The sequence below is a fragment of the Cellulophaga baltica genome (assembly GCF_018861125.1).
Classification (GTDB): domain Bacteria; phylum Bacteroidota; class Bacteroidia; order Flavobacteriales; family Flavobacteriaceae; genus Cellulophaga; species Cellulophaga baltica_A.
In genome coordinates this window covers 115,344-173,014 of record NZ_JAHKQN010000015.1, presented here as the reverse complement: position 1 = coordinate 173,014, position 57,671 = coordinate 115,344, and the positions used below count along the sequence as shown (strand labels likewise).

General features: G+C 30.8%; 55 protein-coding genes (2 of these 55 cut by a window edge). 34 read left to right on the top strand and 21 right to left on the bottom strand.

Annotated elements, in window-relative coordinates:
- The 4 genes from KO500_RS06960 to KO500_RS06945 all read left to right on the top strand — a co-directional run.
- Positions 1-236, top strand: the 3' end of a protein-coding gene (locus tag KO500_RS06960; protein WP_215955801.1) for a DUF937 domain-containing protein. It extends 412 nt beyond the left edge of the window; 236 of the gene's 648 nt are visible here — the last part of the coding sequence; its start codon lies beyond the left edge, outside the window; the stop codon is at positions 234-236.
- 71 nt (positions 237-307) lie between these two features.
- The gene (locus tag KO500_RS06955; protein WP_215955800.1) at positions 308-766 is read left to right on the top strand and encodes a DUF6146 family protein; all 459 of its coding nucleotides are present in this window, start codon (positions 308-310) and stop codon (positions 764-766) included.
- A gap of 29 nt (positions 767-795) precedes the next feature.
- Positions 796-1,113 (top strand): DUF6787 family protein, encoded by a 318-nt coding sequence (locus KO500_RS06950; RefSeq protein WP_215955799.1) that lies wholly within the window; start codon positions 796-798, stop codon positions 1,111-1,113.
- Positions 1,114-1,625: 512 nt separating this feature from the next.
- Entirely contained in the window at positions 1,626-3,845 is a 2,220-nt protein-coding gene (locus KO500_RS06945; protein ID WP_215955798.1) for a TonB-dependent receptor, read from the top strand.
- A gap of 77 nt (positions 3,846-3,922) precedes the next feature.
- Here the strand turns inward: KO500_RS06945 and KO500_RS06940 are convergent, their stop codons facing one another.
- Positions 3,923-4,225, bottom strand: coding sequence for a hypothetical protein (locus tag KO500_RS06940; protein ID WP_215955797.1), 303 nt, complete (start codon positions 4,223-4,225; stop codon positions 3,923-3,925).
- A gap of 63 nt (positions 4,226-4,288) precedes the next feature.
- Positions 4,289-4,888 carry a GTP cyclohydrolase I FolE gene (gene folE / locus KO500_RS06935; protein ID WP_215955796.1) on the bottom strand — a complete coding sequence of 200 codons (600 nt, stop codon included), beginning with the start codon at positions 4,886-4,888 and terminating at the stop codon, positions 4,289-4,291.
- Between the two features lie 135 nt (positions 4,889-5,023).
- Here folE and KO500_RS06930 point away from each other — a divergent pair, with 135 nt between their 5' ends.
- The 3 genes from KO500_RS06930 to KO500_RS06920 are packed head-to-tail and all read left to right on the top strand — an operon-like array spanning position 5,024 to position 7,016.
- Complete coding sequence (locus tag KO500_RS06930) at positions 5,024-5,692, top strand: ABC transporter ATP-binding protein (protein ID WP_215955795.1); 669 nt, start codon at positions 5,024-5,026, stop codon at positions 5,690-5,692.
- On the top strand, positions 5,689-6,246 hold the full coding sequence (locus KO500_RS06925; RefSeq protein WP_215955794.1) for a CPBP family intramembrane glutamic endopeptidase: 558 nt from the start codon (positions 5,689-5,691) through the stop codon (positions 6,244-6,246). Before KO500_RS06930 ends, KO500_RS06925 begins: the two co-directional genes overlap by 4 nt.
- A gap of 5 nt (positions 6,247-6,251) precedes the next feature.
- Positions 6,252-7,016 carry a TIGR02757 family protein gene (locus KO500_RS06920; RefSeq protein ID WP_215955793.1) on the top strand — a complete coding sequence of 255 codons (765 nt, stop codon included), beginning with the start codon at positions 6,252-6,254 and terminating at the stop codon, positions 7,014-7,016.
- Here KO500_RS06920 and KO500_RS06915 read toward each other — a convergent pair.
- Together KO500_RS06915 and KO500_RS06910 are read right to left on the bottom strand one after the other, a co-directional pair.
- Positions 7,013-8,818 (bottom strand): cytochrome-c peroxidase, encoded by a 1,806-nt coding sequence (locus tag KO500_RS06915; protein ID WP_215955792.1) that lies wholly within the window; start codon positions 8,816-8,818, stop codon positions 7,013-7,015. The genes KO500_RS06920 and KO500_RS06915 overlap by 4 nt on opposite strands.
- Positions 8,819-8,886: 68 nt before the next feature.
- The gene (locus KO500_RS06910; RefSeq protein WP_215955791.1) at positions 8,887-10,419 is read right to left on the bottom strand and encodes a PhoX family protein; all 1,533 of its coding nucleotides are present in this window, start codon (positions 10,417-10,419) and stop codon (positions 8,887-8,889) included.
- A 214-nt stretch (positions 10,420-10,633) separates the two neighbouring features.
- Here KO500_RS06910 and KO500_RS06905 point away from each other — a divergent pair, with 214 nt between their 5' ends.
- From KO500_RS06905 to KO500_RS06870, 8 genes are all read left to right on the top strand, one after another.
- Entirely contained in the window at positions 10,634-11,119 is a 486-nt protein-coding gene (locus tag KO500_RS06905) for a hypothetical protein (protein WP_215955790.1), read from the top strand.
- Positions 11,100-12,107, top strand: coding sequence for a glycosyltransferase family 2 protein (locus tag KO500_RS06900; RefSeq protein ID WP_215955789.1), 1,008 nt, complete (start codon positions 11,100-11,102; stop codon positions 12,105-12,107). Before KO500_RS06905 ends, KO500_RS06900 begins: the two co-directional genes overlap by 20 nt.
- Positions 12,108-12,116: 9 nt before the next feature.
- The gene (locus KO500_RS06895; RefSeq protein WP_215955788.1) at positions 12,117-12,467 is read left to right on the top strand and encodes a ribose-5-phosphate isomerase; all 351 of its coding nucleotides are present in this window, start codon (positions 12,117-12,119) and stop codon (positions 12,465-12,467) included.
- 49 nt (positions 12,468-12,516) lie between these two features.
- On the top strand, positions 12,517-14,436 hold the full coding sequence (locus KO500_RS06890; protein ID WP_215955787.1) for a BatA domain-containing protein: 1,920 nt from the start codon (positions 12,517-12,519) through the stop codon (positions 14,434-14,436).
- Complete coding sequence (locus KO500_RS06885) at positions 14,433-15,686, top strand: dihydroorotase (RefSeq protein ID WP_215955786.1); 1,254 nt, start codon at positions 14,433-14,435, stop codon at positions 15,684-15,686. Before KO500_RS06890 ends, KO500_RS06885 begins: the two co-directional genes overlap by 4 nt.
- Before the next feature lie 13 nt (positions 15,687-15,699).
- A complete protein-coding gene (locus KO500_RS06880; protein WP_215955785.1) occupies positions 15,700-16,014 on the top strand; it encodes a DUF4870 domain-containing protein in 315 nt (104 codons plus the stop codon).
- Between the two features lie 90 nt (positions 16,015-16,104).
- A complete protein-coding gene (locus tag KO500_RS06875; protein WP_215955784.1) occupies positions 16,105-16,422 on the top strand; it encodes a hypothetical protein in 318 nt (105 codons plus the stop codon).
- 27 nt (positions 16,423-16,449) lie between these two features.
- Complete coding sequence (locus KO500_RS06870) at positions 16,450-17,109, top strand: alpha/beta hydrolase (RefSeq protein ID WP_215955783.1); 660 nt, start codon at positions 16,450-16,452, stop codon at positions 17,107-17,109.
- Position 17,110: 1 nt separating this feature from the next.
- On the opposite strand, the gene KO500_RS06865 is transcribed toward KO500_RS06870, so the two are convergent.
- Positions 17,111-17,632: a hydrolase gene (locus tag KO500_RS06865; protein WP_215955782.1), complete on the bottom strand. Its 522-nt coding sequence runs from the start codon at positions 17,630-17,632 to the stop codon at positions 17,111-17,113.
- Positions 17,633-17,641: 9 nt separating this feature from the next.
- On the bottom strand, positions 17,642-18,406 hold the full coding sequence (locus tag KO500_RS06860; RefSeq protein ID WP_215955781.1) for an MBL fold metallo-hydrolase: 765 nt from the start codon (positions 18,404-18,406) through the stop codon (positions 17,642-17,644).
- Positions 18,407-18,493: 87 nt separating this feature from the next.
- Between KO500_RS06860 and KO500_RS06855 the strand changes: the two genes are divergently transcribed.
- Positions 18,494-19,951, top strand: coding sequence for a TonB-dependent receptor (locus KO500_RS06855; RefSeq protein ID WP_215955780.1), 1,458 nt, complete (start codon positions 18,494-18,496; stop codon positions 19,949-19,951).
- A 56-nt stretch (positions 19,952-20,007) separates the two neighbouring features.
- Here KO500_RS06855 and bcp read toward each other — a convergent pair whose 3' ends face one another.
- Positions 20,008-20,457: a thioredoxin-dependent thiol peroxidase gene (gene bcp / locus KO500_RS06850; protein WP_215955779.1), complete on the bottom strand. Its 450-nt coding sequence runs from the start codon at positions 20,455-20,457 to the stop codon at positions 20,008-20,010.
- A gap of 102 nt (positions 20,458-20,559) precedes the next feature.
- Between bcp and KO500_RS06845 the strand changes: the two genes are divergently transcribed.
- Positions 20,560-21,225, top strand: a complete 666-nt coding sequence (locus tag KO500_RS06845; RefSeq protein ID WP_215955778.1) for an endonuclease III domain-containing protein — start codon at positions 20,560-20,562, stop codon at positions 21,223-21,225.
- 17 nt (positions 21,226-21,242) lie between these two features.
- Here the strand turns inward: KO500_RS06845 and KO500_RS06840 are convergent, their stop codons facing one another.
- Together KO500_RS06840 and KO500_RS06835 are read right to left on the bottom strand one after the other, a co-directional pair.
- Complete coding sequence (locus KO500_RS06840; RefSeq protein WP_215955777.1) at positions 21,243-21,386, bottom strand: hypothetical protein; 144 nt, start codon at positions 21,384-21,386, stop codon at positions 21,243-21,245.
- Between the two features lie 69 nt (positions 21,387-21,455).
- Positions 21,456-22,037: an RNA polymerase sigma factor gene (locus KO500_RS06835; RefSeq protein ID WP_215955776.1), complete on the bottom strand. Its 582-nt coding sequence runs from the start codon at positions 22,035-22,037 to the stop codon at positions 21,456-21,458.
- A gap of 253 nt (positions 22,038-22,290) precedes the next feature.
- On the opposite strand from KO500_RS06835, the gene uvrA reads away from it, so the two are divergent.
- Both uvrA and KO500_RS06825 read left to right on the top strand, forming a co-directional pair.
- A complete protein-coding gene (gene uvrA, locus KO500_RS06830) occupies positions 22,291-25,071 on the top strand; it encodes an excinuclease ABC subunit UvrA (RefSeq protein ID WP_215955775.1) in 2,781 nt (926 codons plus the stop codon).
- A gap of 158 nt (positions 25,072-25,229) precedes the next feature.
- Complete coding sequence (locus KO500_RS06825) at positions 25,230-26,414, top strand: hypothetical protein (RefSeq protein WP_215955774.1); 1,185 nt, start codon at positions 25,230-25,232, stop codon at positions 26,412-26,414.
- A gap of 52 nt (positions 26,415-26,466) precedes the next feature.
- Here the strand turns inward: KO500_RS06825 and KO500_RS06820 are convergent, their stop codons facing one another.
- From KO500_RS06820 to KO500_RS06805, 4 genes are all read right to left on the bottom strand, one after another.
- Positions 26,467-27,924, bottom strand: coding sequence for an oligosaccharide flippase family protein (locus tag KO500_RS06820; RefSeq protein WP_215955773.1), 1,458 nt, complete (start codon positions 27,922-27,924; stop codon positions 26,467-26,469).
- Positions 27,924-29,201, bottom strand: a complete 1,278-nt coding sequence (locus KO500_RS06815; protein WP_215955772.1) for a glycosyltransferase family 4 protein — start codon at positions 29,199-29,201, stop codon at positions 27,924-27,926. The genes KO500_RS06820 and KO500_RS06815 overlap by 1 nt, the downstream gene beginning before the upstream one ends.
- The gene (locus KO500_RS06810; RefSeq protein WP_215955771.1) at positions 29,198-31,636 is read right to left on the bottom strand and encodes a YfhO family protein; all 2,439 of its coding nucleotides are present in this window, start codon (positions 31,634-31,636) and stop codon (positions 29,198-29,200) included. Before KO500_RS06810 ends, KO500_RS06815 begins: the two co-directional genes overlap by 4 nt.
- Positions 31,637-31,721: 85 nt before the next feature.
- Positions 31,722-31,985, bottom strand: a complete 264-nt coding sequence (locus KO500_RS06805; RefSeq protein ID WP_215955770.1) for a DUF4834 family protein — start codon at positions 31,983-31,985, stop codon at positions 31,722-31,724.
- Between the two features lie 112 nt (positions 31,986-32,097).
- Here KO500_RS06805 and KO500_RS06800 point away from each other — a divergent pair, with 112 nt between their 5' ends.
- Positions 32,098-33,153 (top strand): transporter, encoded by a 1,056-nt coding sequence (locus KO500_RS06800; protein WP_215955769.1) that lies wholly within the window; start codon positions 32,098-32,100, stop codon positions 33,151-33,153.
- A 104-nt stretch (positions 33,154-33,257) separates the two neighbouring features.
- Positions 33,258-34,376, top strand: coding sequence for a GTP cyclohydrolase (locus tag KO500_RS06795; protein ID WP_215955768.1), 1,119 nt, complete (start codon positions 33,258-33,260; stop codon positions 34,374-34,376).
- A 71-nt stretch (positions 34,377-34,447) separates the two neighbouring features.
- Here the strand turns inward: KO500_RS06795 and KO500_RS06790 are convergent, their stop codons facing one another.
- From KO500_RS06790 to KO500_RS06780, 3 genes are all read right to left on the bottom strand, one after another.
- Positions 34,448-35,707, bottom strand: coding sequence for an aminotransferase class I/II-fold pyridoxal phosphate-dependent enzyme (locus tag KO500_RS06790; protein WP_215955767.1), 1,260 nt, complete (start codon positions 35,705-35,707; stop codon positions 34,448-34,450).
- 119 nt (positions 35,708-35,826) lie between these two features.
- A complete protein-coding gene (locus KO500_RS06785) occupies positions 35,827-36,867 on the bottom strand; it encodes a PLP-dependent cysteine synthase family protein (protein WP_215955766.1) in 1,041 nt (346 codons plus the stop codon).
- A gap of 88 nt (positions 36,868-36,955) precedes the next feature.
- A complete protein-coding gene (locus tag KO500_RS06780; protein ID WP_215955765.1) occupies positions 36,956-39,094 on the bottom strand; it encodes a S9 family peptidase in 2,139 nt (712 codons plus the stop codon).
- A gap of 67 nt (positions 39,095-39,161) precedes the next feature.
- Here KO500_RS06780 and KO500_RS06775 point away from each other — a divergent pair, with 67 nt between their 5' ends.
- A complete protein-coding gene (locus tag KO500_RS06775) occupies positions 39,162-39,488 on the top strand; it encodes a YbaB/EbfC family nucleoid-associated protein (RefSeq protein WP_215955764.1) in 327 nt (108 codons plus the stop codon).
- 17 nt (positions 39,489-39,505) lie between these two features.
- Positions 39,506-39,961, top strand: coding sequence for a thioredoxin family protein (locus tag KO500_RS06770; RefSeq protein WP_215955763.1), 456 nt, complete (start codon positions 39,506-39,508; stop codon positions 39,959-39,961).
- Positions 39,962-40,387: 426 nt separating this feature from the next.
- On the opposite strand, the gene KO500_RS06765 is transcribed toward KO500_RS06770, so the two are convergent.
- Positions 40,388-41,488, bottom strand: coding sequence for an OmpA family protein (locus KO500_RS06765; RefSeq protein WP_215955762.1), 1,101 nt, complete (start codon positions 41,486-41,488; stop codon positions 40,388-40,390).
- A 197-nt stretch (positions 41,489-41,685) separates the two neighbouring features.
- Here KO500_RS06765 and KO500_RS06760 point away from each other — a divergent pair, with 197 nt between their 5' ends.
- On the top strand, positions 41,686-41,988 hold the full coding sequence (locus KO500_RS06760; protein WP_215955761.1) for a YegP family protein: 303 nt from the start codon (positions 41,686-41,688) through the stop codon (positions 41,986-41,988).
- Between the two features lie 69 nt (positions 41,989-42,057).
- Here KO500_RS06760 and KO500_RS06755 read toward each other — a convergent pair whose 3' ends face one another.
- Positions 42,058-44,454 carry a zinc-dependent metalloprotease gene (locus tag KO500_RS06755; RefSeq protein ID WP_215955760.1) on the bottom strand — a complete coding sequence of 799 codons (2,397 nt, stop codon included), beginning with the start codon at positions 44,452-44,454 and terminating at the stop codon, positions 42,058-42,060.
- A gap of 197 nt (positions 44,455-44,651) precedes the next feature.
- On the opposite strand from KO500_RS06755, the gene KO500_RS06750 reads away from it, so the two are divergent.
- From KO500_RS06750 to KO500_RS06720, 7 genes are all read left to right on the top strand, one after another.
- On the top strand, positions 44,652-46,118 hold the full coding sequence (locus KO500_RS06750; RefSeq protein ID WP_215955759.1) for a circularly permuted type 2 ATP-grasp protein: 1,467 nt from the start codon (positions 44,652-44,654) through the stop codon (positions 46,116-46,118).
- Positions 46,119-46,121: 3 nt separating this feature from the next.
- Positions 46,122-47,069: an alpha-E domain-containing protein gene (locus KO500_RS06745; protein ID WP_215955758.1), complete on the top strand. Its 948-nt coding sequence runs from the start codon at positions 46,122-46,124 to the stop codon at positions 47,067-47,069.
- 21 nt (positions 47,070-47,090) lie between these two features.
- Positions 47,091-47,945 carry a transglutaminase-like domain-containing protein gene (locus KO500_RS06740; RefSeq protein WP_215955757.1) on the top strand — a complete coding sequence of 285 codons (855 nt, stop codon included), beginning with the start codon at positions 47,091-47,093 and terminating at the stop codon, positions 47,943-47,945.
- 66 nt (positions 47,946-48,011) lie between these two features.
- A protein-coding gene (prfB, locus tag KO500_RS06735; protein ID WP_215956044.1) for a peptide chain release factor 2 occupies positions 48,012-49,110 on the top strand; the annotation gives its coding sequence in 2 pieces (ribosomal slippage) (positions 48,012-48,074 and positions 48,076-49,110; 1,098 coding nt in all).
- Positions 49,111-49,143: 33 nt separating this feature from the next.
- Positions 49,144-49,485 (top strand): arsenate reductase (glutaredoxin), encoded by a 342-nt coding sequence (gene arsC / locus KO500_RS06730; protein ID WP_215955756.1) that lies wholly within the window; start codon positions 49,144-49,146, stop codon positions 49,483-49,485.
- Between the two features lie 117 nt (positions 49,486-49,602).
- Positions 49,603-50,073, top strand: a complete 471-nt coding sequence (locus KO500_RS06725; protein ID WP_215955755.1) for a hypothetical protein — start codon at positions 49,603-49,605, stop codon at positions 50,071-50,073.
- 3 nt (positions 50,074-50,076) lie between these two features.
- Positions 50,077-52,548 carry an outer membrane beta-barrel family protein gene (locus KO500_RS06720; protein WP_215955754.1) on the top strand — a complete coding sequence of 824 codons (2,472 nt, stop codon included), beginning with the start codon at positions 50,077-50,079 and terminating at the stop codon, positions 52,546-52,548.
- A 71-nt stretch (positions 52,549-52,619) separates the two neighbouring features.
- Here the strand turns inward: KO500_RS06720 and KO500_RS06715 are convergent, their stop codons facing one another.
- Positions 52,620-52,793: a hypothetical protein gene (locus tag KO500_RS06715; protein WP_215955753.1), complete on the bottom strand. Its 174-nt coding sequence runs from the start codon at positions 52,791-52,793 to the stop codon at positions 52,620-52,622.
- A gap of 143 nt (positions 52,794-52,936) precedes the next feature.
- On the opposite strand from KO500_RS06715, the gene fumC reads away from it, so the two are divergent.
- Complete coding sequence (fumC, locus tag KO500_RS06710; protein WP_215955752.1) at positions 52,937-54,334, top strand: class II fumarate hydratase; 1,398 nt, start codon at positions 52,937-52,939, stop codon at positions 54,332-54,334.
- Positions 54,335-54,411: 77 nt separating this feature from the next.
- Here the strand turns inward: fumC and KO500_RS06705 are convergent, their stop codons facing one another.
- The gene (locus KO500_RS06705; protein WP_215955751.1) at positions 54,412-55,299 is read right to left on the bottom strand and encodes a hypothetical protein; all 888 of its coding nucleotides are present in this window, start codon (positions 55,297-55,299) and stop codon (positions 54,412-54,414) included.
- Positions 55,300-55,454: 155 nt separating this feature from the next.
- Between KO500_RS06705 and KO500_RS06700 the strand changes: the two genes are divergently transcribed.
- Entirely contained in the window at positions 55,455-55,922 is a 468-nt protein-coding gene (locus tag KO500_RS06700; RefSeq protein ID WP_215955750.1) for a GNAT family N-acetyltransferase, read from the top strand.
- A gap of 10 nt (positions 55,923-55,932) precedes the next feature.
- Complete coding sequence (locus tag KO500_RS06695; RefSeq protein ID WP_215955749.1) at positions 55,933-56,733, top strand: MBL fold metallo-hydrolase; 801 nt, start codon at positions 55,933-55,935, stop codon at positions 56,731-56,733.
- A 77-nt stretch (positions 56,734-56,810) separates the two neighbouring features.
- Here the strand turns inward: KO500_RS06695 and ettA are convergent, their stop codons facing one another.
- Positions 56,811-57,671, bottom strand: partial view of an energy-dependent translational throttle protein EttA gene (gene ettA / locus KO500_RS06690; RefSeq protein ID WP_215955748.1) — the 3' portion only. Its footprint extends 831 nt past the window's final position; only the last 861 of its 1,692 coding nucleotides appear in the window; its start codon lies off the right edge, out of view; its stop codon occupies positions 56,811-56,813.

Sequence of the window (57,671 nt, the reverse complement as noted above, 5' to 3'; positions counted from 1 at the left end):
CTAAACAAACACAAGATCAAAATGTAACTAGTGCAAATGGTATTGGTGACGTTCTTGGTGGTTTATTAGGTGGCGGAAGCAATGCTGGTAAACAACAATCATTAATTGAATCTTTCTTAGATTCTGATGGTGATGGCAGTATTTTAGATGACGTAGCTGGGATGGTTATGAATAGTGGAGGAACACAACAAAAAAGTGGCTTAGGTGGCTTACTTGGTGGTTTATTCGGAAAATAATATTATTATTCTTCATTATACAATTTATAAAGGCCGAACTTATGTTTGGCTTTTTTTGTATCTTAATAATTATGAAAAAAAGAATTTTACAGGTCATTACCGCATTAATACTAATAGCTAGTTTAGCGTACAGTTGCAATACAAGTAAAACTGCTATTAGCATAAACGATACTGAAAAAGAAGCTTTTACTAAAACTGAAGGTGATACGATTACAATTAATGATGAAGAAAGTGAGTATGAAATAATCATAATTGAACCTGGTTTTAATTTCTGGCTACAAAGTGTTGCTCACTCTCAAGGGTATTACACACAAAGCTATTTAGAAAATAGAAATGCAATTTGGGTAACCGAGTGGAATCAAAGAGTTTTACAATTTAATAGATACGACCCTAACTTATATGAAATGCGAATAAATTACAGCCAAGGAATTGACTATGGTTACGAGGTAAATTATAAACTTTACAACTATTTTATCTACTTCCAAAGAAAATACAATCAACGTTTAGGCACTTTTATACCACGCATTTAATAGTATATTTGTAAAATATAAACTATGATATGGAAAAATTAAAACAACGCTGGGGAATAGAATCAAATTTCTCCATTGTTATGATACTAATTGTTTTTGCGCTTACAGGCTCATCTTCATTAAAAATTGCAAGACCTTTTTTAGATTACATAGGTTTTACAAGAGAGATTTTTGCTGATGATTGGTATTTTTCTGTTTTATATTGGACTGTTCGAATTCTTATTATTTTCCCTATTTATCAAGTATTACTAGTCGCATTTGGCTGGTTGTTTGGGCAATTTAATTTCTTCTGGAATTTTGAAAAGAAAATGCTGAGCAGATTCGGTTTAGGTTTTTTATTCAAATAGAAATTATTATTCCGTTTTAAAATAACCTTATATATTTCTTAACACACCAATTGATAAGGGTTTCATTTCTTTGTAACATGAAAGTACATACAAAGAACTCTCTTCTTTCTTTTACTGTTTGTATTTTACTTACTGCATTAGCGATGCCGAGTATCATTAAATCTTATCACGCATTATTTGAACACCAAGAAATTGTTTGTACTCAAAAAAACAAAGTCCATGTTCATCAGGTAGAATTAAATTGTAATTTTAAACATTACGATATTAATCCTTTTACATTTCCGGAAACAATAGACTACAGCTTCACTTTTATGTATTCAAATTTTAAAATACATAAAAACTTATATATTCAAATAAGTAAATTTCAAAAATTACACTTTTCTCTTAGAGGGCCCCCTTCAATTTCTTAACAACAAATAATCATCTGTTTATAAGACCATGAAAAATAATAAATATTTATTTGAGCTATAATCTTTTATAAAGTTTAAGCCATTATTAAAAATAAAAATACAATGAAAAAGATACTTCTTTCATTACTTTTCATACTATCTATAAGTGCAATTTATTCACAAAACTCAGTCACTGGTACTGTCACAGATGCTAAAACAAATGAAGCATTAGAGCAAGTTTCAGTTTATTTCCCTCAACTAGAAAAAGGAGATGTAACCAATGAAAATGGAGTTTACAAAGTTTCTAATTTACCAACAGGAGCGTACAAAGTAGTATTATCATATATTGGATACCAAACCATATCAAAAACAATAGCTATAACTTCTGATGAAATTATTTTTGATGCTGTTTTAAATGAAAGTGCTATTGAAATGGAAGAAATAATAGTTTCTACACCTTTTCACAAATTACAAAGTGAAAACGTGATGAAGGTTGAATATGCTAGCATTACAGATTTAAAAAATAAAGGAGCGATTACTCTAGCTGACGGAATTACTAAAATTGCAGGGGTTGAAAGTGTTTCTACCGGTATTGGTATTGGTAAACCTGTAATTAGAGGTCTAAACGCTAACAGGGTTTTGGTGTATACACAAGGTATAAGATTAGAAAACCAACAGTTTGGTGATGAACATGGTTTAGGGGTAAATGATGCTGGAATATCAAGCGTAGAGGTTATAAAAGGCCCTGCTTCCTTACTTTACGGTTCTGATGCTATGGGCGGCGTTTTATATCTGAATCCTGAAAAATTTGCAATAAATAATGATACTGAAGGTGACGTTAATTTAAATTATTACACCAACACTCTAGGTATTAATGCTAACGCAGGATTTAAAACATCTGGTGAACATTTAAAATTTTTACTACGCAGTGCTGTTACATCGCATGTAGATTATAAAACTGGAGGAGATGAAAGAGTGACCAACTCTAGATTTAAAGAATTTGATATTAAAACAGGGTTGGCATATCAGTTAACAAACTTTAAAACAGAACTACGTTACAATTATAATAATTCTAATTTAGGTATTCCGGAAGAAATAGGGGAACAAACTACTGATCGTGATCCGATGGACCCACATCAAACTATTGATAATCAGATATTAAGCTTAAAAAATTCCTTATTGCTAAAAAAATCTAGTTTAGATCTTACTTTGGGGTATACTTCTAATATTAGAAAGGAATTTGAAGAAGATGAAGAAGGTGCTGCTTTGCACATGAATTTAAATACTTTTACCTATAACTTACAATATCATTTACCTAAATATGGTATTTTAGAAACTATTGTTGGTGCACAAGGCTTAAACCAAACAAATACCAATTATGGTGAAGAATTATTAATACCTGATGCGACTACAAATGATATTGGCTTCTACGGTACTTCTCATTTACATTTAAATGAGAACAATGACATTCAATTTGGGCTTCGTTATGACTACAGAGCTATTGATGGCGAACAGAATGGAGATATAGGTGATGAAGATTATATTGGTGCAGTAGATAGAGATTTCAACAGCTTTAATGCGGCTATTGGGTACAAACTTAATTTCTTAGATAATTTTGTTGCTAGAATAAATGTAGCGTCTGGTTATAGAGCTCCGAATTTAGCTGAATTAACTTCAAATGGTGTTCATGAAGGTACAAACCGTTATGAGATTGGTGACCTTACTTTAAATAATGAACAAAACATTCAAACTGATATGGCGCTAGAATATAAAAATGAACATTTTGAAATTTTTGTAAACGGATTCTACAATTCTATAAATGACTATATATACATCTCACCAACAGATGAAGAAATAGATGATAATTTAGTGTATGAATACCTTCAAGAAGATTCTAAATTATATGGTGGTGAAGCTGGTATACATATTCATCCTCATCCATTAGATTGGTTGCATTTTGAAAGTAGTTATCAAACAGTTACTGGTAAACAGAAAAACGATGATAATCTACCTTTAATTCCAGCAAAGAATATAACTAATACCTTAAGAGCTGAATTTACTAATTCTGAGACTTGGTTAAAAAATAGTCAGTTTTTTGTTACTTTAAAATCGACTTTTAGTCAAGATAAAATTGCATCTTATGAAACCGAAACAGATGGTTATAGTTTATTAAGTGCTGGTATAAGTGGCAAAATGGAGATTTTTAATACTCCTATGGACATCCGCATATCAGGTAACAACCTTTTAAATAAAAATTATGCATCACACCTTTCTCGTTTAAAGTATGATGACATATCAAATATTGGAAGAAACATTAGTTTAGGGTTGAGTGTTCCTCTTTAAAAGAATAAAGTAAAAAACAATAAAAAAGCGGAGATGAATAAAATTCATCTCCGCTTTTATTTTATATAAACTTGAAACTAAACCTCTATAGGTTGATCTTCAATTTCAGACTTTTTAAATACATAGGTATAAAACCACATGAGTGTAAATGTTGGTATAAAATCTAGGCCTGGCACTAATTCTTCAATAAAAGTTACCATACCAGCTGCTTGGCCAATTTTACCTTTGTAAAGCCTTGTCATAATCCAAGCAGATATTGGTGCCCAAATTACATCAGAAAACTCCCCTATTCCTGGTATTACAAAAGATAGCATACCAACGGCATCTAAAAGAATACCTAATAACAGGTGTTGTATTTTTTTATCTTTAATTTTTGACATATTTAAATTTAATGGTTTATTAATTTAAATCAAAATGAGTGCCAAAAATTATTTGTTCTAGTATTATGACAGACTAGAGCTTATTAATTTTAAAAACTCGTTTCTAGTTTCTTGCTTTTCAAACTGCCCTCTAAAACCTGATGTTGTTGTTACTGAGTTTTGCTTTTGCACACCGCGCATCATCATGCACATGTGTGAAGCTTCAATAACCACGGCAACACCTTTAGGCTTTAAAGTATTATTAATACACTCTAAAATATCATGTGTCAAACGTTCTTGAACTTGCAAACGTCTAGCAAAAACATCTACTACACGTGGTATTTTACTTAGGCCTACAATATGCCCATTTGGTATGTAAGCAACATGCGCTTTACCAAAAAACGGCAACATATGGTGCTCACAAAGTGAATAAAGCTCAATATCTTTTATGATGACCATATCATCATAATCTTCTTTAAACATTGCTCCTTTTAATATTTCAACAGCATCTTGCTCGTAACCTTGAGTTAAAAACATCATAGCTTTAGAGGCCCTTTCCGGTGTTTTTACTAAACCTTCTCTTGTTACATCTTCTCCTATACCATCAAGTATTGTTGAATAGTTATTTTGAACCTCTTCTTTAACTTTTATATTATACTCTTCAAAATGTTCGTATGAAGCCATATCTTAAACGCTTTACTATAAATTATACCTGCAAAAATACTCGATTATTATTAGTTTCACTAATACAGGTAGTTTAGTCTTAAGTTTTGCCATGTCTTTGCTAATGCTTACTTTCATATTTTTAATTGAAATTGCATGATTAAAGCAAATAACATCCAAAAATATTATGGTGATTTACAGGTCTTAAAAGGTGTAAATCTGCATATCAAAAAAGGTGAAATTGTATCTATAGTTGGCCCATCAGGTGCAGGAAAAACAACACTTTTACAAATTTTGGGTACTCTCGATATTCAGTCTAATAAAAAAGATAGTCAGTTATTAATAAAAGACACTGATATTACATCATTAACAGAAAAAGAATTGGCAAAATTTAGAAATGAGAATATAGGTTTCATTTTTCAGTTTCATCAATTATTACCTGAATTTACAGCCCTAGAAAACGTTTGCATTCCTGCATTTATAAAAAACGCTTCAAAATCAGAAGCAGAAAAAAGAGCTAAAGAGTTACTTGACTTTTTAGGCCTTTCACACCGTTACAATCACAAACCCAGTGAGCTTTCTGGCGGCGAACAGCAACGTGTTGCTGTTGCCCGTGCTTTAGTAAACAACCCAAGTGTTATTTATGCTGATGAACCTAGTGGGAATTTAGATTCTGAAAGTGCCGACAACCTCCATAAATTGTTTTTTAAACTTAGAGATGAGTTTGGACAAACTTTTGTTATTATCACCCACAATAATGAATTAGCATCAATGGCTGATAGAAAATTAACTATTGTTGATGGTTTAATGGTTGATGCAGAATGATCAAGCAAATTTGGGAATTTATAAAAAAGCCTCAATACATTGCTTTTCATAAAAACTTAAAACAAGAAAAGTTTACTGCTTTTACTAAAATTCTTGTACTTACCATTTTTACAAGTTTTTGTTTAGGAATACTGATGAGTATTATCATTACTGCTACAGGTGCAGAAATTGGCAATCATGGAATGGATCAGCTATTTGAGAAGTACAATGAATTTATAATTTTTCTACTAGCTGTTATTTTTGCACCTCTACTGGAAGAGTTACTTTTTAGAGCGCCTTTAGTTTTCTTTAAAAATTCACACTTTTTCAAATATGCATATTATAATTCCGCATTATTATTTGGGCTAATACACCTAACAAACTTTGAATCGTTTACTGAAAATATTTGGCTCGCTCCTATTTTGGTTGCACCACAAATAGCAGCAGGATTTATTCTTGGTTTTACAAGAGTAAAGTTAGGGCTAGGTTGGTCTATACTTTTACACGCTTGCCATAACGGAATATTAATTGTGCCTACATTATTATTAAAGCTAACAGGAAATTTACCCGATTAAAAGTTATGAAAAAAGAAGAATTAAAAACCTTTTTAGATGAGAAGGTATTGCAATACAATCATCCAACTTTTTTAGATACAGACCCCATTCAAATTCCGCATAGTTTTTCTTTAAAAGAAGATATTGAGATTAGTGGTTTTTTAACAGCAACAATTGCTTGGGGAAACAGAAAAAGCATAATCACAAATGCTAAAAAGATGATGACTTTGCTAGACGACTCACCTTATGATTTTATAATGAATTATGAAGAAGATGATTTAGCTCGATTTGATGAATTTAAGCATAGAACATTTAATGGTGAAGATTTAAAATTCTTTATAAAAAGTCTTAGAAATATTTACCTAAACCATGGTGGACTAGAAGCTGTTTTTGAGAAATATATTATTAATGATTCACTGCAACCATCTATTACTGCATTTAAAAAAGTTTTTTTTGAAATGCCACACCCTACAAGAACTACTAAACATGTTTCAGACCCATTAAAAGGTTCTGCTGCTAAACGCATTAATATGTTTTTACGTTGGATGGTTCGCGATGCATCAACAGGTGTAGATTTTGGTATCTGGAAAAAAATATCAAGTTCTGCACTGTCTTGTCCATTAGATGTGCACTCTGGTAATGTAGCACGTAAACTTGGTCTATTGACTAGAAAACAAAATGACGCTAAAGCTTTAAAAGAGTTGGATCTAAATCTTAAAAATTTAGACCCAAATGACCCTTCTAAATATGATTTTGCCTTATTTGGCTTAGGTGTTTTTGAAAAATTTTAATAAGTAGCAACACTTGCATCAGTAAGTGTTTTCATAAAAGCAACTAAAGATTCTTGCTCTTTTACTGTTAAACTTAACTCATCAAAAGGTAAGGTTTGATGTGGCACATCAAAACCTAAACCTCCACCTCCGCCCTTATTATAAAAGTCAATAACCTGTTCTAAAGTATTATAAGCTCCGTTATGCATATAAGGCGCTGTTAACGCTACATTTCTAACCGTAGGGGTTTTAAACATACCTTTATGCAAAGGCTCTTCATACATAAAATAGAAGCCCGTATCTGTATCAATTTCTTTATTATTTGATGTTTTAGCAACCCCAATAACTTCTTTTTCAGTTTCATCAAAAAATGGTGGCACAGTACCGTTTGTTAAGGGCATAAAATGACATGTTGCACACAACGCTTTTCCCATAAAAAGATTCATCCCATCTTTTTCTTCTTGAGTATAAGTGTCTATTTCTGCTCTTATATTTCTATCGAATTTAGAATTAAAACTCTGTAAAGTAGCTACGTAAGAAGATATAGCTCTAATTATTTCAATATTTTTAGTTGGTATTTTACCATATACATCTTTAAAAATTTTTACATATGAACTATCTTTTAAAATCTCAGTAGAAAAGCTATGGACCTTAGAATCAAACTCCAAAGTATTAGAAAATACAGCTGAAATTTGATCATCTAAAGTAGGTGATCTCCCATCCCAAAAAAAGGCTTTTTGGTAAATGGCATTTAGTAATGTAGGTGAATTTCTTTGTAAAGGATTACCGCTATTATCTAAATTTTGTTTTAGTCCATCTGCATATCCTTTATTAGGATCATGGCAGGTTATACAGGCCATTTTTTTACTCAATGAAAGGTTTTTATCTTTATACAACTTTTTTCCCAAAGCAATTTGATCTTTCAATTGTTTCTTATTTACAACAGGTAGAAAGTGATTTACATTAAATGTATTTGTTTCAAAAAATGTTGGTGCATCAAAATTAAAAACCTTGTTATCCGCCCCTTCCCATATTCCAGTTTCTTTACGAACTGCTACCCAGTTACGAGTTATAGGGTTAAAATAATCTCTAATGAACGTATACCTATCAAAAGTATCAAAATCAGGATTATTTCTAATATAAGCAACTGCTTTATCTATTGTATTTATAAAATCTACATCTAATTCTTTATTTTTTGTAAAAACAACTGATTGAATACTTAATTTATAAACCTCTTTTAAGCTATTTAATGAAACCGCGCTCTCATTAATGCCAAAATGGCTTACAGGTGTATCAAAACCAGAAATTCCATGACTTACAACACGTAATAACTGCTCATGAGTAGCTATAAAAAAACGTTGTTCATTTAATGGCCTCTTCACTATATATTTTTGAAGGTTTTGTAACAGACCTTTAGTAATTCTTAATTCTTCTTGATATACTTTTTCACCCTCACCCTCAAATATACTTTCTTCAATTTTTTGCAAACCATAAGGCATTAATATTTTACCTGTGTCTTCAGCTAAAATAGGTAACGCAGGACCGTTTATTCTGTGCCCAACACTTGGCTTTAAATAAGAAATATATGGTTCTGCTTTTTTAAATGAAAGCCTTAGGTTTTTAAATATTTTTTTTGAAACCGAGTCACTTGACTTATATAACATGAGAGAATCTATCTCTTCAACAGCATGGGTTACGTTTTTTAAATAATATTCATGAGCCAAACTAAAATCAACAAGGGTTTCCATTTCTTTTTCTTTAGGCTCTTGCTTACAACTAATCAAAAAACAGAAAAAGAAAATATTCAATACATATTTCAACATACAATACACTATTTTGTAATACAAAAACCCCCAAGTGAAACTTGGAGGCTTTTTTAAGTTCTTTTATCTTATCTAGGTAATCCTTTTAACAATACAATTTGCCCTCCTTGATCGTCAGGTAAACCATCTGAAACAAAATCATCACTTTCCCAATAATGAGGTTGTAAAGCCAACATAAACGTATCAGGCTCTCCAATTTTATCAGAAACATCAATTAATGCACCAAACTCACCGCTATACCCTGTACTTCCTGTTGGATCTAAATCTTGACGAATTAATAACTCTAAAACTACTTGAGAGTTGTCTCCATTTAAGTTAGTTTGGTATATATAAGCAGCATGATCTCTGTCAAAAGAATTTGGATCTTCTTGATAATAAACAAAGTTTTCTGTTACACAAATATTATCAGGACTCTGCAATAAGCTATTGTTACCATCTGCATTGTTAGTATCAGTATTTCCACTTACAATTTGAGTTAGAGAACCTGTTAAAGGTGAATCTTCGTCTAATTCTAATTTATAAACAGTTCCCCAGTCATTATAGGTGCCAGCTCCTGGTCCTCTACCTGTTACTGCAAAATACACGTTTCTACCATTTTCATCTGAACCTTTTTGATAATCAACGTCTTCAACTCTCATAAATGCAGAAGCTTGAACTGCAATACAAGCATCTTCCATTTCATCTTTAGTCAATGTCGCTCCATTTTCAATTTCAACAAACTCAACATCATAAGAAATTTTAATGTCTAAATTACTTTCATTGTAAATCTCACCAGCAATTACATCCTCTACGCCACCTGCACCGTCAGATACTTCCTTTAAACGTAATACGTAAATTTTACCATCAGTTAAATCTGCATCACCATTTTCAGAATAATATAAAGTAACTTGACCTTCAGAGTCAGAAGAATCATCATCACCACCAATTATAACTGTTTTGCCAGAATATGCATCTTTAGGCAAAGGAACCGCATTTTCCCACGAAAACTCTCCTAATGCATCTAAACCAAAATCTGCAGTTGGTGTTGGAGTTTCAATATAAGGATCAATACCTTTTACATCATAATTAATACTTTCTGATGCTGATAAGAAAAGGTCTTGAGTACCACCATGTATTGCAGCTTCCCACATTGTACCAGAACATTGGCGCGCTTCATCAGCAACATCATCAGTTAATAACCATTCTCCACCTGTTGGATTTAAATTTGCATCAAAATGAATTCTTGATACTGCGTGATCATCTTCTGCATTAACTATATAAATATAACCATCTCCATCATTTAACAAACCAGCTCCATCTTGAGCTCCCAATAATTTAAAACCATCAGCAAGTTCATCAGAAGAACTAATTAACGAATAAGCTTCCACATAATTAAATTGAGATTGTATGGCAACCAAAGGTTCTAAAGAAGATTTGTTTTCGAACATAGTAATTTCACCTGTTAAATCTTCTCCGTCTTCACCATCAGCACCGTCTTGACCATCAACACCGTCAATACCATCAGTACCGTCAACTCCATCCTCAGGATCACAACTTACAACAGTCAATCCCATAAGTGAGAGCAATAAAGCACTCATCATAATTTTTTTCATAGTTTTCATAAAGTAAAAGTTTATCGATTATTTTTTCCGTTTCAAAACTATCTAAATTGCCTACTAACTATGTTAAGCAAGTATTTAACTTATATTAAGGAGTCTTTAATAAAAAGTTAACAGGTTAGCTTAACGTTATCTAGTATCTAAACTTAAATTGTTAAAAAAATTAACATTTAATTCTGATTAACTTTTCATATTTTTAAACGAAATTTGAATTATAATGGATAAAAGAAAATTAATTCCGACTTTAAAAATTATACATATTGCTCTTGTGCTTGGGCTAGTTATTTTAGGAGCTATATCATACTTTTATGGCGTTGGTTTTGTAACTAATTTTGAAGTTACTGGTGATATATTTATTTACTTAGTACCTATTTTTGCTATACTTGGCTATTTTGGGAGTATTTATTTATTTAGAAAAACTGTAACTGCTATTAACAAAAATGATTCTTTAAATAAAAAACTGATACAATACCAAAAAGCATTAATCGTAAAATTTGCTTGTATTGAAGCGCCAGCTATTTTAGCTCTCCTTATATTTATGAGAAATGGTTACGTTTTATATTTTAATATTGCAGTTTGTTTAGTTATATATTTAGCGATACAAACACCTACTAGAGATAAACTAGTTAAAAATTTACAATTAAAGCCAAAAGAACAAAAGAAGCTGTACAAAAAAAATAAGAATGCTAAACCCCTTAGTTAGTATTATAATCCCTTTTAAAAATACTGAAAACTACCTTATTGAATGTCTTGAATCGATACGATCACAAACCTATTCAAACTTTGAAGTAATTGCAATTGATGACGGCTCTACAGATAGTAGTCGAGACCTCTTAGATATTTACACTACAAAAGATAACCGCATTAAAGTGTTTAAAAACAGTGGATCAGGTATTATTGATGCCCTACAATTAGCATACACCAAAACCTCCGGTGATTTTATTTCTAGAATGGATTCTGATGATATTATGACTCCTAATCGAATTAAAATCATGGTTAATTCGCTTTTGCAACATGGTAAAAAGCATATTGCTATTGGTCAAGTAAAATATTTTTCTAAAAATGGTGTAAATGATGGTTATTTACGATATGAAAAATGGCTAAATTCACTCACAGCAACTGGTTTAAATTATTCTGAAATATATAAAGAATGCGTAATTCCGTCACCTTGTTGGATGGCTTATAAATCTGATTTTGATGCATGTGGTGGTTTTAGACCAAACACCTACCCCGAAGATTATGATTTAGCATTCCGTTTTTACGAACATAATTACATTTGCATACCTTGCGATATTGTTTTACACCACTGGAGAGATTATAGCGTAAGAGCATCGCGTACTAGTGAGCATTATGCTGAAAATTCTTTTTTAGACTTAAAAATCAACTATTTTACAAAATTAGATTTTAAGCCTTCAGATAAATTAGTTGTTTGGGGAGCAGGAAAAAAAGGGAAATCAGTAGCTACTAAACTAATTGATAAAGAAATAGATTTTATTTGGGTTTGCGATAATGAAAAGAAAATAGGCAAACATATTTATGATGTTAAAATGCAATCGTACACAATTATTAAAAACCTTGATAATTTAAAGGTTATTATCACCGTTGCTAATGATGATGACCAAAAAGCAATAACTTCTTACTTAGAAAAACAAAACTTACAAGCTTCAAAAGATTATTATTTTTTCTGCTAAATAAAAAATATGCCAAAAATAGAGTATCGCATTTACGTTATTGAGCTTCGGAAAAAAGTTTATACTGAAAACACGAGGTTTCGTTTAGCTAATCCGCAATTTAACGGCGTACTTGAATGTTTATATGTAGGCATGACTAGCAAAACCCCAAAAGAGCGTTTTGAACAACATAAAACAGGGTATGTTAACAAAAAAGGACACAAATTATCGGCTAATATAGTTGAGAAATACGGTAGTTATTTAAGACCTAGTCTATACAATCACATTGCACCGTTAAGCACAAGAAAAGAAGCTTTAGCGATGGAAGAAAAATTAGCTTTAGAACTTCGCCGAAAAAGGTATGCGGTTTGGTACAATTAAACCAAACAACAATCTAATTTTAATTATATTTGCGAAACAAAATTTAGGAATGCAATTTAAAAATCCAGAAATACTTTGGGGCTTATTACTTCTCATCATTCCTATTCTAGTTCATTTATTTCAATTACGCAGATTTAAAAAAACACCTTTTACCAACGTGAAAATGCTACAGAAAGTAGTTGCTTCATCAAGAAAAAGTAAATCGATAAAAAAGTTGTTGTTGTTGTGTACTAGATTACTACTTTTTACAGCTATAATCATTGCTTTTGCACAACCATTTTTCGCGAATAAAACTGCCTTACTAAAAAAAGAAACCGTTATATATATTGACAATTCGTTTAGCATGCAGGCAAAAAAAGGGAATGTTTCTTTACTTGAAAAAACCATTCAAACTCTTTTAAAAGAAGCTCCAAGCAATCAAAAATTAAGCCTTTTTACCAACAATACAATCTACAGGAATAATACTTTAAAGGAAATACAAAGCAATTTATTAAAGTTACCTTTTTCAAGCAATCAATTAACTTTAAATGAGATTACTTTAAAAGCAAATACTTTGTTTAGTAATACTTATGATACACAAAAAAATCTTGTGTTGATTTCTGATTTTCAAACGACAAACAATTCAAATCATAAAACAGATAGCATTTCAAAAATTGAAAAACACTATATAAAAGTTAAGTCTAGTGAAAATATTAATATTTCAATTGACAGTTTATATGTTGATAAAAACATGGGTGATAACCTTGAATTAAAGGTTATTTTATCAAATTATGGAGGTGTTGAAAATATACCATTATCTGTTTATAACAATGAAAAACTAATTGCTAAATTAGCCACTGATTTTAATGGTGATAAAATTACATCAGTAGCTTTCACAGTACCTAACAACAAAGAAATATTAGGAAAAATAACTTTAAATGATTCTGGTTTAGATTACGATAACCAATTCTATTTCAGCATTAATAAAAAAGAAAAAATTAATGTTTTAGTAATTGGGTTAGACACAAACTATTTAAGTAGAATTTACACTGAGGATGAGTTTAATTTTGAATCAACTTCTATAAACAAATTAAATTACAGCGTATTAGCATCACAAAATTTAATTGTTTTGAACGAATTAGAACAAATACCTAGTGTGTTACAACAAGCGTTAATTACCTTTTCTCAAAATGGAGGAAGTATTGTTGTTATACCAAATAACAATGCACAAAAAAACAATTACAATGCAGTTTTATCTAATTTCGGAATTGTAATTTCGAACAAAACAACTAATAATCAAGAAATTACCACTATTAATTTTGACCACCCGTTATATACTTCAGTTTTTGACAAGAAAGTAACCAATTTTCAATACCCAAAAGCAAATCAATCATTTGAAATAAAATCTAAATTACCAAGTATACTATCCTATGCGAATGGTACTTCATTTTTAACGGGTAAAAAGGGTATTTATATGTTTACCTCTCCACTTTCTGGCAATTTTTCAAACTTCAAAAATTCTCCTTTAATTGTTCCAACTTTTTATAAAATGGGTGTTGAAAGTTTACAGCAAGAAGACTTATATAGCTCTTTAGGAACTAATGAGGTTATTGATGTTGCTATAACATTACCTAAAGATGAAATTTTAAAAATTACTAAAGAGAACATTGAGTTTATACCACAACAGCAACCATTTTTGAACAAAGTAACCTTAACTTTTAATGGTCAACCTAGTGAAGATGGTGTGTATAGTATTAAAAATAAAAACGAAACACTTAAATATATCAGTTTTAATTATCCGAGAACAGAGAGTAACTTAACGTATTACAATCTTAAACAACTTAATGCAACTTCTAAAAATAACTCTATAACAGATTTATTTGAAGCATTAGAAAAAGATAATAGCATCAACGAGCTTTGGAAATGGTTTGTTATTTTAGCACTATTATTTGCTTTAATTGAAATTGGTATTCAAAAATATTTGAAATGAACGTACTTTTAAAAGCCGTAAAAATTGTAGATGCTTCAAATACAGAATTGCATTTAAAAAAGAGAGATATTCTTATTAAAAATGGTATTATAGATGCAATAGATACAAAAATTGAAGCTCCTGAAGATACGCAAGTAATACAATTAAAAAATCTTCATGTTTCAATTGGTTGGTTTGATAGTAGTGTTAGTTTTGGCGAACCAGGCCATGAAGAACGAGAAACAATTGAAAACGGATTGTACACCGCAGGAAAAAGTGGGTTTACAGATGTTGTTTTAAACCCTAGTACAAATCCAATACCAGATTCTAATTCAAACATAGTTTTCTTAAAAAGCGCTTCGCAAAAACAAACTACCAACTTATACCCATTAGGCGCCTTAACAGTTAAATCAGAAGGAGAAGTTTTAGCAGAACTTTTTGATATGAAAAATGCTGGAGCTGTTGCCTTCAGCGATTTTAAAAACCCGATAAACAATTCTAATTTACTTAAAATTGCTCTGCAGTATGCACAAGGTTTTGATGGGTTAGTGTATTCTTTTCCTTTAGACAAACAAATTGCTGGCAAAGGTGTTGTAAACGAAGAAGAAACGGCTACTAAATTAGGCTTAAAAGGTATACCTGCGTTAGCTGAAGATTTACAAATTACAAGAGATTTACATATATTAGAATATACTGGTGGCAAACTACACATACCAACTATTTCAACAGCAAATGCCGTAAAACTAATTGCTAATGCAAAGAAAAAAGGGTTAAATGTAAGTTGTAGTGTTGCGTTACATAATCTATTTTTTACAGATTCAGTTTTAGAAGAATTTGATACTAATTACAAGGTTTTACCGCCATTACGAACAAAAAAAGATACAAATGCCTTAATAAAAGGCTTAAAAGATGGTATTATTGATTTTGTTACAACTGACCATACACCACTTGATACCGAAGAAAAAATATTAGAATTTGATAATGCTAATTACGGTACTATTGGTTTAGAAAGTGCCTTCGGAATTTTAAATCAAATTTTTAGTGTTGAAGAAACTGTTGCTTTATTAACAAAGGGTCGAAACAGATATGCAATAAACACTCCTAAATTTTCCGTAGGAGAAAAAGCTTGTTTTACGCTTTTCAATCCTGATGAAGAATACGTTTTCACTAAAGAGCACTGTATATCAACTAGTAAAAATTCGGCATATTTAAACCAAAAACATAAGGGTATCGTTTATGGTATTATCAATGAAAAAGAGGTGTTAATCTAAACTTTAATCAATCATGAATCAATCAATCAGAGAAGAAGGTAAAACTATGGCAATCATTAGCTACATAACCGTTATTGGCCTTATTATAGCATATTTTGTCAATAGAGATAAAAACAATGAGTTTATAAATTTTCATATTAAACAATCATTTAGAATTATAATTTTAGCTGTAATTATTACTGTTATTGCCAATATATTAGTGATGATAACAAGGCTTCAATTTTTATCAAATTTAAATGTAATCCCTTTTATTTTAATGGGAATTGGTGCTATAAATGCAAATCAATTGAAAGTAGAAAAAATACCTTTTATTGGTGATTTAGGTTAAGCAAATAACATCAAAATTAATATAAAAAGAGGTTTTAAATTTGAAGCCTCTTTTTTTGTGCAAAAGATTTAGTAAACCTAAATTTGAAGCATGGAAAAACAAGCAAAAAAAATAGCTATAATCTCATATATTACAATGGTTGGAGCACTAATTGCAATTAGTATGAATAATGAACCTAAATATGATTTTGCTAGATATCACGCACGACAAGCATTTGGTTTGCATTTGACATTTATCGCTTTTGCTATATTTATTAGTCAATGGGGTGGCCCATATGCTGGTTACGGTTTATACTTATTTTATATTGTTCTTTGGGGTTATGGATTTTCAGGAGCTATTACAGGTAAAAAACAAGAAATGCCTATAGTCGGACCTTTATTTCAAAAGTGGTTTACATTTATAAGCTAAATTTTTTAATTAAACATCAATTTAAACATGCAGACAAAAGAATTATCGCTATATCATATTATTAAACCATCAACCTTAAAAGATGGAAAGCCACCCGTACTTTTTATGTTTCATGGCTACGGAAGTAATGAAGAAGATTTATTTTCTTTCGCCGCTGAATTACCTGAAGAATTATGTATCATTTCAGTAAGAGCTCCTTACGAAATGCAACCATATGGTAATGCATGGTACGCTATAACTTTTGATGATATTAAAGGTAAATGGAGTGATGATGATCAAGCAATCGAATCGAGAGATAAAATTAGCGTTTTTATAACAGAAGCTTGTAATGCCTATAGCTTAGATGAAAATAATGTAACGCTTTTAGGTTTTAGCCAAGGAACTATATTAAGCTATTCTGTAGCATTGTCATATCCTGAAAAAGTACAAAAAGTAGTGGCTTTAAGTGGTTACATCAATGAAAATATTTTATTAAATGGTTACGAAGAAAATGATTTCAGCAAGCTTAAATTTTATATTTCTCATGGCTCTGTTGATCAAGTAATTCCTGTTGATTGGGCTTCAAAAGCACCTGAATTATTAAACAAACTAAACATTAATAATATCTACGAAGAATTCCCTGTTGGGCATGGAGTTGCTCCTCAGAATTTCTATTCTTTAAAAAATTGGTTGGTTACCAATAGTTAATCTATTTTGTATTACTCCTAGTATATAAAAGGTGATCTAATACTGTAAAATCAACAGATAGATCATCTTTTAACTCGTATTTTAATAAAAGGTCACCCCAATATTTTCCATCTGAAAAATCAGCAACAATCCATTTATGGTTTAAAACTTTTATTTTATTTATTTTAAAATCACCATCCATGCCTTCATAAGGTACTAAAGGATTATCACCTTTGGTTTCGTTACTTTCTAAAAGTTTATCTGCAATATAACCCGAAGTATTTTCTATGTTCAAATGTTCATAATAAGCAAAAGCATCATCATTATTGTCAAGAGAAAAATATTCCATCTCTAACATTTTCAAATTTAATTGATGTAGAGAGTCTTTTAATTGCTTGTTACTTTCAGTTAACTCTTTTTGTCTTCCTTGTAAAGATTCATAATTAGCTTCTCTTTCTTGTACCATTTTTCCACTACTTACAAATAAATACAATGCTATAAGCGCTGTGAATAAAAAAAGGTATAAATAAATCTTACTTTTCATTTGATAAACTTAAATGGTTATTGATAAATTATCGTAGGCCAAATATACGTTTTCAGGCAAGTTTTTCTCAACTTCTTCATGAAAACCTAACAAATGACTGATATGGGTTAAATATGCTTTTTCTGGTTTAACTTTTGCTATAAATGCTAAAGCTTCTTCTAAATTAAAATGAGATATATGCGGATCTAAACGTAATGCATTAACAACTAAAACTTTAGCTCCTTTAATTTTCTCAATTTCCTCATCAACAATGGTCTTAACATCTGTTAAATAAACAAAATCTTGAATTTTATATCCAAATACTTGTAACTTATTATGCATCACATTTACAGGTACAATAGTTTTATTTTCTAAGATAAAAGGTTCATTATTTTTAACCTCATGAATTTGAACAGCAGGAGCCCCTGGATACCTATCTTTTGTTTTAAAAATATATTCAAAACGTTGTTTTAAGGAGTCTACCACACGTTTATGTGCATAAATAGGAATATCACCTTGTCTAAAAAAAAACGGTCGAATATCATCTAACCCAGCAGTATGGTCAGAATGTTCATGAGTAAATAGAATTCCGTCTAATTTATCAATGGGGTTAGCAAGCATTTGTTGCCTAAAGTCTGGTCCACAATCAATTACATAATTATAGTCATCCCAAGAGATTAATACTGAAACTCTTAGTCTTTTATCTTTTTGATTTTCACTTAAACAAACAGGGTGTTTACTCCCTATTATAGGGATACCTTGTGATGTTCCTGTGCCTAAAAAAGTAATTGTCACCTTAAGTGTTATTTTAATATCAAATTTATAACATATTTATTTATTAGGTTAACCAATCTTATTAACTTTGTTACAAACTCAAAATACATGGCGTCAGTTTTAAAAAAGGAAATTGGATTTGAAAATATCCCATCTATTAAATCCAAAACCCTGCGAATTAATCTAAATCCGGATATTTACGGTACTTTTTCTGAAATTGGCGCAGGCCAAGAAACTTCTGGACATTTTTTTAGGTCTGGTGGAGCTTCAGGTACTATTGCTAAAGCAATGAGTGCTTATGATAAAGATTTTAGTGATGCTATTTATGGTATTGAAAAAGACAATAGATATGTTACACAATCTCGCTTAAAAAAAATGTTAAGCCATGAGATGAAAAACATGGAAGATAGAATTAGTCGTGAAAAACACCCAGAACGTTTGTTCTTTTCATATGCTAATACTGTTGCTACAATTGACTTTTCTAAGCGATATAAAGGTCATGGTTGGTTAGGAATTCGTTACCAATTAGACCCAAAACAAAAAGAATATGATGAGATTGTAATACATGTACGTTTTAAACAAAATGAAGCGCGTTTACAACAAGAGACACTAGGTATTTTAGGTGTTAACTTAATATATGGTGCTTTTTATCACCACGATCAACCAAGAAAAATTTTAAAAGATTTATACGATCATTTAGATAAAGATACTTTAGAGGTTGATATGATTAACTTTTCAGGACCAAGTTTTGAAAAAGTTGATAATAGATTAATGAGTTTGCAACTTATTAAAAATAACATGACCGATGCTGTTATGTTTGGCCCTGACGGTAATAACTTATTACCAGCAGCGCTACTTTACAAAAAAAATATACTTGCATTGCGTGGTAGCTTTAGACCTGTTACGCAAGTAAATATGGATATGCTTAAAAAATCTTATGATATATTTATAAGAGAACCAAGCGTTGAAGAAAAAAACACTGTTGTTATTTTTGAAATTACACTTTCAAATTTAAAAGCATCAGGTGAAATTGATGAACAAGATTTTATGGACAGAGCTGAACTTTTATGTTCTCTTGGCCATACAGTAATGATATCTAAATTTCAAGAATACTTTAAATTAGTAGAATATTTCAATAATTATACGAAATCAAAGATTGGATTAACTATGGGTGTTAACAACCTAGTTGATATTTTTGATGAGAAATATTACCGTCATTTAAGTGGTGGTATCTTAGAAGCTTTCGGAAAATTATTTTTTAAAGATTTGAAAGTTTACTTATATCCAATGAAAAACCCTGACACTGGACAGATTATGACCAGTAATAATATAAAAGTACATCCGCGTATGAAAGAATTGTATAAATTCTTCAAATACAACGGAAAGGTAATGGACATTATTGATTACGACCCTGAAATATTACATGTTTTCTCTAGAGATGTTTTAAAGAAAATTATTAGTAATGAAGAAGGTTGGGAAAAGCATTTACCAGAAGGTATTGCCGAAATGATTAAAACGAACAATCTTTTTAAGCGTAAACCAAAATCGTTAAAAGAAAAAGCTTAGCTTTTGAAATAAAAAATAACCCTTTAAACATCAATCATTTAAAGGGTTTTTTTGTATTATAATATTTGTGCAGCGTGATCTTTAGTTTTCACTTTTTCAATCACATTTATTACTTCACTTTTTTCATCAATTACAAAAGTCATTCTGTGAATACCATCATACTCACGGCCCATAAATTTTTTAGGCCCCCAAACACCAAATGCATTAATTACAGTATGATCTTCATCGGCTAGTAATGGAAAAGGAAACTCATATTTATTTCTAAAGTTAGTTTGTCTTTTTTCTGAATCAGCACTTACACCAAGTAATTCATAACCTTGTTCTTGCAATTCTTTATAGTTATCTCTTAAATTACAAGCCTCAGCGGTACAACCAGGCGTACTTGCTTTTGGGTAAAAAAATACAACAAGTTTTTTTCCTATATAGTCTGATAATTTTACTTCATTACCATCTTGATCCTTAGCTGTAAAATCAGGAACCTTATCCCCTATTTTTAAAGTTTTCATAGCTTTTTTAATTAAATTCGTTCTTTGTAAAAATACAAATAAGCAATCTAGATTGCTAAACGAATCTAATTCGATTTATAAATTGAATTATAAAATATACCAATGACTAAGGCTGAAAAAGTACAATTTACGATTGATACATTAAAAGAATTATACCCAACAATACCTGTACCACTTGATCATAAAGATCCTTACACACTTTTAATTGCGGTACTTATGTCCGCACAAAGTACTGATGTTCGCGTAAATCAAATAACGCCATTATTATTTGAAAAAGCTGATAACCCATATGATATGGTGAAAATGACGGTTGATGAAATTAGAAATATTATTCGTCCAGTAGGTTTATCACCTATGAAAGCTAAGGGTATTCATGGTTTATCTCAAATGTTGATTGATAAATACGATGGTATTGTACCTCAAGAGATGGAAAAATTAGAAGAATTTCCGGCCGTAGGCCATAAAACGGCAGGTGTAGTTGTTTCTCAAGCTTTCGGAATTCCTGCTTTTCCTGTTGATACTCATATACATAGACTTATGTTTCGTTGGGGATTTACCAATGGAAAAAATGTAGTTCAGACAGAAAAAGATGCAAAAAGATTATTCCCTAAAGAATTATGGAATGATTTACATTTACAAATTATTTGGTATGGTCGTGATTATTCTCCTGCAAGAGGCTGGAATTTAGAAAATGATATTATCACAAAAACAATTGGAAGAAAAACAGTACTCGATGAGTATTATAAAATTAAAAAGAGTCGCAAATAGCGACTCTTTTTAATTTTTTAGTTTAAATTATTCTCAAATTGAAGATTATTGTAATCAACAATATGTAATGAATTTGAATAACTCATTAGGAACTTAACAGTTTCTGGGCTAGCTTTAGCAAGCTTGCACGCATTTTGATTCTCAGTGTAAATTTTTTCCATAATAGTTGTTTGTTATGTTAAGATAACGCCACTAAAACGGAAATATTGTATGAATCGTTCTACTGCTTATTAATTCGTTAAAACGATATTATTCTTTTCAATAACCTTTCTAAGGTTAATTAAAGCATAACGCATTCTTCCTAAAGCAGTATTAATACTAACTCCTGTATTTTCTGAAATTTCTTTAAAACTCATATCTCTGTAGATACGCATTAATAAAACTTCTTTTTGATCTTCTGGCAATTCCTCAATTAAAAGGTTTAAATCAGAATCTATTTGATCTTTAATCAATTGCTTTTCAGCATTTAATTTGTCATCACCAATTACAGAAAAGATATTAAAATCATCGCTTCCTTCAAACATTGGCATTCTTTTGTTTTTTCTAAAATGGTCAATTACCAAATTGTGAGCTATTCTCATTACCCACGGTAAAAATTTACCTTCTTCACTATAAGACCCTTTTCTTAATGTTTTAATTACTTTAATAAAAGTATCTTGAAAAATGTCTTCCGTAATATCTCTATCTAAAACTTTCGAGTAAATAAAGCTCGAGATACGCTGGTTGTGTCTATTAATTAAAACCTCTAGAGCTTTTTCTTCTCCGTTGATATAATTTTTTACTAATACTGAGTCATCAATCTGTAGTTCCATACAAATTACTTTTTTTGGTTAATGTTAAAATTTATAATCCATGTGCGTGGATTATAGTCGTTTTCTGTTAAAATATGTTTAAAAAAGTAATTTTGCTTTATAGGCTATTGGTTTTTAATTACATGTCAAATATATAGAAATAAGAGGCTTATTTAAAAAAATTGTTGTGATATGCAATATTTCCGATGTTAAAACGTGTATTGTAGTTATTGAAACACTCAAATTGTATCTTTGTTCGTAATAAGATACGAGTATGAATGCAATTTTAGACGTGAACCCAAAAGAAAATATAATTATTAAGGGTGCTAAACTACATAACCTTAAAAATATTGATGTAATTATACCTAGAAATAAACTTGTTGTAATTACAGGTTTATCAGGCTCAGGTAAATCAAGTCTTGCTTTTGATACACTTTATGCTGAAGGACAACGTAGGTATGTTGAAAGTTTATCTTCTTATGCACGTCAATTCTTAGGAAAATTAGACAAACCTAAAGTTGATTATATAAAAGGTATAGCTCCTGCCATTGCAATTGAACAAAAAGTAAACTCCACCAATCCGCGCTCTACAGTAGGTACAACAACCGAGATTTATGATTATTTAAAGTTAATGTATGCTAGAATCGGTAAAACCATATCACCAATATCTAGCAAAGAAGTAAAAAAGCATACTGTAACTGATGTTATTGACTATGTAAAGACCTTCCCTGAAGGAACAAAATTACTTTTACTTGCTCCTATTACTATAAAGAAAGATAGAGATGCCCTAAAATCATTACAAATATTTTCACAACAAGGTTACGCACGTATTAAATATAAAGGTGAAGTTTTACGTATTGATGATAGTATTACTGAAATAGATAAAGAGTTTAGTTTAGTTATTGATCGTATTATTACTAAAGATGATGAAGATTTTTACAATCGATTAGCCAATGCTGTTGACACTGCCTTTTTTGAAGGTAAAGGTGAATGTATTATTGAAACCTTAAATACAAAAGAGCAAACCCCTTTTAGTAATAAGTTTGAATTAGATGGCATGAAGTTTTTAGAACCAAATGTACACTTATTCAGCTTCAATAACCCATATGGTGCCTGCCCTACTTGTGAGGGTTACGGAGATGTTGTAGGTATTGATGAAGATTTAGTTATACCAAATACAGCACTTTCAATATATGAAAATGCAATTTTTGCTTGGCGAGGTGAAAGCATGGGTGCCTACCGTGATGAATTAGTAAATAATGCTTACAAGTTTGATTTTCCCATTCATAAGCCTTGGTACCAACTTAGCGAAAAACAAAGACAGTTAGTTTGGGATGGAAATTCATATTTTACAGGATTGCATGATTTCTTCGCTAAAATTGAAGAAAAAAGTTATAAAATTCAAAATCGAGTGATGCTTTCTCGTTACCGTGGAAAAACAAAATGTACCACATGCAAAGGTAAACGACTAAGAAAAGAAACAAACTATGTGCAAATAGCCGATAAATCTATCTCTGATTTAGTGGAACAACCTATTGAAGATTTAATTGCTTTTTTTGAAGGAATCACTTTAAATGAAAACGATAGTAAAATTGCTTCTCGTTTATTAATAGAAATCAAAAGCCGTTTAGGCTTCTTATATAAGGTAGGGTTAACTTATTTAACTTTAAATAGAAAATCAAACACACTTTCTGGTGGAGAAAGTCAGCGAATTAATCTTGCAACATCATTAGGTAGTAGTTTAGTTGGCTCTATGTACATACTTGACGAACCTAGCATTGGTTTACATCCGAAAGACACTGAAAACCTTATTGAGGTTTTAAAATCACTTCGGAATTTAGGTAATACTGTTATAGTTGTTGAGCATGATGAAGATATTATGAATGCCGCCGATGAGGTTATTGACATAGGGCCTGAAGCAGGAACACTTGGTGGGCATGTAGTTGCCCATGGTACTATGGATGATATTTTAAAATCAACCTCACTTACAGCAAGCTACTTAAACGGAACATTAGAAATTAAAGTCCCTGAACAAAGAAGGTCTTTCAAAAACTATATTGAGATTATAGGTGCTCGTGAAAATAACCTTAAAAATATAGATGTTACTTTTCCTTTAAATGTTCTTACCGTTGTTACTGGTGTTTCTGGTAGTGGAAAAAGCACTTTAGTCAAAAAATTACTGTATCCTATTATATTAAAAGAAGTTGGTGGATTTGGAGAAAAATCTGGTCAGTTTACTGATGTTAAAGGAAAATATAGTGATGTTAAGCACGTAGAGTTTGTAGATCAGAACCCAATTGGCCGTTCTTCTCGTTCAAACCCTGTAACCTATATAAAGGCCTACGATGATATAAGAGCTTTATATGCTTCACAAAAATTGAGTAAACTTAGAAACTACCAAACCAAACATTTCTCTTTTAATGTTGATGGTGGTCGTTGTGAAAAATGTAAAGGAGAAGGTGAAATCACTGTAGAAATGCAGTTTATGGCTGATGTGCATTTAGAATGTGAAACCTGTAAAGGAAAACGTTTTAAAAAGGAGGTTTTAGAAGTTAAGTTTCAAGATGCCAATATTGATGATATTTTAACGATGACCATTGATGATGCTTTAGACTTTTTTGAAAAACATCAACAAACAAAAATCTACAGAAAATTAAAACCATTACAAGATGTTGGCTTAGGGTACGTAACTTTAGGGCAATCATCATCTACCCTATCTGGTGGAGAAGCACAACGTATTAAACTAGCTTCATTTCTTGTAAAGGGGACTTCAAAAGAAAAATCACTTTTTATTTTTGACGAACCTACTACAGGTCTTCATTTTCATGATATTAAAAAATTATTAAAATCATTTAATGCATTAATTGACAAAGGACATTCAATAATTGTAATTGAACATAATATTGACTTAATAAAATGTGCTGATTATATTATTGATTTAGGTTTAGAAGGTGGCTCTAAAGGTGGTGAGTTAATTGTACAAGGCATACCTGAAGTTGTTGCTAAAAACAAGAAATCACATACTGCAAAATACCTAAAAGAAAAATTAAAGTAAGTAATAATTTCACACACAATATATTTTAGAAGTTTTTAAAAAATTATAAGGTATTTAAAATCAACGCATTACAATCTAAATAAATTTTTGGCACGCTGTTTGGTATATATTAACCGAATGTAGATAGTTACATTCGTTTAACTCAAAAACCTTATATCATGAGAAAATTTATACTTATATTTTCAGCCTTTATTTTTGCTATTACAACGGCGAAAGCTGAAACTACAAATGATAAGGTTGCAAACAGCAATGCTTATTCTTACAATGACTCATTTATCTTTATCGAAAACGGCATTACTTTTTCTGTTTATCCTGATGGTGAATTTGATTTTTATATAGATGAAAGAGCTAACGTTAATGCCAATGTAAATATTGGTAATGCTAACATTACCTTTAATTCTGGCTATGATTATAATCCATATGTTCAATATGATGATTATGGCGCTGTAATTCAAGTTGAAAATGTTCCTGTTTATTACGATTATTATGGTCGTGTATCAGAAATTGGTGATGTAAATATTAATTACACAAACGGTAGAGTTTCAAGACTTGGTAACATGTATGTTTATTATAACAGCAGAGGTCAGTTTAACTACCATAGAGGATATATCAACGTATATAATAGAAATTATGTTTACCGTCCTTTTCACAGGTTTTTTGCAAGACCTTCAATTGGTTTTCGTTTAGTGAATACAAGCCCATATAGAAGATATTATTCTCCTATTAGATACACTTATTATAACCCATACAGATATAATACTCGTAGAGCTTATGCATCGGTTGGTAGTATACACAAATACAACAAGGCTAGAACTAATAGAGCTACTATTTATAGAAACGATAAAAGAGTATCAGTAAGAAACAATATAAGGAGTAATAGAACTTCGCAAAGAAATATTGCTTATAACTCAAGAAAATCTACTATTAATAATAAAGTTGGTTATTCTAGAGGGAATACATCAAGAAGTACAAGAGTTAGTTCGCCTAGAACAACAACAAATAGAAGTACGACCTACAAAAGCCCAAATAGAACAACGACGACTAGAACTGTTACAAGAAGTACAAAGCCTAGTAATAATACTACTAGAAAAAGTACAACGACTAGAAACACAACGAGATCTATAAAAAGTCCTTCAAAAACTGTAACTACTTCAAGAACAACTAGAAGTACTAGTCCGTCAAAAAAGAATAACACCACAAGTAGAAGCTCTTCTTCTAGATCAGTTAGTACTCCAAGAAGTACATCATCAAGAAGTTCAAATACAAAAAGTACTTCTACGAAAAGAAATAGTAATTCAACAAAAGTTTCAAAATCTATTAGAAGTAATAGAACAAGAAGTTAATAAGAGATTTTAGATTGGTTGTTAATCCCATAGTGAACCTGTTCCTATGGGATTATTTTTTTCTAATAAATATATCAATCATCATATTTACATCATCAGAAAGCTTAAACTTATAAATAAGAGAAAAATAAGCCAGTACAATTAATATACTTTTAATTACAATATTAATTATTGGATGAAAAGGGAAATTTACAAAGTAAAAAACAAACCCTATTAAAAGCAAAACTGCTATTATCACTAATATATCTGAAGTAAAAGGTAAAATTCCAAATCGTTTTTTTACAAATATTATTTTTATTGTATTGTAAATACTAATTGCCAAAAAAGAAGCTATTGCAGCTCCTATTAATTCGAATTGTGGTATCAATACTAAATTAAAAAGTATGGTTATAACAGCCAATAAAATACCCATTATTAATAGTGTTTTGTAATAGTCTGAATTATATAATATTGCATTATTATTCCCTAATAAAGCGTCATATACCTTTGCTAAACCAATTAAAAAAACAACCATAAATCCACCACCATATTCGCTTGGTAGTAACAAATAAAGCTGGTCTAAGTTTAATAAAATTAATATATAAATCAATCCTGAAATTATAAATAAGGTTACTGAACTTCTTTGATATAAATCTTTTAATTCCACATAATTTTTTGTTGATAACAACGATGCTGTTAATGGGTAGGTAATTTGATGCATTGCGCGTGATGGTACCGATATTACTGTGGCAATATATATGGCTACACTGTAATAAGCCACATATTCAATCTCAATAAATTGGTTAATCATCACTTTATCAACCTCTAATAAAATTACTGCTGCTGAGCCTCCTAAAATTATTAAAGAACTGTAACTAAGTATTGCTTTTGTATTTTTTGGAAAATTAAAACTCAGCTTAGGCATACGTAATTTAAATGCGTAAATTTTCATAACTAACATTCGTAAAGCATATGCTATTACTAATGCAATTAAAAAATTAGGTATCGTAATTATTTCAAAATGCAATAATATTAGAAGAATTGTGATACATACCCGTACAAATACTTCTTTCATAAAGTTACCAAAAACTGATTTCATTTGTACTTTTGCCCAAGCAAAAAATACTTCAAAATAAGCCATTGCCATACCAATAATAAAAATATACCAAACGTAACCTTTTACAATAGCATTTTCCTTTCCTAAAAAATTACCAATAACATCATAAGCAAAGTAAGAAACTAAAGCTACTGGAAGTATTAAAAATAGTGGTAAAATCAGCATTAAGGTTAAAAAACCGTCTTTAGTTTTAGCGTCATTAAAATCACTAAAATATTTAACTAAAGTATTAGGCACACCAAAAGCTAATAAAGGCATTAACACTGTCGCTACTGATAGTATTACAGATACTAACCCATAATACTCATCAGATAAAAAACGTGTGTACAAAAATAAGGTGTTAATAGCACCAACACCAAAACCTAAATAAGTAACGATGGTATTATTCAGAGACTGTTTTAATACAATTCCCATTAAAGTAGCTTAGCTAGTTTTTGTGTTAGTTCTTTTCTATGGTATTGTTGTATACCTCTAGAATTTACAGTCAATTGATTTTTCTGGTAAAGTTTAAACCAATTTAAAATTACTTGTTTTAATTCAGATTCTTCAGAATAATTGAAAAAATTACCTGTTTGCGTAGCTACCACAATATTACCAGCTTCCCAATTTTTAGGTCCTAGAGCTAAAATTGGTCGCTTAGATGCCATATATTCAAATAATTTACCTGGTATAATTCCACTTGTTTCTTCTGAATCTATTTCTGCCAATAAAAGTATTTGAGTTTTTTTTTGATAAACTAAAGCTTTTTCATGTGAAACATAGCCTAAAAGTTCAACAAAGGGTTCCAAACCTAAGTTTTTAATAGTTTCAAGCACATCATCACTAACAACTCCTATTAAGTTCAATTTTAAAGCATTTTTAAAAGCATTATTCTCATGTGCTAACTCAGAAAGTACTCTCCATAAATTCTTCGGGTTACGCCCTGTAAGCAATGACCCTATATGTGATATAGTAAAATCAGTGTCTAAAGTAAATGTTTCTGTAGATGCTATATTTGTGTCAAATCCATTTGTGATCACCTCTATTGGCTTTGCAGTTATTGCATTAAACTCCCTCTTAGTAGTCGCACTTGTTACAATAATTTTATCTGCCATATTTAAAACAGTACGTTCTAAGTTTTTATGTTTTTTTTCTGATGATGCAGTAAGCTTCAATTTCTTGTGATACCCAATTGTTGTCCAAGGATCTCTAAAGTCTGCCAACCAATTAAGCGTTAGTTTTCTTTTTAAACCTAGCCCAATTAAATGTACACTATGTGGAGGTCCTGTTGTAATTATTGTCTCAACAGCTTCCTTTTCAATAATAGTTTCTAGAAACTTTATCGAAGGTTTAATCCAGTATTTACGAGCATCAGGTATAAATACATTCCCACGAATCCAAAGCATTATTTTCTCTGCAGTAGATTGATTTTTTGTCTGAATAATTCCAGAACTAATCTGTTTCGTTTTCTTAGATGAGAATATTGAAGCTAATTTATAGGGCTCAAAAATTGGCTGTTTGTATATTTTTACTACTTCAGGTATTTCATATAAAAAAGCTTCGTCAATGATTGGATAATTTGGATTTTCAGGAATATAAACAATAGGTTCTACACCAAAATCACGTAAATATTTCACAAATTTTAACCACCGTTGTACACCAGGGCCACCTGCTGGAGGCCAGTAATAGGTAATGATTAAAACTTTTTTCATTGTTGGTTTTCCTTTTTTCTAGAACTCCAAAATGTATAACCAAAAGCACCAATGATTAATAACCCTAAAAGTATTGTACTTGAAAGCACCACTGTAGATCCTGTTTGAATCACCTTTGGTTCGAATTTAAAATCAATTGTATGCTTCCCCGCCGGAACTTTTAATCCACGTAATGCATAATCAACACAATAATGAGGTGTTAATTTACCATCTATATAAGCATTCCAACCATTTGCGTAATACATTTCTGAAAACACAGCAAAACCTTCAGTAGTACTATTGGAATTATAAATTAAATGATTCGGCTTATAACTTGTTAAATTAAATGTTGCTAGAGAATCTTTTTGAATAGAAAAATTTGTTACGTCTGAAAATTTTGAAACATCAATAACAGCAGTTGTTTTAGTATCTATTTCTTTCAATGAAGAAATAGCTTCGTCAGCAGAGTACACTCTTTGTAAATTATCAACAAACCAAGCATTGCCATTGGCATCATTATTTAATGCAGGGTATATTTTACCCTCTTGGTCTTTTTGATAAATGTATTTAACATTAAGCATGTTCAATACATTTAAATTTCCATTATAAATATGAAAATCAAAAAGATCTTGCATTTTTGCAGGCTTTGCCGCATGGTAACCTCCAATTGATTGATGGTAATATGAAGTACTCGCTCCATTTAAACCTTCAGAAGGGTTATAAACCCTAAATATACCTTCGTCTTCTGCAATTTGTTTATCTATTGCAGTTTCAGGAAATGGTGCAATCATTGCACGTTGGCGTACAAAATCATCATCATTTACATACCTTTTATCTACACCTACTAAATCAAAAAGTATTAGTAGACCAACTACCAAGGCAAACAAATTTTTATTTAATTTTTCTTTGATTAAAAACCAAATTGCAACTGCTGTTAATAGAACAAAAATTAGAGATCTTAGAGTGTCATTAATATAAACCGCCTCTCTATCTAAGCGGATAATTGTCATTAATTCTCTACCAAAATTCTGTTCTAAATAGCTATCACTAGCTCCTTCAAAAAAGAATAAACTTTTAGCTAGTAAAAGTAAAACACCAACGCCTGCACTTATAATAAAACTAATTTTTAAGGCCTTAATTTTTTTAGCTTTTTCAATTTTATCATTAAACAAAGCAGCTAAAGCTAAGACTGCTACAATTGGCACACAAAGTTCTAAAATTACTTGTATTGATGATACAGCCCTGAATTTATCATACATAGGGAAGAAATCAATCATAAAATCTGTTAGTAAACTAAAGTTTTTACCCCATGACAAAAACAATGACATAATAACGCCTCCTAAAAGCCACCATTTTATATTACTTTCAATTAAAAATAAACCTAAAAAGAAAAGCAAGAACAATACTGCTCCAATATAAGCTGGTGCTGATGTACCAGGTTGATCTCCCCAGTACAAGGGCATTCCGCTAGTAAAATCTAATGCTTTTGTTTTTGAAAGTCCTTTTTCTACTAAAAAATCAAAGGTTTTAGAACTTTCTCCTAAATCTTCATTATTTGAACCACCAAATAAGCGTGGTACAAATAAATTCAATGATTCTGTTATTCCGTAACTGTATTGCGTGATATATTCTTTACTTAAACCTCCTGTATTTTCTTTGGGTTGACCGTCTGGTGTTATTGTTAATTCACTTTTACCACGTGTACTCCAATCTGCGTACTCCTTCGTTGCCATTAAACTAGTTGCATTTGTAGCAATACCCAATAAAACTCCAGCTAAAAGAATCGCAACTGAAATAAAAAAGTGTTTAAATTCTTTCTTTTTGATGGATTCTACCAAATAAACAATTCCTAAAATTAACACCAGAAGCATAAAATAATAGGTCATTTGATAGTGGTTGGCATTTATCTCTAATGCCATTGCTAATGCAGTAAGTATAAAACCCCAAATATATTTTTTTCTAAATACTAGTAAAATACCACCCAAAAGCATTGGTAAATATGCTATTGCATGTGCTTTTGCATTATGTCCTACGCCTAAAATAATAATCAAATAGGTTGAAAAACCAAATGCTAATGCACCTATTATTGATAGCCTATAGTCAACTTTTAGACAGCTTAATAAAATATAAAACCCTAATAAATATAAAAACAAATAATCTGCTGGGCGAGGTAAAAAACGTAATGCTAAATCTAGTTTTTTTACGTAATTATAAGGGTAATGTGCTCCTAATTGAAACGTTGGCATACCACCAAATGCACTATTTGTCCAATATGGTTCATCACCTGTTTTCTTTTTAAAGTCAGTCTGCTCTTTTGCCATACCAGTGTATTGAGCAATATCAGATTGAAAAATAACTTTTCCTTGTAAAACTGGAGTAAAAAATGCTAAAGCAGTGATGATAAATAAGGCAATAGCAAAAAAATGAATTATAAAAACTTTAAAATTATTGTTCATTTGAGGCAATACTGTTTTTCTGTTATTAAAAGCTTCGTAAAAATACGTAGCTCATGATTTCGGTTGGTTGTAAAATGATAAAAAGTTAGTCTATTTCTTCAAAATCTATATACTCTCCTACTTTTTTAGAAGAATTAGATTTTTTTGATTCTTTTGTATCTATAATAACGTCACCTTCAGGTGTGGTTTGAGACTGTTGCTCAGGACCAAAACCTTCAAACTTTTCTTTAAAATATTGCTCTGCTTTTTTACCTGCGTAATTTAAAATTTTAGGCGCAAACAATTTCAGTAATATTTTAAACAAAAAATATACTAATAGTATGATTAAAATCGTTCTTAAAAAACCCATATCGTTCTAAATATTAATATCAAAAGTACAATTATAAGATGGCAAATTAAGGCCAAATATCTTAAAATAATAATAAATCCGTTATGAACACTACGGTTACGAACAATAAATTATGAAAAATCTAATCTATATTTCCTTTTTGCTATGCTCAATAATTGCATCAGCACAATACACTGATGTTATAAATTCAAACAGACCAGGAGAGTCCGTTAGCGCTTATGCAGTAGGTAAAAACGTGATTCAAGCAGAATTTGGTATTGGTTATGAGCAACAAGAGCATAGTTTATTATTAAGCGATTCCAATATATTAAGCACCGATATTGCTTTACGATACGGACTTTTATTTGAGAGTTTAGAAATATACTATGAAGGTACTTTTCAAAAAGAAGAACTTTCATATGACAATACAATTTATAACAATAGTATCACCGATTTTTCAAGAAATAGAATTGGATTAAAATATTTGGTTTACGACCCGTATAAAAATCCAGAACGCAATAAACCTAATTTAATAAGTTGGAGAGCTAATCATAAATTTCAATGGAGAAATTTAATACCAGCAGTATCAATTTACGCAGGTGCGACTTTTGTTATTGGTGATAACCCTTATTATCCTGATGCAGGAATTGTAGCTCCAAGAGTTATGATTGCTACACAAAGTAAAATATCACCAAGAGTTGTATTTATTTCAAACATTGCTTATGATCGTATTGGTACTGAAGACCCTGAATTAAGTTACATTGTTTCATTAACACATGCTTTTAGAAACCCTAAGTGGAGTGTTTTTATTGAAAATCAAGGCATTAAAGGTGATCGCTATGCTGATATTTTATATAGAACAGGTATTGCTCACTTATTTAAAAAGAATTTACAAGCCGATGTTACTTTTGGAGGTAGCTTTAAAGACACTCCTACTCGTATATTCGGTAAATTAGGAGTATCATACCGATTAGATATGCATAAAGATAAGCTTGTCCCTATTGATGAGCAAAAAGCTGGGGAAAATGGTCAAATTGGTCGTAAAGACATGAAAAAGAAGACTAAGAAGGAGAAGAAAAAAGATGGTGGTGCCGAAGATGTTGATTTAGGCCCAAGTAAAAAGCAACTTAAAAAACTCAAGAAAGCTGAGAAAAAGAAACAAAAAGAAAGTGGCACCATTGACTTTTAGTATTTAGCTTATAAAATTTAACAACACCTTATTCTATTTTAGCGGCAATCATGTTTTAAGATGTAGATTAATATTATTAATATTGATTTTTCAAAATAGAACACATGATTAAAGTAACGGAAGTAAAAACTGCTACAGATTTAAAGAAGTTTGTAAAATTCCCATTTACATTATATAAAGATTCTCCTTATTGGGTTCCTCCTATTATTAAAGATGAGCTAGAAACCTTTAATAAAGACAAAAACCCTGCATTTAAAGATGCTGAAGCATCACTATTTTTAGCTTATAAAGATGGTAAAATTGTAGGCAGAATTGCTGCTATTGTTAACTGGATTGAAATTAAGCAACAAAAAGTATCTAAAATGCGTTTTGGTTGGTTTGATTTTATCGATGATTTTGAGGTTTCAAGAACTTTAATTGAAAAAGTAAAAGAAATTGGGACACAAAAAAATCTTGAATATATGGAAGGACCTGTTGGTTTTTCTAATCTTGATAAAGTTGGTGTATTAACTGAAGGTTTTGAAGACATAGGCACGATGGTTACTTGGTACAACTACTCGTATTATGTTAATCATTATGAAAAATTAGGATTCGTCAAAGAGAAAGAATATATGGAAAATAGATTTCCATTTGCTAATGCTCAACCTAAGTTTTTTGAAAAAGTAAGCAGTTTAGTGAAACGTAGATACAAGGTTACACCTTTAAACTTCAGAAAAACAAAAGATTTAATGCCAATGGTTGATCAAATGTTTGATTTATTTAATGAATCATACGCATCATTATCTTCATTTGTACCCATTACTGAAATTCAAAAAGCTTATTTTAAAAAAAAATACATCAGTTTTATAAATCCTGAATACATAAAATTTGTTGTTGATGAAAACAATAAATTAATAGCCTTTGGTATTGTTATGCCTTCGTTCTCAAAAGCATTACAAAAAGCAAACGGTAAATTATTCCCAACTGGTCTTTTTCATTTATTAAACGCTAAGAAAAAGAGTAAAGAAGTAATCTTCTACTTAATTGGCGTACACCCTGATTGGCAAAACAAAGGTATTACAGCAGTAATGTTCAGCCAATATTACCATACGTTTACCGCTATGGGAATTGAAAGTTGTGTAAGAACACCTGAATTAGAAGAAAACACCGCTATTAAGCAGATATGGAAGAATTTTGACCCTAAAATTTATAAACGAAGAAAAACATTCCGAAAAGATTTATAAATTACAACAAAACTAAAAAATCCCAAATTCTAAATTAGAATTTGGGATTTTTTTATTGTAGACTAATGAAGTTATTCCCCCATTGCCGCAGCTACTGCTGCTGAAAGTCTTTTATAAGTACCGTTCTCTAAACGCTCACGTATTGCAGAAAAAGCATCTAAAGTTTCTTGTACATCAACTAATGTATGTGTAGCTGTAGGTATTAAACGTAATAGTATTAATCCTTTAGGAATTACCGGATAAACAACTATAGAACAGAATACACCATGATTTTCGCGTAAATCTTTAACTAGAGCCATTGCTTCAGGAATACTACCATTTAAGTAAACAGGAGTAACACAACTTGTAGTTGTACCAATATCAAAACCTCTTTCCTTAAGTCCGCCTTGTAAAGCATTTACGTTTTCCCAAAGTTTATTTTTAAGCTCTGGCATTGTACGCAACATATCTAAACGTTTTAATGCTCCTTTCACATAAACCATTGGTAATGATTTTGCGAACATTTGCGAACGTAAGTTATACTTCAAATAATCAATTATTTCTTGATCCGCAGCAACAAATGCCCCTATACTAGCCATAGACTTAGCAAAAGTTGCTAAGTAAACATCTATATCATCTTGAACACCTTGCTCCTCACCTGCACCAGCACCAGTTTTACCTAAAGTACCAAAGCCGTGAGCATCATCAACTAATAATCTAAAATTAAATTTTTTCTTAAGCGCAACTATTTCTTTCAAAATACCTTGCTCACCACGCATTCCGAAAACACCTTCCGAAATAACTAAAATACCACCACCTGTTTGATCTGCTAATTTTTTAGCACGCTCTAAGTTTTTCTCTAAGCTTTCAGTATTGTTATGTGTAAAAGTAAAACGCTTACCCATGTGTAAACGTACACCATCAATAATACATGCATGACAGTCTACATCATAAACAATAATATCATCTTTTGTTACCAATGCGTCAATTACAGACATAAAACCTTGGTATCCAAAATTTAAAAGGTAAGAAGCTTCTTTTTGTGAAAAAGCAGCTAATTCTTTTTCTAATTGTTCATGAAATTCAGTGTGTCCACTCATCATACGCGCACCCATAGGATATGCTGAACCATATTCTGCAGCCGCTTCTCCATCTACCTTTTTAATCTCAGGTAAATTTGCAAGACCTAAATAATCGTTAATACTCCATGTTAGAACTTCTTTTCCTTGGAATTTCATTCTATTAGAAATTGGTCCTTCTAACTTAGGAAATACAAAATATCCTTCCGCTTGCGATGCCCATTTTCCTAATGGTCCTTTATTCTCAATTATTCTTTCAAATAAATCTTTCATTTAAACTAAATTGATTTTCGGCAAAAGTAAAGATTTTTAGGTTGTATTCATAAAATATGAATACAAAAAAAGCAATGATGTAAAATTATCATTGCTTTAATATTAAAAAATTTTGAAACTTATTTAATAAACTGTATCTCTTGAACAGCTTCTTCTGTTTTATTATTTAAAAAACCTTGGTCAGTCATCCATTGATCACTGTAGACTTTACTCATATAACGAGAACCATGGTCAGGGAAAATCACGACTACATTGCTATATTTAGTAAATTCACCAGCTTCATTTAGTTGTTTTACTGCTTGTAAAACAGCTCCACTCGTATACCCAACAAACATACCTTCAGTTCGTGAAATTTCACGAGCCGTATGTGCACTTTCTTCATCTGTTACTTTCACAAACGAATCAATCACATCAAAATTTGTTGAAGATGGAATTAAATTTTTACCTAAACCTTCAATACGGTAAGGGTAAATCTCATTCGTATCAATTTTTCTAGTTTCATGATATTTTTTTATCACAGAACCATAAGCATCAACACCAATAACTTTTACATTAGGGTTTTGTTCTTTCAAAAACTGTGCAGTACCAGAAATTGTCCCACCTGTTCCACTACAAGCGACTAAATGCGTTATTTGCCCATTAGTTTGTTTCCAAATTTCAGGACCAGTAGTTTTATAATGTGCTTCAGTATTTAATTTATTAAAATATTGATTAATATAAATACTATCGCTAGTTTCTTCGTGAAGTCTTTTTGCTACTTGATAATATGATCTTGGATCTTCTGGTGCCACATGTGCCGGACACACATAAACTTTAGCTCCCATTGAACGTAACATATCAATTTTATCTGGTGATGATTTTGAGCTTACAGCTAAAATACAATCGTAACCTTTAATTATACTTACCATTGCAATACTAAACCCTGTATTACCTGATGTTGTTTCGATAATGGTACTTCCTTCTTTTAAAATACCTTGACGTTCTGCTTCTTCAATAATATAATTAGCAATTCTATCTTTTGAAGAGTGTCCTGGATTAAAAGCTTCTACTTTTGCGTAAAAATTACCAGTTAATGAATCTGCTACCCTATTTAATTTTACTAATGGTGTGTTACCAATAAGCTCTAAAATATTGTCGTGAGCATCAATCTTATTTTCCATATTTTGGATCTAAGTTTTAAAAACAATTATCGCGATTTTCGTTGAATTTATCGTAATAATATGTTACAAATTTATAGATTTTTTTCGATTAATTTATTTTATTTTCCAAATCAATTAGAAAAGCATATTCTTTTGCCACTTCTTTTAAGGCTTCAAAACGCCCTGAAGCCCCACCGTGCCCTGCATCCATGTTAATATCAAACAGTAGTTTATGTCCATCTTTTTTAACATCTCTTAACTTTGCTACCCACTTTGCAGGCTCCCAATATTGAACTTGTGAATCATGAAAACCAGTAATTACTAACATATTTGGGTATTTTTTAGCTTCTACATTGTCATATGGAGAATACGACTTCATATAATCGTAGTATTCCTTATTATTAGGATTTCCCCATTCATCATACTCACCCGTTGTTAACGGTATGGTATCATCTAACATTGTAGTAACAACATCAACAAAAGGAACTGAAGCTATAACACCGTTGTAAAGTTCCGGCGCCATATTAACTACTCCTCCCATTAATAAACCACCTGCAGAACCGCCAAATGCATACAAATGCTCTTCACTCGTATAATTTTTATCAATCAAGTGTTTTGAACAATCAATAAAATCAGTAAAGGTATTTCGCTTTTTTAAAAGCTTACCGTCTTCATACCAATTTCTACCTAAATACTCGCCACCCCTAACATGTGCTATTACATAAATAAAGCCACGATCTAATAAACTTAATCTTACTGTTGAAAAATAAGGATCTGTCGTATAACCATATGAACCATAGGCGTATTGCAGTAATGGACTATTACCATCTAGCTTAGTATTTTTATGATACACAACTGACATTGGAATTTTTACACCATCACGAGCTGTTGCCCAGATTCTTTCGGACTTGTAGTTTTCTTTATTAAACTTACCCCCTAAAACTTCCTGCTCCTTTTTAATCTCTTTTTCTAAGGTCGTCATATTAAAATCAATAACAGAACTTGGTGTGGTTAATGAATTGTAACCATAACGAAGTATTTCTGTATCAAAATCAGGATTTGTACTTACGTAAGCCGTATACGTCTCATTATCAAATGGTAAAAAATAACTTTTGTTATCATTCCATTTAACAATTTTAATCTTATTTAAACCATTCTCACGTTCTGATAAAACATAGTAGTTTTTAAAAATCTCAATATCTTCAAGTAAAACTTTTTCTCTATGTGGAATAAACTCTTTCCAGTATTTTGAAGCCGTTTCCTCTTCCGATGTTTTCATCAGCTTAAAATTTGTAGCCTTATCTTTATTCGTCAACACATAAAAACTACCATCATAATGTGCTATTGAGTACTCCAAACCACGTTCACGAGCTGAAAACACCTTAAATTCACTATTTGGCTCGTCGGCTTTTATAAATCTGTATTCTGATGTTAACGTACTTGAAGAACCTATAACTATATATTTCTTTGACTTTGTTTTATAAACAAAACTATTAAACGTCTCATCTTCTTCATTATATATTAATACATCATCTTCAACAGGGGTACCTAATACATGCTTATAAATTTTATCCGAACGTAAGGTTACAGGGTCTTTTTTAGTATAAAAAAATGTTTTATTGTCATTTGCCCATACTGCACCTCCAGTGGTTTTTTTAATAACATCATCAAAAATCTCTCCCGTAAATATGTTTTTCACTTTAAGTGTGTATTCTCGCCTTGAAACCGTATCAACTCCAAATACAGCCAATTGATTATTGGTACTTACTGCAATACCTCCTAAACTAAAATATTCATGCCCTTTTGCAAGTTCATTACAATCAAACAACTCTTGTGATATTGCATCAGCTTTATCTTCTATTCTTGAGTATATTGGGTATTCTTTTCCTATTTCATAGCGTGTTTCATACCAATATCCGTTTTGCCTGTAAGGCACTGAAGAATCATCTTCTTTAATACGAGATTTCATTTCCTCAAAAAGTGAATCTTGAAAACCAACAGTATGTGCTGTCATTTTATCGTAATATGATTTTTCTTCATTGAGATATGCTATAACCTCATCATTATCTCTATCATTCAACCAATAATAATTATCAATTCTAGTATCTCCATGAATTTCTAATTTTTTCGGCACCTTTTTTGCTATAGGTAAATTGTTATCTGGCATATCTTTTTTTTCACTTTTACAAGAAGATGCAAAACTAAGACTTAATAGAAAAATAAAACCTTTTTTAAATGGTGAAGTCATAAAATTCATTATTTAATATTGAATTTATTAATTTTACATTATAAACATTTAATAAATATAGACAATTATGTTTGGAGATATGATGGGCATGATGGGTAAATTAAAAGAAACCCAAGAAAAAGTAGAAGCAACTAAAAAACGCCTTAACACTGTTTTAGTTGATGAAAGCTCAAGTGATAATAAATTGAAAATTACAATTACGGCTAATAGAGAGGTTAAAAATATAGAAATTGATGACGAGCTTTTGGCCGATAAGGAGCAATTAGAAGATTATTTAATTTTGGTTTTAAACAAAGCCATTAAAAGAGCTACAGACGTTAACGAACTAGAACTTGGTGCTGTGGCCAAAGAGGGCATGCCCAATATTCCAGGAATGGATTCGTTATTCAAATAATAAATAACATTAAAAAGATGAAAAAGTTAATACTATTATTACTATTTCCTGTTTTTTTGACAGCGCAATCAAACACAAATTACGATAGCGGTTATGATTGGCTTACTAGTTATGACATGGCTATGAAAAAGGCTAAAAAGAATGATAAAAATATATTAATGTTTTTTACGGGTAGTGACTGGTGTCCGCCATGTGTTGCATTAAAAAAAGATTTGTTAGATACACCTAAATTTAAGTCTTACGCAGATGAATATATATTATTATATGTAGATATACCTCGTAATAAAGATTTACTTTCTGCTACTCAATTGGCTGATAATAAAAAATTAGCTTCTAAATACAACAAAAGAGGAAGTGTTCCAATGATGAAGATTGTCAATGAAAAAGGAAATGAATTAGGTGCTATGTCAGGTTACAGTATGAATGGTGAAATACAATACCACACAAAATTCTTATCAAAGTATACTAAATAAAATTTTTAACTTAATATCAAATCCCTTTTTGACAATGTCCGAAAGGGATTTTTAGTTTAAAAAAATTGGAAGCTAATTAAAATGTACTCTTATGCTTAAATAATATAGTTAAACAAACTTAGTTTTAGCAAAAAATATATTTTAATAAACCTCTAGTATCTAGTAAGAGTTCTGTATATTTATCAGCATACCAAAGGAGGCCTTAAGAGGTTTTGAAATATTTAATGTGTTTTACGATGACTCATCTACACAATAAATAAGACGTTGCAATGAATACAAATTGCAAATAACTATTTAGAAAATAAACAAGCACCTAAAAATTAGGTGCTTGTTTATAATATAGAGGCTATTCTCTTATTTATATATTGAAAACAAAAACCCCTTTTGATTAATCAAAAGGGGTTTTTGAAATTTTATTGTTATTGATTAGTTGTTAATCAATCTAAATTCAGTTCTTCTGTTTACAGAATGCTCTCTTTCAGTACAAGTAACACCCTCTTTACATCTGTTTTTAACTTTAGTTTCACCGTAACCGTTAGCAACTAACAAACTAGAGTTAACTCCTTTAGAGATTAAGTAATCAGCAACAGCTTTTGCTCTTCTTTCAGATAAATCTTTGTTTGAGCTAGCAGTACCTCTTACATCAGTATGAGAAGCTAATTCAACTTTTACTCCTGGGTTTTGAGCTAAAACTGGCATTAATCTGTTATCAATAATACCTTTTGCTTCAGAAGTTAAAGTTGCACTTCCTAAGTTCCAGTTGATAGGTAAAGCTTGGTATTCAACCAATGAACATTCAACTTCTTTCCAAGTTGTTAAACCACCTTTTTCTTTTAAAACTTCTCTTGTAACATTTTTGGTTACAGCAGGAATAGTTTCTTCAACAGTGTATGCATCTTTGTCTAAAACAGTCTTAGTAATTTCTTTGTATTCAGCAGGAATAATAGTTTCTTGAACAGTTGCTGGAGAAATTAAAACTCTTTTTGTGTAAGAAGCATCTCTTGATCCGATTGGTGTTTTACTAATAGAAGCTGCAGAAGCTAAAACTGAAGTTGAAACAGTTGTAAATTCAGCAGGATATCCTTTATAACACCAGTATCTACAATCATCTGGGTTACCAGAAGCACAATCAGGAGCAGCAGCACCTAATTCCCATTGAGCATAAGCTGGCTTAAGCTCGATAGTTTCTGATGATGGAGAGAAAGTTGCTGGAGATATGCTAATTGTGTTCCCACCCTCTTTAGAAGTATAAGTTACAGTTTCTGTTCCCCATTTCTCAGGAATTACAGTTAATTTCTTTCCTGCAGCCTTTACCTCTACTCTTTCTGTAACAGTTTTAAATGTTGCTGGAGCAGTTTTTAAAACGCTATAAGCAGGTTTTGTTGTAATTGTAATTGTCTCATTTACATATACGTCTGGAGTTGTACAGCGTACATAACATTTTCCTGGCTCAGGGTTTGAAGGTAAATCTTGTGCACGTACAAATGGTGATGCAAGTACAACTAGTAATAGTACTAATTTTTTCATTTTTATTCAGTGTTTTATGTTTATTATACCTCAAATTTATAGATATAAATCAAAAAACTCATTTGTTAATAAAAACTTAATCCTTTTTTACGACAAAATGCATATATTATCGACAAAATACACATTTGTTCATATTGGTAATACTATTCTTACATATTTTTATTAAAAATATCTTAATTTTTCATTAATTTAGATACATGATAAAATTAAATACCAACAACCTGAATGAGTATTCATTTAAGCTTGAAAATGAAAAAGGGATAACGTTATTAAAGAGTGTTAGCTTTACTAATAAACATGAGCTTAACTCTGTTGTATCTAATTTGCAAACTTTAATAAACACCCCTTCTAAATTTGAAAGAAAAACAAATAACCAAGGTGATTTTTTATTCAATTTAAAAAACGAGCAAGGAAAAATAATTGGAACGTCAAATAATTACAATTCTGAAGCTGGAATGGAAAATGGCATTAAGAATTTAAAAAGTACTTTTAAACCCTAATCTTTCAAATTACAAATTACTTTTTTTCTCAATTACCCTTCTTTTGTTCCTTTTCTATCTTCAAATCAATTAATAACAATCCATGCCAATTGGTGAACCATCTGGTATTTTATCAACAGGTATAATTTTAAAGCTTTCAGGTTGCTCTTGAAATTGTTTAATTCTGTTTACAATTTCAAATGAAAATGCATCTTGCTTTTGTTGATACTTATTTTTTAATTCTTGAAGTTTAAAGTTAGCTATAGCATTTACTTGACCATGTACTTTTTTATTGACTGCTAAATTCATTATATAATATAAAACTCTATAATTAATTGCATATTGAACCTCCTTTGAATAATTATCGGCACCTTTCTTATTAAATGTGGCATCTACAACTTCTGTTAATAGCTCATCTAACCCTATAAATTTATCATCTAAACTTTTTTGCAACATTAAATTTGATGCTCTCTCAGGATGCAAAAGAAACTCTAGTGTTAAATCTGAAGCTGTTTCTGCTGCAGAAATAGGATCAAAAGCAATTCCGGTTTTACTTTTAAAAGATTCTCTAGTTCTAGGTTTACCAAATGCTCTTGGCGGAAATAATTCTAATTTATCTTTTGGTATTTTAATTACAGATGCATCTAAAGTTTTTAACACACTCTCTAAAGCTTCTTTTTGAACTTTACTTGCTATAGGCTTCACGACGGTTTGGTCATCACCTTTAGTTGCATAGTTGAAATCTATACCCCCTATTAATTTTGATGTTGCTTCTACTTGATACCTATGAAATAAATAAAGAGGCACAAAAACATCTTCTAAATTAGAATAGGTTTCCCCTGTTTTTATATTATCAATCGAAAAGTTTTTTATAGCAAGGGCTCTAACATCTAAAACAGCTTCTAGCTCTTCCGTTGCACTTTTACCATTATCCCATAAGTGACTCAAACCATTCGTAATTCCTTTTGGTCTTGAATCTTGATCCGTTATGTATCTTAGTTTATTATCCTGAGCATCTTTTAAAATTTTATTTAATGCAACTTTTTCATTTTTATCATTTGTAAAATCAGAATATGAATAGGCCACAGCAACTTTATCCCACTCACCTATTCCTGTAGCATAAGCATTTGAGAAATCAATTTTACCTTTTTTAATAGAAAATTGTGGGTGCGGATAATCCATCACCGATGCTCTATTGTTTGTACTTGCCGCAAAATTATGTGCAAAACCTAAAGTATGACCAATTTCGTGAGCAGACAATTGCCTAATTCTAGCTAAAGCCAATGCCAACATAGGTTCATAATTATCATCACGATTTTTAAAAGGTTGATTCATTAAAGCCTGTGCTATTAAAAAATCTTGTCTAATTCTTAAACTACCTAAACTTACATGACCTTTTATAATTTCTCCTGTTCTGGGATCTACAATACTACTCCCATAACTCCAACCTCTTGTAGATCTATGCACCCACTGAATTACATTGTATCTAGAATCTAAAGGATCAGCATCATCAGGTAACATTTTTAATTGAAAAGCATTTTTATAACCAATAGCTTCAAAAGCTTGATTCCACCATTTTCCACCTTCTAATAAGGCACTTCTTACCGGTTCTGGCGTACCATTATCTAAATAATAAATAATAGGTTCCACAGCTTCACTTACTTTGGCTTCAGGATTTTTCTTTTTTAAACGATGCCTTCTTATAAATTGCTGTAATGTTGGTTCTTGAACTGGCGTAGAATAATCATAATACGAAAAAGGATAAGAACCACTTCTCGGATCGTAAGCCCTCATCTCAAAATCACTATCTGGTAATGCTATAAATGAGTGATGCTGTGACACTGTAACCAAATTTGGATTAGGAGCTACAGATCTCAACTCTCTTCCGATTCCCTCTCCTTTAAATGTCAACATTAAATCAATCTCAATATTTTTAGGAAATGCTTTAGTACGTTCTAAGTCTACAGCACTTTTAGATTTATCAAGTGAAAATGAACCTTGTTTTCTTTTTTTCAATCTGCCAGAAACACCATGTGCGTCTTGCATTAAAAAACCTGTGATATCTATTATATAGGTCCCATTTTTTTCATCTTCAATTTTAAAACCATATAAAACTGAAGTTGCAAAGGCCTGCTCTACTGATTTTTTTTCAAGCTTATTATCTGTTAAGGCACTATATTTTAAGTTGGGTTGCACTAATAGCAATTTATTACCTGCCTTTTTAAAGTAAACTACTTGCTCATTACCCAATTGTCCTCTATCTAAACCAATATCATTACTACCTATACCGCTACTCAATGCATAGACATATAAAAACTCTGAATTTAGCTTATCAACTTCTAAATATATTTTATCAGTTTTTTGGTCATGAAAAAAATTAAAATAACCCGTAAATTTTTGATAGTTTTTACTGTTTTCTGCAAACTGAGCAGCTACTGTAAATATATTAAGATATAACACACAGCATATTAAATTAATAGTTTTCATTTTTCAAATAGTTTTGTTTTAAATTTAGATAAATTCAATAAAGAAAAGTGAGATCAATCTATTTTCTCTTTAAAAATACATAATCTTAATTTTTACTGCGAATTTTTATTTAATAGCTAAAATACTTCTTGGTTTATTATCGAATTATAACAGTTTAAATCACAAAAAATCAATAAATTAACATAAACACTTTTTGTATGACAAACATTGAAAATAAAATATTTTCCTCCTACCAAAAAGATGCTGCATTATATGATGAAATTTTTGATTCCGAAGGACAAGTAAAAGAGGTTTACCAAAAACTCTTCAGTTTATATGGCGAACACTCTATTGAAGATTATGTGAACTTAAATTCTAAGGCCAAAGCTTCATTTTTTAATCAAGGCATCACCTTTCAAGTTTATGGTGATAAAGAAACAAAGGAGAAGATTTTTCCTTTTGATCTTTTTCCTAGAATCATTGACCCAGTAGAATGGGATATTATTGAAAAAGGGTCTATTCAAAGAAGTAAAGCTTTAAATTTATTTTTATGGGACATATATCATGATAAAAATATAATTAAAGACGGTATCGTACCTATGGAACTTATAAGCTCATCTGACAACTATTTAGACCAGATGAAAGGTTTAGACCCACCTGAAGGTATTTATAATCATATATCTGGTATTGACATTATAAAACATAACGACGGTAAATATTATGTTCTTGAAGATAACATTAGGTGCCCATCAGGTGTTAGTTATGTAATTTGTAATAGAACAGCGTTAAAAAGGGCTTTATTTGGTGTTTTTAACCACTATCAAACATATAGCGTTACAAATTACGCCGAAAATCTTTTGGACTTATTAGAGACTGTAAAACCTCATGGTGTAGATATACCCAATACAGTAGTGCTTACTCCAGGTATGTATAATTCTGCTTTTTACGAACACTCATACCTGGCTAAAACCATGGGCGTTGAATTAGTGGAAGGCAGAGATTTATTTGTTGAGAACGATTTTGTATATATGAAAACAATAAAAGGTCCTGAAAAAGTAGATATTATTTACAGAAGGGTTGATGATCAATTTATAGATCCCCTTGAGTTTAATGCCGATTCTGTTTTAGGTGTTCCGGGATTATTTTCTGCATATAAAAAAGGTAATGTAACGCTTGCTAATGCTCCTGGTACTGGCGTGGCTGATGATAAAGCAATTTACACTTATATGCCCGAAATTATTAAGTACTACTTAAAAGAAGAACCTATATTAAACAACGTACATACGTACCACTGTTCTAGACCTGATGAATTAAAGTATGTACTAGATCATGTTCATGAATTGGTTATTAAACCTGTTGATGAAGCTGGTGGTTACGGAATTCTCATTGGTAATAAATTAAGTAAAAAAGAAATTGAGTTAGCAAAAGAACAATTAAAAGCTAATCCTAGAAAATATGTAGCTCAACCAATTATGTCATTATCTGTACACCCAACTTATATTGACGAAACTGAAGAATTTGAACAACGACATGTAGATTTAAGAATATTTACTGTTCTTGGAAAAGATAAAGAATTTGTACTCAAAGGAGGCTTAACACGTGTTGCGCTTCAAAAAGGAAATTTAATTGTTAATTCATCTCAAGGTGGTGGTTCTAAAGATACTTGGGTACTAAAATCTATATAATATATGCTTGCAAGAGTTGCTAATAACCTGTTTTGGATGGGTCGATATATCGAACGTTCTGAACACATAGCCAGATACTTAAATGTTAATTATTTTTCTTCATTAGATGCTCCTAATCAAAAATCACAATCTAGACAGTTTGTGTTAAAGTCTATGATGTTTATGGTTGGTGATCCTGAAAAAGATGAAGAGAATATACTAAAAGAAAATGAAATTCTTTTTAAAATAGGTCTAGATCATGAGACTCCTTATTCTATAATAAACAATATAAAATATGCTAGGGAAAATGCCAATAGTGCTAGAGATCTTATATCAACAGAGCTATACGAAGCACTAAACAAATTTTACCATTATATTGTAAATTATTCTCCTGAAAATTTTGTAAAAAGTGGATTGCATGACTTTACAACTCATGTTATGGAAACTACTGATATTATCAGAGGAAAAATTAGAGGAACACTGTTACACGATCCAGTTTATGCCATAATTATGTTAGGTATAAATGTTGAAAGAGCTACTCAAATAATACGTATTATTAATGCTAAGTATAATGATGCCTTAAATTCACAAGGAGGTTATACAGATAAATTTAGCAAAAGTTTTGAATGGACAACACTTTTAAAATGTGCTGAGTCTTACGATATGATGCGTAGATTGTACAAAAAAACACCAACTAGTGTTACTACTTTAGAATTTTTAATTTTAAATCCTAATTGCCCGAGGTCAATTATGAATTGCTTAAATGAAGTATATACTCTCATCAAAGTTTTAGACAACACTACAAAATACAATAAAAAATCTACAGCCTTTTTGGTTGGCAAGGTGCGTTCAGAGTTTCAATATAAATACATTGAAGATATTGAAGGAAACTTTCAGAAATTTATAGAAAAAATACTAGATGATTTGTCGCAAATAAGCTTAAAAATGGAAAAGGAATTTTTTAATTATTAAAAGTGAAATCATTTACAAAATATGTATTTAGAATACACCATAAATTACTGCACTAACAATACTTACGAAAGTTTGGTCAAAAGTGCTTTTTGGCAGTTCTTAATACAACCTGAAACAAATGAAACACAAGAATTAATAGCCGTTGAATTTAAAAATTCGTTAAACATACCGCACGAATTTTCTATAAATGGCTATGGTTTTAACTCAATACGTGTAACTCCCAAAAAAGCATTTAAAGAAATTCATTTTTATGCAAGCTTTACCCTTAAAAAAAAAGAAATAGCTCTTGACCTAATTGAATCAAAACTAACGATTGAGCGAGAAATGAATATTTTAAATAGTTTGTATTTTAAAGTAGATTTTGAATCTTTTTTAAAAACTACAAGTTACACTCAGTTACAAAATAATGACCGCAATTTGTATTTATTTGATTGGTCATTATCCGTTTTAAAAAATTTACAAAATTTAAATAGTTGGGTCTTTAATTATATCAAATTTAAAGCCAACACTACTACTGTAAATTCTACTTTAGATGAAGTTATTACAATTAAACATGGTGTTTGCCAAGATTTCACCCATCTATTTTGTGCAATAGCAAGGTTAAACAAAATTCCAGCTCGCTACGTTTCTGGCTATTTACACCAAGGCAACGGATATTTTGGAGATTCACAAATGCATGCTTGGGCAGAAACTTACGTACCCAGTAAAGGTTGGGTAGGTTTTGACCCTACAAATAATCTTTTTACAAATAGCAACCATATTAAAGTTTGCCACGGTAAAGATTATAAAGATTGTGCACCTTTAAAAGGTGTGGTTTTTGCTTTAGGAAAAAATAAAACTAGCCATACAGTTCAAGTTCTTAGTCAACAACAATAAAATTTTCTATCATTAACTAACTTACCATAAAAAGAAGCTTATTTTTGTTGAAAATATATTAGAATGATGATTACTACAGACCACTACAAAGGTCTTTTAGATCGCCTTGGTGCGTTAAGGAGGTATCTTTGACGTTGATGCGAAACTTATTGAAATAGAAAACGAGCAAGAAAAAACTTTAGCTCCAGACTTTTGGGATGACGCCCAGAAGGCTCAAGAACACATGAAATTTATTCAATCTAAAAAAAAGTGGGTTGATGATTATAATTCTTCTGAAACTCTTGTAAATGATTTAGAAGTATTGATTGAGTTTTTAAAAGAAGGTGAAGTTTCAGAATCAGAAGTTGAAAATCAATATAACAAAGCTTTAGATGTTATTGAAAATCTAGAGTTTAAAAACATGCTTTCTGAAGAAGGTGACGAATTACCTGCTGTACTTCAAATTACTGCTGGCGCTGGTGGTACTGAGAGCTGTGATTGGGCCGCAATGCTTATGCGTATGTATATGATGTGGAGCGAAAAAAACGGTTACAAAGTAAAAGAACTTAATTACCAAGAAGGTGATGTTGCAGGTATTAAAACTGTAACCTTAGAAATAGATGGTGAATTTTCTTTTGGTTGGCTAAAAGGCGAAAATGGCGTGCACCGTTTGGTACGTATTTCTCCTTTTGATAGTAATGCTAAACGTCATACCTCATTTGCATCTGTATACGTATACCCTTTGGTTGATGACAGTATTGAAATTGATGTAAACCCTGCTGACATAGAAATTACTACCGCTAGATCTTCTGGTGCTGGTGGGCAAAATGTGAATAAAGTAGAGACTAAAGTTCAATTAACGCACAAACCATCGGGTATTCAAATTTCTTGTTCAGACTCTCGTTCTCAACATGATAACAGAGCTACGGCATTAAAAATGTTGAAATCTCAATTATACGAAATTGAGTTGCGTAAAAAAATGGAAGCACGACAAGAAATTGAATCTTCTAAAATGAAAATTGAATGGGGATCACAAATTCGAAATTATGTTATGCACCCTTATAAACTGGTAAAAGATGTTCGTACAGCAACTGAAACGGGTAATGTTGATGCTGTTATGGATGGCGATATAAACAAATTTTTAAAAGCATATTTAATGATGATGGGGCAAAAAGAAGAAGAATAATTCTTTTTGCTTTTTTATAAAATATATACACCTATGATTAAAATATACCATAATCCAAGATGTTCAAAATCTCGACAAGGTTTAGCTATTGTAGAAGATTCTGGTAAGGAGTTTGAAGTTATAAAATACCTTGATAATGTTCCTACAGAAGAAGAGTTGAAAGCTATTTTAAAACTTTTAAATATTCCGGCAATAGATTTAGTTCGTAAAAATGAACCTATCTGGAAGGAGAAATTTAAAGGAAAAGAACTATCTGAAAACGAGGTAATAAAAGCATTAACTGAACATCCAAAATTAATTGAAAGACCTATTGTAATTAATAATTCTAAGGCTGTAATTGGCAGACCGCCTAGCGATATTAGTACTATCTTATAGCAATTATAAAAACAAAATTAATTTTGGATTAATTATTGCTTAACTATTTTAACAAAGCTTTAACCTTAGTTAATTAAACCTTTGGCTTTTTTAATCATCTTATAAACTAACTAAACTATGAAAACATACTCAAAACTTTTAATTGCGATTTTAATCATGTTCGGGACTTATACTGAACTGCAAGCTCAATACGGTTACGGGAATGGCTACGGTAACAGAGGATACGGAAGTCAAAGAAATTCTATCCCTCAAGCTACATCTCAACCTGAAGAACCAGACCCTCTTACGGCTGATCAAATTGTTGACTTAGAGATGCCAAACATCACAGAATCTTTAGGCTTAAACCCTTTTGAAGAGGCAATTGTTAGAACTTCATTAATCAAAAGTGTACAAGCACGTATTGAACTACAAATTTTAAAGCTTGAACCAGAGAAAACTAGAGAAGCAATTGAAAAAATTCAAAAAGAACAAGATGAGGAGTTAAAGACTAGTTTACCAGAAGAAAAATATGATGCTTTTAAAAAGCTTCAAAAAGATCGCTTCAAAACCAAAAAGAAGAAAAAGAAAAAAGACAAAAAGGAAGACTAAATTATGAGAAAACTGCTGCCAATTCTATTATTATTAACAACCACAACCATTTTTGCTCAAAAAGCAACTAACTCAAGCCAAATAAAAGTTTCTGGTACAGTTTTAGAAGAAGGGACTAACCTACCTTTAGAATATGCTACATTAGTTTTACAACGTGTAGACAACCTTAATAAAGTAACCGGAGGCATTACTGATCAATATGGTAAGTATGCTGTTGAAGCACAACCCGGTAAATACAATATTAGAATTGAATATATTGGGTATAAATCATACCTAGTTGCAAATCAAAACTTAACAAAATCTATCAATTTAGGAACAATAAAACTTTCTCCTGATGTATCTCAATTAGATGAAATTGAACTTGTTGGAGAGAAAACTACTGTTGAAGTTCGTTTAGATAAAAAGATATATAATATTGGTAAAGATTTAACTAATAGTGGCGCTAATATAAGTGACGCATTAAACAATGTTCCATCTGTCACTGTTGATGTTGAAGGAGCTATTAGCTTAAGAGGTAATGAAAATGTTAGAATTCTTATAAACGGTAAACCATCAGCCATGTCAGGTTTCGGTTCTACAGATGCACTAAGCCAATTACCTGCCGATGCTATTGAAAAAGTTGAGGTAATTACAAGTCCTTCTGCCCGTTATGATGCCGAAGGTACCGCTGGTATTCTTAACATCGTTCTTAAAAAAGAAAAAACACTTGGTTTTAACGGTTCTGTTAATACTACTATTGGTTACCCTAATTCTAGCCAAGTAAGTACTAATTTAAATGTTAGAACTAATAAATTTAATGTTTTTACTACGTTTGGATATACATTCCGACAACCACCAGGAAATGCTTTTTATGACAACACCTATACTTCAAGTGATTTTGATCGTGTAACGGAAGACAGAGATATTGAAAGAGAAGATAAAGCTTTTAACGCCAATTTAGGTATGGAGTATTTTATTACTGAAAAATCGTCTATTACAGGTAGTGTCTTTGGTCGTTTATCAGATGAATCTGATATTACAGAAACAGATAGTGATATGTTTAATGATGGTGTATTAGAAAAAGAAACATTCCGTATACAAGATGAAAAGGAAGATGACAAAAGCCTTCAAGTTTCATTAAACTACGTAAACAATTTTGATGATGATGGTCATAAACTTACTGGTGATTTTCAATATTCTTATGATTATGAAGACATCTTAACACGAATTAGCGAAAACAATACTTTCCCTACTACAGAGATTATAGCCCAAGAAAATATTTATGAAGACGAAACTCAAAACGAATATTTATTTCAAGTAGATTATGTTTTACCAATGGGAGATGCTCAATTTGAAGCGGGTTACCGTGGTAATTTTGAACAAAGCATATCAGACTATCAATTAGACACTATAAATATAAATACTGGTGAGTTTCAAACTAACTTAGAACTAACTAATAAGTTTACTTACGACGAAAACATCAATGCTTTATACACTCAATACGGAAATAAATTTGGAGATTTTTCATTTTTACTAGGTGCAAGACTTGAAAATACTCAATTAAAAGGTAAAGTAGAATCTGAATATGATGAAGATGCTTTAGCCGAAACTTTTGGAGATGACATTGATTTAAACTTTGACAAAAATTACCTAGGACTTTTCCCTACAGTAAACTTCATTTACGAACTAGATGATATGGAAAGTGTATCTGTAGGTTATAACAGAAGAATTAATAGACCAAGAGGTCGTTACATTAACCCTTTCCCGTCTAGAACAAGTACGACAAACGTTTTCCAAGGAAACCCAGATTTAGACCCTGCCTATGCAAATGCATTTGATGTTGGTTATTTAAAAAGATGGAAAAAAATTACATTCACATCATCTGTATATTATCAAAAAGAAACTAACTCATTTGAGCGTATACAAGAAGAAACTGGAGAACAAACTAATGATGGTATTGATATAATAAGAACCATACCAATAAACTTATCATCAAACGAGCGTATTGGTGCCGAAGCAGGTCTTTTATATAGCCCAGCAAAATGGTTGCGTTTAAACGGTAGTGTAAATATTTACCAATTTAAAACTGAAGGAGTTTTCAATGATGTTGATTACGGTACTGAAAATGTTAGTTGGTTTTCAAGATTAAGTTCTAAAGTAACTTTACCTGCAAAAGTTGAATGGCAAACTAATGCTTTTTATAGAGGGCCTAGTGAAACTTCACAAACAAAAAGTGAGGGTATGTTCTTCTTAACACTAGCTTTTAGTAAAGATGTATTTAAAGATAATGGTACACTTAGTTTTAATGTTAGAGATGTTTTCAATTCTGCTGTAAGAAGATCTTTTACTCAATCAGACACTTTTACTTCTGATTCTGAATTACAATACAGAGAAAGACAAATTACATTAGGTTTCATGTATAGATTTAACCAACCAAAAGGCAAATCTAAAGAAAGACAACAAGGTGGTGGAGACGATGATGAAGGAGATTTTTAAAATATGAAAGTCTATAAAACAAAAAAGAAGCCAATTGGCTTCTTTTTTGTTTTACTATATATTTAAAAAGATTACTCTTTTAATTTTGCTTTTTTAGCGTCACGTTTTTCTTTTAAAACCTCTAAAATAGAACCTCCTACCCAGTAAGGGATTACAAAAGTTAATAAGAAAATCATTAACCAGAATCCGATTAATAATATAGTTCCAAAAGCAAGAAAACCTAAATATTGGTCAAAGTCAAACATGATAATAAATTTTGTTATTACAAAGATACTTTGAAAAAGATGAATAGTACAAATGAAAACAAAAAAAAATCTATAAAATATTAAAAGACAACAAAAAAAAATGCATAATGCAATATCTTTGTGTAACTTAAAATATAATACTTATGAGTTTCAGAATAGAAAAAGATACCATGGGCAATGTTGAAGTCCCATCAGACAAGTACTGGGGAGCACAGACACAACGCTCTAGAAATAATTTTAAAATTGGACCTGTAGCATCAATGCCATTAGATATCGTTTATGGTTTTGCTTATTTGAAAAAAGCTGCAGCGTATACTAATGAAGAGTTAGGTGTTTTAAGTACAGAAAAAAGAGATCTAATTGCAGCAGTTTGCGATGAAATTTTAGCTGGTAAACATAACGATCAATTCCCTTTAGTAATTTGGCAAACTGGTTCAGGTACACAGAGTAATATGAACGTTAATGAAGTTATTGCAAACCGTGCTCATGAAATTGCTGGTAAAGTAATTGGTGAAGGTGAAAAAACAATTCAACCAAATGATGATGTAAACAAATCTCAATCATCAAACGATACATTCCCAACTGGGATGCATATTGCTGCTTACAAGAAAATAGTTGAAGTAACTATTCCTGGAGTAACAAAATTAAGAGATACTCTTCATAAAAAATCAGTAGAATTTAAAAATGTTGTAAAAATTGGTCGTACGCATTTAATGGATGCTACTCCCCTAACTTTAGGACAAGAGTTTTCTGGTTACGTTTCGCAATTAGATCACGGTTTAAAAGCCTTAGATAATACTTTAGCTCACTTAGCAGAACTTGCCTTGGGTGGCACTGCAGTTGGGACAGGGTTAAATACTCCAAAAGGATATGATGTTTTAGTTGCAAAATATATTGCAGAATTTACGGAATTACCTTTTGTAACTGCTGAAAATAAATTTGAAGCTTTAGCTGCGCATGATGCAATTGTTGAAAGTCACGGAGCTTTAAAGCAATTAGCTGTTTCACTAAACAAAATTGCTAATGACATTAGAATGATGGCTTCTGGTCCTCGTTCAGGAATTGGTGAAATCATTATTCCTGCAAATGAACCAGGTAGTTCTATTATGCCAGGAAAAGTTAACCCTACACAATGTGAAGCCATGACAATGGTTTGTGCTCAAGTTATGGGTAATGATGTTGCCGTTAGTGTTGGTGGCACACAAGGTCATTATGAATTAAACGTATTTAAGCCAATGATGGCTGCTAACATATTGCAATCAGCAGAGTTAATTGGTGATGCTTGCATAAGTTTTGAAGTTAATTGTGCTGCAGGTATTGAGCCAAATAATGAAGTTATAAAACAATTACTAAATAACTCATTAATGCTGGTTACTGCTTTAAACACCAAAATTGGTTATTATAAAGCTGCAGAAATAGCAAACACAGCTCATAAGAACGGTACAACATTAAAAGAAGAAGCTGTTAACCTTGGATATGTTTCTGCTGAAGATTATGACGAATGGGTAAAACCAGAAAATATGGTTGGTAGTCTTGACTAAACCGAACATAATTTAATACAAAAATAAAGGGGTAATCTAATTAAAGATTACCCCTTTTTTGCTAATGGATAGTGTTCTTATTTTAAAGTAAATTTACTAGTACCTAGTAATTTAAGTTTGTTATCATAAACATTTACCATGTAATTACCTTTTTGGAAATCACCAGAAGGCTTGTTAATATAATCACATACATCTAATGCTGCATTCTCATAATAGAAAGCTGTAGCTTTACTGTATGTTACTGAAGCTCCTGATTCAGCAGTTCTTGAGTAGCTTTCACCTAAAACATTACCTTGAGGATCTAAAACCTCAATATAAAATTCTTTATCACCTGCTTGAGCAATACTATTGTTTGTTAATGTAAAACAAACTTTAAATTTATCTGTTGCTCCTGCTCTTGAAGTAGAAACTAATTTACCGCTATTACGTTCTTTAACTGCATCAACAGCTAATTTAGAAATATTTAAAGCAGAACCTCTTTCTACTACATCAGCTAATTGTGTATTTTGCACTACTAATGAATCATTAAAAACAGTTTGTTTCTCTAATTCAACATATGTACTATCTCTTTCCATTGCTATCATAGCATTAGAACGAGTTAACGAATCAACCTTTCTAATTAAACGATCTCTGTCTCTTGTAAGTACAGTAACTTGTCTTCTATACTTTCCTAAAGCAGAAATATCTAACTTCATTGTTTTTACAGAGTCAATATATTTTGCAATATTATCTCTAGCTGTTACCAACTCTTCGTTAGTAGCGTTGCTTTCTAAAATTGCCTTATCATATTCTGATCTTAAGCTTGTTAAATCTTGTACTACCGCATCTTTTTCATTTGTTAGTTTTGCTGTATTATCTTGTTTGTCTTTGTACAAGCTTACTGTGTAAAACACTAAACCTACTAATAATAAAAGTAAAAGACCAGCAATCACTTTTAGTCCATTATTGCTTTTAGTTTCTGCCATAATTTTAAAAATTAAAATTTTATTTTAGTTATGCTCCAAAAATGAAGCTGTTTGTTTGTATCGGAAATATATACGATAAATTTCAATTTTTAGATTTTTTGACTAAAAAAAGTTCATCAATTTATTAACTTTATCGATAAAATGATAAAAATATAATGTCACTACATATTATTCCGTTTGAAAATAAATATGCCAGTAATTTTAAAGATTTAAATATTGCTTGGATAAAAAAGTATTTTCATGTTGAAAATAAGGACGTTGAGATTTTAGAAAATTACGAAGAGAGCATTATAAAAAAAGGAGGTGTAATTTTTTTAGCTAAATATAATAATATTATCGTTGGCTGTTTTTCATTTTTAAAAATTAATGATTTTACCTATGAATTAGGAAAAATGGCAGTTGATGAAAACTATCAAGGCAAAAATATTGGACAGCAATTAATACAGTTTTCTATTACATATGCTCAAAAAAGCAAATGGGATAAAATAATACTCTATTCAAGCACCAAATTAACGCATGCATTATACCTTTACAAGAAATACGGTTTTATTGAAGTTGAACTTGAAAAAGATTTACCTTATATAAGAAGTGATATTAAAATGGAACTAAAATTAAATATATAAATTATTTATTATGAAAAAGCTAATACCATTTATTGCTTTTGGCGTCTTATTAATAGGATGTAAAGAAGGCAAAAAAAAGAAAGCTGAAACAATGAAAGAAGAAGTGGTTAAAACTGCTGAAGAAATGCCGGAAGAAGAGGCTGAATTTCAAATTACACCAATTGAACATGCTTCTGCTGTGTTTCAATGGGGAGAAACTACAATTTATTTAGACCCTGTTGGTGGTGCTGAGGCTTACAAAGCTCAAAAAAAACCAGATTTAATTTTGATTACTGATATTCATGGTGATCATTTAAATGTAGAAACACTTGATAGTTTAGATACTTCTAACGCTACATTTATTGTTCCGCAAGCGGTTGCTGAAAAATTACCAGAATCTTATGCCTCTAAATTGTCTATTTTAAACAATGACGATATAAAAGTTATTCATGGTTTAACTATTACAGCTAAGCCAATGTACAATTTGCGTGAAGAAGCATTAAAATTTCATACAAAAGGCCGTGGTAATGGATATATTCTAGAAAAAGATGAACAAAGAGTTTACATCTCAGGTGATACCGAAGACATACCAGAAATGCGTGCTTTAAAAAATATTGATATCGCTTTTATTTGTATGAACTTACCTTATACAATGACTGAAGAAAATGCAGCTAGTGCTGTAATTGAATTTAAACCCAAAAAAGTATACCCATACCACTACAGAGGAAAACCTGATGTAAGTGATGTAGCTAAATTTAAAAAATTAGTAAATGAAGGTGACCCAGAAATTGAAGTTATTCAATTAGATTGGTACCCGAATGAGGAATACTAAACAAAACATACTATATAAAAAAGCTCCTAAGAAATTTCTTAGGAGCTTTTTAGTTTTAAACGGTCGATTAATTTTAGTTATCGAATCAACTTCTTATACTTAATACGTTTTGGCATTAAATCACCACCCAAACGCTTTTTCTTATTTTCTTCATAATCTGAGAATGATCCTTCAAAGAAATATACTTGAGAATCTCCTTCAAAAGCTAATATGTGTGTACAAATACGATCTAAGAACCAACGGTCGTGAGAAATAACTACTGCACAACCAGCAAAATTTTCTAAACCCTCTTCTAAAGCTCGTAAAGTATTTACATCAAGATCATTGGTTGGCTCATCTAAAAGTAATACGTTTCCTTCTTCTTTCAAAGTCATAGCTAAATGCAAACGGTTACGTTCACCACCAGAAAGCATATTTACTTTTTTATTCTGCTCACTACCCGAAAAGTTAAACCTACTTAAATAAGCTCTAGAATTTACTTGACGGCCACCCATCATTACTAGTTCTTGCTCATCACTAAAGTTTTGCCAAATTGTTTTTTCAGGATCTATATTTGAATGCGCTTGATCTACGTAAGCTATTTTCGCAGTCTCACCTACTACAAATTCTCCTTTATCAGGTGTTTCTTCACCCATTACCATTCTAAATATTGTTGTTTTACCAGCACCATTCGGGCCAATAACACCTACAATACCAGCTTGGGGTAAATTAAAATTCAAATCTTCGTACAGCAATTTATCACCAAAAGCTTTACTTACACCTTTAGCTTCAATAACATTTGTACCTAAACGTGGACCGTTAGGTATGTATATTTCTAAATTCTCATCAAGTTGTTTTTGATCTTGACTCATTAATTTATCATAATTCTTCAAACGAGCTTTTTGCTTTGTTTGACGACCCTTTGCTCCCTGACGTACCCATTCTAACTCTCGTTCTAA

Bases quoted from the DNA above. Each gene is read 5' to 3' on its own strand.
- KO500_RS06955 (WP_215955800.1), top strand. From the start codon at position 308: ATGAAAAAAAGAATTTTACAGGTCATTACCGCATTAATACTAATAGCT.
- KO500_RS06950 (WP_215955799.1), top strand. From the start codon at position 796: ATGGAAAAATTAAAACAACGCTGGGGAATAGAATCAAATTTCTCCATT.
- KO500_RS06945 (WP_215955798.1), top strand. From the start codon at position 1,626: ATGAAAAAGATACTTCTTTCATTACTTTTCATACTATCTATAAGTGCA.
- KO500_RS06940 (WP_215955797.1), bottom strand. From the start codon at position 4,225: ATGTCAAAAATTAAAGATAAAAAAATACAACACCTGTTATTAGGTATT.
- folE (WP_215955796.1), bottom strand. From the start codon at position 4,888: ATGGCTTCATACGAACATTTTGAAGAGTATAATATAAAAGTTAAAGAA.
- KO500_RS06930 (WP_215955795.1), top strand. From the start codon at position 5,024: ATGATTAAAGCAAATAACATCCAAAAATATTATGGTGATTTACAGGTC.
- KO500_RS06925 (WP_215955794.1), top strand. From the start codon at position 5,689: ATGATCAAGCAAATTTGGGAATTTATAAAAAAGCCTCAATACATTGCT.
- KO500_RS06920 (WP_215955793.1), top strand. From the start codon at position 6,252: ATGAAAAAAGAAGAATTAAAAACCTTTTTAGATGAGAAGGTATTGCAA.
- KO500_RS06915 (WP_215955792.1), bottom strand. From the start codon at position 8,818: ATGTTGAAATATGTATTGAATATTTTCTTTTTCTGTTTTTTGATTAGT.
- KO500_RS06910 (WP_215955791.1), bottom strand. From the start codon at position 10,419: ATGAAAACTATGAAAAAAATTATGATGAGTGCTTTATTGCTCTCACTT.
- KO500_RS06905 (WP_215955790.1), top strand. From the start codon at position 10,634: ATGGATAAAAGAAAATTAATTCCGACTTTAAAAATTATACATATTGCT.
- KO500_RS06900 (WP_215955789.1), top strand. From the start codon at position 11,100: ATGCTAAACCCCTTAGTTAGTATTATAATCCCTTTTAAAAATACTGAA.
- KO500_RS06895 (WP_215955788.1), top strand. From the start codon at position 12,117: ATGCCAAAAATAGAGTATCGCATTTACGTTATTGAGCTTCGGAAAAAA.
- KO500_RS06890 (WP_215955787.1), top strand. From the start codon at position 12,517: ATGCAATTTAAAAATCCAGAAATACTTTGGGGCTTATTACTTCTCATC.
- KO500_RS06885 (WP_215955786.1), top strand. From the start codon at position 14,433: ATGAACGTACTTTTAAAAGCCGTAAAAATTGTAGATGCTTCAAATACA.
- KO500_RS06880 (WP_215955785.1), top strand. From the start codon at position 15,700: ATGAATCAATCAATCAGAGAAGAAGGTAAAACTATGGCAATCATTAGC.
- KO500_RS06875 (WP_215955784.1), top strand. From the start codon at position 16,105: ATGGAAAAACAAGCAAAAAAAATAGCTATAATCTCATATATTACAATG.
- KO500_RS06870 (WP_215955783.1), top strand. From the start codon at position 16,450: ATGCAGACAAAAGAATTATCGCTATATCATATTATTAAACCATCAACC.
- KO500_RS06865 (WP_215955782.1), bottom strand. From the start codon at position 17,632: ATGAAAAGTAAGATTTATTTATACCTTTTTTTATTCACAGCGCTTATA.
- KO500_RS06855 (WP_215955780.1), top strand. From the start codon at position 18,494: ATGGCGTCAGTTTTAAAAAAGGAAATTGGATTTGAAAATATCCCATCT.
- bcp (WP_215955779.1), bottom strand. From the start codon at position 20,457: ATGAAAACTTTAAAAATAGGGGATAAGGTTCCTGATTTTACAGCTAAG.
- KO500_RS06845 (WP_215955778.1), top strand. From the start codon at position 20,560: ATGACTAAGGCTGAAAAAGTACAATTTACGATTGATACATTAAAAGAA.
- KO500_RS06840 (WP_215955777.1), bottom strand. From the start codon at position 21,386: ATGGAAAAAATTTACACTGAGAATCAAAATGCGTGCAAGCTTGCTAAA.
- KO500_RS06835 (WP_215955776.1), bottom strand. From the start codon at position 22,037: ATGGAACTACAGATTGATGACTCAGTATTAGTAAAAAATTATATCAAC.
- uvrA (WP_215955775.1), top strand. From the start codon at position 22,291: ATGAATGCAATTTTAGACGTGAACCCAAAAGAAAATATAATTATTAAG.
- KO500_RS06825 (WP_215955774.1), top strand. From the start codon at position 25,230: ATGAGAAAATTTATACTTATATTTTCAGCCTTTATTTTTGCTATTACA.
- KO500_RS06820 (WP_215955773.1), bottom strand. From the start codon at position 27,924: ATGGGAATTGTATTAAAACAGTCTCTGAATAATACCATCGTTACTTAT.
- KO500_RS06815 (WP_215955772.1), bottom strand. From the start codon at position 29,201: ATGAAAAAAGTTTTAATCATTACCTATTACTGGCCTCCAGCAGGTGGC.
- KO500_RS06810 (WP_215955771.1), bottom strand. From the start codon at position 31,636: ATGAACAATAATTTTAAAGTTTTTATAATTCATTTTTTTGCTATTGCC.
- KO500_RS06805 (WP_215955770.1), bottom strand. From the start codon at position 31,985: ATGGGTTTTTTAAGAACGATTTTAATCATACTATTAGTATATTTTTTG.
- KO500_RS06800 (WP_215955769.1), top strand. From the start codon at position 32,098: ATGAAAAATCTAATCTATATTTCCTTTTTGCTATGCTCAATAATTGCA.
- KO500_RS06795 (WP_215955768.1), top strand. From the start codon at position 33,258: ATGATTAAAGTAACGGAAGTAAAAACTGCTACAGATTTAAAGAAGTTT.
- KO500_RS06790 (WP_215955767.1), bottom strand. From the start codon at position 35,707: ATGAAAGATTTATTTGAAAGAATAATTGAGAATAAAGGACCATTAGGA.
- KO500_RS06785 (WP_215955766.1), bottom strand. From the start codon at position 36,867: ATGGAAAATAAGATTGATGCTCACGACAATATTTTAGAGCTTATTGGT.
- KO500_RS06780 (WP_215955765.1), bottom strand. From the start codon at position 39,094: ATGACTTCACCATTTAAAAAAGGTTTTATTTTTCTATTAAGTCTTAGT.
- KO500_RS06775 (WP_215955764.1), top strand. From the start codon at position 39,162: ATGTTTGGAGATATGATGGGCATGATGGGTAAATTAAAAGAAACCCAA.
- KO500_RS06770 (WP_215955763.1), top strand. From the start codon at position 39,506: ATGAAAAAGTTAATACTATTATTACTATTTCCTGTTTTTTTGACAGCG.
- KO500_RS06765 (WP_215955762.1), bottom strand. From the start codon at position 41,488: ATGAAAAAATTAGTACTATTACTAGTTGTACTTGCATCACCATTTGTA.
- KO500_RS06760 (WP_215955761.1), top strand. From the start codon at position 41,686: ATGATAAAATTAAATACCAACAACCTGAATGAGTATTCATTTAAGCTT.
- KO500_RS06755 (WP_215955760.1), bottom strand. From the start codon at position 44,454: ATGAAAACTATTAATTTAATATGCTGTGTGTTATATCTTAATATATTT.
- KO500_RS06750 (WP_215955759.1), top strand. From the start codon at position 44,652: ATGACAAACATTGAAAATAAAATATTTTCCTCCTACCAAAAAGATGCT.
- KO500_RS06745 (WP_215955758.1), top strand. From the start codon at position 46,122: ATGCTTGCAAGAGTTGCTAATAACCTGTTTTGGATGGGTCGATATATC.
- KO500_RS06740 (WP_215955757.1), top strand. From the start codon at position 47,091: ATGTATTTAGAATACACCATAAATTACTGCACTAACAATACTTACGAA.
- arsC (WP_215955756.1), top strand. From the start codon at position 49,144: ATGATTAAAATATACCATAATCCAAGATGTTCAAAATCTCGACAAGGT.
- KO500_RS06725 (WP_215955755.1), top strand. From the start codon at position 49,603: ATGAAAACATACTCAAAACTTTTAATTGCGATTTTAATCATGTTCGGG.
- KO500_RS06720 (WP_215955754.1), top strand. From the start codon at position 50,077: ATGAGAAAACTGCTGCCAATTCTATTATTATTAACAACCACAACCATT.
- KO500_RS06715 (WP_215955753.1), bottom strand. From the start codon at position 52,793: ATGTTTGACTTTGACCAATATTTAGGTTTTCTTGCTTTTGGAACTATA.
- fumC (WP_215955752.1), top strand. From the start codon at position 52,937: ATGAGTTTCAGAATAGAAAAAGATACCATGGGCAATGTTGAAGTCCCA.
- KO500_RS06705 (WP_215955751.1), bottom strand. From the start codon at position 55,299: ATGGCAGAAACTAAAAGCAATAATGGACTAAAAGTGATTGCTGGTCTT.
- KO500_RS06700 (WP_215955750.1), top strand. From the start codon at position 55,455: ATGTCACTACATATTATTCCGTTTGAAAATAAATATGCCAGTAATTTT.
- KO500_RS06695 (WP_215955749.1), top strand. From the start codon at position 55,933: ATGAAAAAGCTAATACCATTTATTGCTTTTGGCGTCTTATTAATAGGA.